This is a genomic window from Neobacillus sp. GCM10027624 (genome assembly GCF_042675345.1).
GTDB lineage: Bacteria > Bacillota > Bacilli > Bacillales > Cytobacillaceae > Neobacillus > Neobacillus cucumis_D.
The window spans coordinates 1-57,671 of record NZ_JBHTHD010000018.1 but is presented as its reverse complement, the minus strand read 5'-3'; the positions used below and the strand labels follow the sequence as shown (position 1 = coordinate 57,671).

Sequence of the window (57,671 nt, the reverse complement as noted above, 5' to 3'; positions counted from 1 at the left end):
GCACAGGCCATTGGAAAAATGGTCCTATACCGAAACTATGAAAATGTTTATCAAAAGTACATGAAGGAGGCTGCTGTATGTCAAACAATAAGCAAATAGTGACAGAGATGATTCCACAAAAGAAGCTCGGATTTTGGGCGATTTGGGCCCTTGGGGTAGGGTCCGTAATCGGGGACGGAATCTTCCTCCTAATGGGGCAAGGGATTGCCACAGCAGGTCCTAGCTCTATCGTTGCCTATGGAATTGCTGGATTATCACAACTTTTCCTTATGATTGCACTTGGTGAACTAGCGGTAGGAATGCCAAATGCCGGGGCCATGTCCCATTGGGTCGAACGGTTTATGGGAAGTTGGTGGGGATTTTTGTCCGGATTTGCCTTTGCACTTGGCTGGGTCATTTGCGGCGGCAGCGTCGGTATCGCAATCGGCAGAATCACCATGTGGTTTTTCCCCCAGCTAAAAGGGGATCTATGGCCAGCGTTTTTTGCCATCCTTTTCTTGACGATATTCGCCGTATTAAATATTCTTGGAACCGAAATTGCAGCAAAAACGCAGCTTCTATTAGTCATCATTATGACAGTAGTAATGGCTCTTTTCTCCATCATCGGACTAAAAGATATTAACATCCATAATTTCACGCCATTCATGCCACACGGATCAAAAGGATTTTGGGCAGCCATTCCATTGGGCACTTATGCTTACTTGGGCGCTGTAACCTTAGCAACCGCTGGCGGCGAGGTGAAAAATCCAAAGGATCTTCCGAAAGCATTGGTATGGTCTAGTATTACCTTCTTAGTTTTGTACACAGCAGCACAGTTTGTCTTACAGGGCATTATCCCGTGGAATAAAGTGACGATTGATGATTCGCCATTTACCGTTGCAGCCAATCAAGTATTCGGTATCGCCGGTGCTTATATCATGAATATGACAGCATGGATTGCTGCAGCCACTTGTTTATTAATGGGGACCTTATATGCCGCTTCCCGGATTTTTTACGCACAGGCAAAAAGCGGATACCTCCCTGCGTTCTTCGGACGTCTTCATCCAAAAACAGGTACTCCAGTCAATGGGATTATCGTTGTCTGGGCGGCATCGGTTGCCTTAATTATCTTAGGGATGATCAATCCGGATTTCCTTTACGTAGAATTATCGAACCAATTGGTATTTGCATGGTTGGTTTCCTGGACATTAGCCTTAATTGCAAGTGTTCTTTATCGAAAAAATGCCAAATCAGAGGTTCTTCAGCTCCCATGGAAACAGCCGCTCTATCCTTTGTTTCCGATTCTAGGTTTTATTGGAATTGCCATTGTCTTTTACGGCAGTTTCATCGGAACTCCAATGACCCTTTTACGCGGCGTCATCTGGATGGGCGTACTCTTTCTTCTGTTTAAAGTTTTCAATAAATCGAGAACCATTTCTACTTCTGATAGAAAAAAAGAATCTATGTAAGTGAGAGGTTTTTTAGCATGATCATAAAAGAGCAAATTCAAGTAAGCGAAGAGGTCACACAAAAGTTAATTGAGATACGCCGGCATCTCCATCAACATCCTGAATTATCCTTTCAGGAATACAATACCTGCGGGTATATTGCTAGAGTATTAGAAGATTGGGGAATTCCTTATAATAGAATTGCAGAAACAGGAATATTTGTTGATATTATAGGCGGGAACAGACAGGGCCCTCATATCGGCATTCGGGCTGATATCGATGCCCTTCCCATTCAAGAACAAACCGGGCTTCCTTTTTCATCCGCCAACCAAGGAGTCATGCACGCATGCGGACATGATGGTCACACGACCATTCTCCTCGGAACCGTTTACCAGCTTCATAGATTAAGGGACAAATTCTCAGGACGTGTTCGCTGCATTTTTCAACCCGGCGAGGAGGCGGACGGTGCTGCCCAGCAACTCATTGATCTTGGCGTGCTTGAAACTCCTTCCATAGACGGAATGCTGGCCCTCCATTTATGGCCGCACCTGCCACATGGAACGATTGGGATTAAATATGGCGCCATTACAGCCTCGTGTGATGATTTTACCATTGAAATTGAAGGAAAAAGCGGCCATAGTGCGAGACCACATCAAGCGATTGATGCCATTACCATCAGTTCGCAGATTATCCAAGCACTTCATACGCTCGTAACAAAATCTAGTAATCCGGTAGAACCGGTCGTCGTTCATATTGGAAAAATTAACGGCGGGACCGCCAGTAACATCGTCGCCGACAAAGTGGTTTTGGAAGGAACATCCCGTGCCGTTACGTTTGAAACGAGGAAAAGGTTAAAATCGCAACTCATTAATTTATGTGAAAATATTGCAAAAAGCTTTGGCGGAAAAGCCACTGTCCACTATAAAGATGGTCATCCACCGGTCATTAACAGTGAATGGGTTACAAAATCAGTTGAGGAGTGTGCAGCTGAACTATTTGGTTCCGAAAAAGTGGTTCAGTTAAAGGAACCATCAATGGGTGCAGACGACTTTGGGGCATTTGCCCAAATGGTTCCAAGTACGTATTTCAGACTTGGTACTGCACTAGAAGGAAAACAGGCATTTGATTTGCATCACCCGCAATTTGAATTTGATGAGTCCATCATTCCAATCGGGGTGCAGTTATTTACCTCAACCGTATTATCGAAACTATCAAGAGGGGTTGAAGAAAATGTTAGTAAAAGATAAAGAATTGATGACAAAAGAAACTGTATTAGAAATGGTGAAAGAGAAAAACATCGAATTTATCCGCGTTGAATTTCTTGATTATGCGGGAATCACCCGCGGCCGGACGATTCGTCCGCTCCAGCTAAAAGATGCGATGGAAAAAGGGATTAATTTTAGCACGGCAATTATGAGCTTCGATGTGTTTGATGAATATATTCCGAACCCGGCATTTGGGGCAAACGATGGGGACTTCTTTGCTATCCCGGATCCACAAACATTTGCGATCCTTCCTTATCGAAAAAACACAGCCCGGATGCTTTGTGATTTAGTCGATATTAACGGAGAACCATGGCATGGCTGTCCAAGGGGTGCTTTAAAACGGCTGCTCAATGAGGTCGAAACCCTTCTTGGCGGAAAAATGAATATGGCGTTTGAACAAGAGGCTTATTTACTGAAAGAAGTCGACGGCAAGCTTCAACCTGCCGACAATAGCCACTGTTTTTCCATTGAAGGAGCAGATATTCAGGAGGATTTCATTCAAGACTTTGTGTACGCCCTTGACGCAATGGGCGTTGAAACCGAGCAATTATCAAGCGAGTACGGCCCCGGCCAGCTCGAAATCAATTTAAAATATACAAATGCCTTAAAAGCCGCTGACGATCAGGTTACGTTCATGCATTTGTTTAAACAGATTGCCCGTGACAAAGGCTTGGTAGGCACCCTAATGCCAAAACCATTTCAAAACCATGCCGGAAGTGGTCTCCATGTTCATATTAGTTTATTTGATGAAGGCGAGAATCTTTTTGAAGACTCCACGGATCAACGCGGTTTGGATATGTCTGAAAAAGCCTACCACTTTATTGGCGGACTGTTGAAGCATGCATCTTCGCTCATCGCGATTGGTGCTCCAAGTATTAACTCATACAAGCGAATGCAACCTGGATCCTTTGCTCCTGCACATATTTGTTATGGCTCAGGAAACCGTTCGGTATTAGTGCGGATTCCTGAAAAAAGAAGGACAAGACGCTTCGAATTCAGGGGTGCTGATGGGACTTGTAACCCGTATCTGCTTGCTGCCTGCCTTGTAGCAGCAGGTCTTCGCGGCATTCAGAATCAAATTGACCCTGGTGAGCCAGTTGAATTTGATGTAAGCACGGCAAGTGAATACCAATTGAAAGAAAGAGGCATCAAATGGGTGCCAAGAAGCCTAAATGAAGCCATTAACGCCTTAGCCGAAGATTCAGTCCTAGCACAAACCATCGGCAGAACCATCTGGGAAGAGTTTATCAATATCAAGAGAACGGAATGGGACAAGTATTCGAAATATGTAAGTGATTGGGAACGAAACCTGTTTGCAGCGCGGTTCTAACCAATCGATCGAGGAGCATGATGATTTCATGCTTCTTTTTTTATGGTAGATATCCATTCAAATTGTCGATAAAATCGAAATTAGTGTTGATAAAACGACTCCAATGCACAGGAATAGAAATTAAGATAAACTTATGAAACAATTACTCTATATTTTACGTATTAAATAATGACTAATCGGAATACGAAAGGAACTAAAGTTTTGAAACTGAAACGATTTGGAAGCTTTATGTTTATACTTTTTCTAGCAATTTTCGTTTATCTATATATTGCGTCTCAAATGCAAACAGAGAAACACCCCGTTCCCTTACCAACCGGGCTCAACCCAATGGTAAAAGAAGCTACAAATCAATTAATCCAGCAAACTGCGGAAAAAGGAATCACGGTTGTGATTACCGATGGATTCCGCAGCGCAGCAGACCAGGATCAACTTTATAAAAAAGGTCGTACAACTGGCGGAACTATTGTAACGTACGCTAGGGGCGGAGAATCTTTTCACAATTATGGACTTGCCGTTGATTTTGCGCTAAAAACTTCTTCCGCACATGTGATTTGGGATCGGAACTACGATGGAAATCAAAATGGAAGGCCGGATTGGGAAGAAGTCGTGGCCATCGCAAAAAGTTTAGGATTTCAATGGGGCGGTGATTGGCCCCAGTTTAAAGATTATCCGCATTTACAAATGGACTTTGGCTTAACACTCGCCGATTTACAGAACGGCAAGCGCCCTCCTGAATCATCATTAAAGGTTAAATAAAATAAACTATAAGCAGGAATTTAAAAAAGGAGGTGCTTTTTTGAAAAAAAACGTTAAGAAATCTTCTTGGGGCATATTAGGCACATTAGGACTCTTATTACTTGGCAAATTAAAATATCTTTTGGTCGTTTTTAAAATCCTTAAACTGCAAACACTGATCAGCATGTTTCTTACGCTCGGAACCTACGCCATTATTTTTGGCTGGCAGTTTGCAGCAGCTCTGGTCTATCTCTTGTTTGTTCATGAGATGGGACATTTATTTGCTGCCAAGAGGATTAAACTGTCTGTCAGCCCAGCAGTATTTATCCCTTTTATCGGTGCAGCAATTGGTTTAAAGGAAATGCCAAAAAGTGCAAAAGACGAGGCCTATTTGGCCTACATGGGACCATTATTTGGGTTATTTTCTTTTTTGCCTGCCATTCCCTTATATCTCACCACACATGAACCATTTTGGGCACTGTGCATCATTTTAGGAGGGACGATTAATTTATTTAATTTAATCCCAATTACACCATTAGATGGCGGAAGAATTGCCGCAGGGATCAGCACCAAGCTATGGGGCTTAGGAATTGTGTTGTTGGTGGCATTTTCGATTAAGTTTGGAAGTTTTATAGGATTTTTGATTGTCATCTTAGGTTCGATTGAATGGTACAAAATCTATAAAAAACAAAAAAATTTACATTCGAATAAAACAGAAATTGAAAAACTTGATCTACTCGTAAGTAAATTAAAAGAAGAATCCAATCAACTTGAATCCATCCAAGCAATAATGAGAAAAGCAAAATGGGAAATTTCGCAACCGGAAATTATGAAGGTTTTTGATCAATTAGGTTCTGAAGTTGAAAAAATGAAAAAGAATCTTTACCTGCAGCAAATAACAGGTACCCCTGCTTTAAGCGAAGAAGCTCAAAATGAAAATGAACAAGTAATTCAACAAATTCTACTCCAATTAGAAGAAAAAATAGAAAAGTTTAAAAAAGATGTACAAACAACCGAAACCTATTATAAAACAGATAAAAAAACAAAACTGAAATTATTTTTAATTTATATCGGTTTGGCCGCGGCACTCTCGATTAGTTATTATTTTGGGAATGAAATTCTCATGAATCATCCGGAAATACGCAATGCCATGAATCGATAAAAATGTGAACATGAGGGTCTTCCCCCCATGTTCACATTTACTTCGCATAATCCCACACAATCCTCCACTCACCTTTTTCCTTTACAACAAAAACACTTTGCTCAATATCAAAATTACCAAATTTCCCTTTAAAGCTTTGAACAACGGGGACCTTATAGACATGCTGGAACGACGGCCCTTTTTGCGACATCTGCCACTTCCCCAATTCCTCAGGGCTGCCAACCTTATACGTGAAAGTATCCACGCCAAAATCATTCATAAACACATGCGCCCGAGTCTGAATATAATTACTTTTATTGAACTTCTCCTTCATTGATGAATGAAACAACCCCCACGAACCGGCAAAATCACTATCCTGCTCGTAATGATAAAAATCCTCTACCACGCCTTTTACCTGACTATCCTCAGAAGAAAAACTCCACTTAAGCACTTGAAAAACAACAAAAACACCTACAACCAGCAAAGCTCCAACAACAATCCTCTTTAATTGAGCGGATCTCCTATACATGAAAATCTCCTTTTAAAAAACTAATCAATCTAGAATATGCACCAACCTGTCCTGATAGTATGATTTCCATGTAACGACAGCCTTCGACTCCACTCCTGTCTACACAAACGTTTGATTAAAACCGATACACACCCTTTGGAAAACGAACATTTTCTAGTTTCCTAGGAAGTATTTTGTCGATGAAATTGTCGAGAACTGAAACAAATAAAAAAAAGGAGAAGTGCCCTAACACCTCTCCAAAACAAAATTATTGTTTACTCGTATCCAACCCCCGAAGCAGCGGATTATGGAGTTTCAACTGATCAGAAGTCAATTGGATCTTCTCCACCTCTTTTACCGTATTCACATAATCCCCACCCTCGACAACAGGCAAAGTCCCTCCATCCGCTCCCTTGCCGGCAAGCGAAAAATCATAATAGGTCAATTTCCTCTGCGAGTCTTCCAAGGACTTTATTTTTTTTCGTAAAGAATTTAAATCCCCTTCTTGAATCTCCTTCTTATGGTAAACTTCCTCCAGCTCATTTTTTAAATCCTTTAACTCATTACTGAGATCATGAATAATCCCTTCCTGTTTCCTTCTTTCCTCCAAAAGATCATGCAAATTCGTTTTCGTTTCCCGAATTGAATTAACCATTTCATCAGCATTACCAGCCAGACGGTTTAAAACCATCAATTGTTTTGTTAATAACTCATTTTCAAGGTCATACGGATAGCGCAGCTGATGGTCGACTTCACTCCAGCCTTCTTCAAAAATCGTCCGTACTTGAATCTCGGCAATCGTCATTTCTTTCGTAATTTGGCTCTCAATCAAATAATGCCACGAACGGTACCCTGCCGGATGTTCTTCAAAATCAAAATGCTCGCTATACTTTCGAATCTCCGCATCATTATAATCCCCTTTACGGAAATAGATCTTTGCCCGTTCATGGAGATTCCAGGTATCTCTTATTTTTTCATCAATATGAATCGCTTGATCCTTATATAAATGGAGAACGCGAATCCCTAGTAAATCCGTTACCTCTGTTCTGTAATTACCCACGGTAATTTTATAATCCCGATTTAGCTTCTTTTTGCTAATCGTCTTCCGAATGATTTTTTCAACTAAATGCTCCGGATCCTTCACCCGTGTCCGAACCGAGTGAACATCCGGATGACTTTGAAGAATGGCTAACAAGGGAGAAGTGGCTGCCTTTAAAGTAGGAATAAACTCCAGATAATCTTGGTAGATCTGAATAACTTCCGGCCAAACAAGTCCAGCCTCATTGAATTCTCCTTCATCAATATTATAAGATTTGAAAAACGGTTGCTGCTGGTTTTCTAAAGACATTTGCATTTCCCCTTTTAACGGCAATTTTCCCACCAATAAACTCTATAATGCTCTATTCTTCCAGTTGTTCTTAGGGAATATTAGCCAAATCAAAATATTCTTGATTAAAATCCTGCTTTCTAATTCATACTAAAACAGATAAAAAATGGGATTTCAACTGATTGAATCCGATAACTGGAGAAATGGAATATGGCTTTTGGAAAAAAACGATTAAAATGGAACGTAGAACAAAATAACCAGGGCATAGACCCTGAAATCCAAAACCAAGGCTCCTTATCCATTTGTTTAACCGAAAACATCGAGCGCTTGCAATCCATCTACAAGGATTGCTCCGATATCATTTTTCGTTATTTTTTAATTGGCAACAAAACCAATGCCGTTCTGATTTATCTGGACGGGATGTCAAATATCGAAGAAATCGACCAGCATGTCCTTCTTCCCTTGATGGGACAGGAAACGGACTCAGATGTACAATCCATTCTAAAAAAAAAGTTAACGATTTCAGGTGTAAATGAGGTTAGATCCTACAATGCTGTCGTAAAAGAGGTTTCATCAGGAAACCCAGTTGTTTTAATCGATCAGCAACCAGCAGGATTCTCCACCGGACTATCCAAATGGGAAAAACGTTCGATTCAGGAACCAACCGCTGAATCGGTTGTTCGCGGTCCTAGAGATGGCTTTATTGAGGGAATCAGCACCAATATTGTTCTAATCCGCAGAAAAATCAAGAGCCCAAACCTCAAGATGAAAACCATTCAGGTAGGAAGATACAGTCAAACGGAAGTTGCCATCATGTTTATAGAGGGGCTCGCTGATCAAACACTCATTGAAGAGGTACAAAACCGATTAAACCGGATTGATATCGATGGGGTTTTAGAAAGTGGATACATTGAGGAATTTATAAAGGATCACCCTTATTCCCCGTTTCCGCAAATTTTAAATACCGAACGGCCAGATGTCACGGCGGCAAGCCTGCTTGAAGGTAATGTGGTTATTTTAACTGATGGAACACCTTTTGTCCTAATTGCTCCCACTACATTTTATTCATTGCTGCAATCTCCGGAAGATTATTATGAAGGATTTCTCAGTGGTACATTGATTCGCTGGCTTCGTTATTTCTTTTTACTAATCGCTTTGCTGCTTCCTTCTGTCTATGTGGCCATTCTAACGTACCATCAAGAAATGATTCCTACCTCTCTTTTGATTAGCGTAGCTAAGTCTCGAGAACAGATTCCATTTCCCGCATTGGTCGAAGCACTCCTGATGGAAATGACCTTCGAGGCATTACGAGAAGCAGGAATTCGACTACCGAAAAATATTGGTTCGGCAATCAGTATTGTCGGGGCATTGGTGATCGGGCAAGCAGCGGTTTCTGCCGGTCTTGTATCGGCTCCAATGGTCATCGTAGTGGCAATTACGGGGATAGCCTCCTTTTTAATCCCCCGCTATAGTGCTTCTATCGCCCTCAGAATGCTTCGATTCCCGATTATGTTTCTTGCTGGAACACTAGGGCTGGTTGGAATCATGCTTGGGCTTCTTACCATTATTATTCATATGTGCACCATCCGTTCCTTTGGTGTCCCCTATCTTCAGCCAATGGCGCCAATGAAAAAATCCGAAATGAAGGATGTTTTAATCAGAGCTCCATGGTGGGCGCTAAAAAAACGCCCGCACTGGACAGGTGAATATAATCAAACCCGGCAGTCAAGCAGCCAAAAACCTTCTCCTAACAATGAAAACGAATAAGAGTGGATGAGACATGATCGAACGCGGAAAAATTTCACCAACCCAAATGGCTTTCATGATGAACCCTGCTATTTCAGCAACGGTTCTCCTTCTCGTACCCGCTATCACTGCAAAAATAGCGCATCAGGACCTATGGCTGTCACCCATTTGGGCCTCCGTTATTGGTTTTTTAGTCCTTTTTGTCGCCAATCAATTAAACAAACTATATCCAACGGATACCATCATTGAATATAGTGAACAGATCATCGGGAAATTTTTTGGGAAAGTAGTCGGAGCCATTTTCCTTCTTTTTTATTGGCACATAACCGGCATCATCGTTCGAGAATACGGGGAATTTGTCTCCGGGACCTTTCTGCACCAAACGCCCATGGTCATCATTATCGGAACAATGGTACTTGTTTGCTCCTTTGCTGTTATGGGGGGAATTGAAGTCATTGGAAGGGCATCCGAAATGATTGTCCCGTTTGTGATTCTTTTGTATCTATTAATTTTCGTCATGCTCATTAAGGATTTAGAAATAAAAAATATGCTTCCCATTATGGAAAAAGGAATCAAACCTTCTTTAATGGGCTCCATCGTCCCACAAAGCTGGTTTAGCGAATTCATCCTTGTCTCGTTTTTCTTACCGTATTTGTCAAAAAGGGCTCAAGGAATGAAGTGGGGAATGATTTCAGTAGGCAGCGTTTTATTTTTAATGGTACTCACGAATATCATGAATCTAATGCTGTTTGGAAATTTGACCTCTCACTTAACCTATCCGGTCATGGTGGCAGCCCGCTATATTAGCATTTCCGACTTCCTGGAGCATTTAGAGTCGATTGTCATGGCGATTTGGATTGCAGGAACATTTATTAAAATTACCGTCTTCTACTATATCCTTACACTTGGCACAGCCCAATGGCTTAAGCTTTCTGATTTTCGTCCCATCGTTTTGCCCATTGGCTTCTTGGTAATCCTTTGCGGGATATGGTCGGCCAGTGATTTACAGGAACTTTCCCACTTTCTTGCAACATCAGGGGCGTTTTATATTCTATCGATTCAAGTGGTGATTCCACTGCTTTTATGGCTCATTGCCATCATTCGAATGAAAGCTCAAAAACGGAAAGGATCTAAACAGAATGATTCCCCAGCAAATCATTAAAAAAAGTGCTATCGCTTTTCTCTTTGTTTTTACCGTTCTGTTTTTAACAGCCTGTTGGGATCGAGAGGAAGTAAATGATTTAGCTTTAGTAACGGCTGCAGGAATTGATAAAAAGGCGAATAACAAAATTGAACTAACCGTCCTCGTCTTTATCCCAAAAGGCGGCGGGAGCCAGCAGTCAATGGAAATCAGCAGCAGCGGTAATAGCTCCAATGTTTTGGTCCGGTCAGCGGAAGGAACCACGATCGCCGATGCCATGTCAAAACTGCAAGAAAAGCTGCCGCGGACGATTTTCTGGGGTCATAGTGAGGTATTTATTTTTAATGAAGCACTGGCAAAAGACGGGATCCGTGACCATATTGATTTTATTATGCGGCATCCGCAGCTTCGGGAGCGCGGACAAATCTTTGTCAGTAAACAAAAAGCAAAGGACATATTGGAGCTGATGCCACCGCTTGAGCGAGACTTGTCTGAGGTTTTGAATCAATTAGTCCAACATGAAGTCGGCATGAATGTAACCACGAAAAAATTAGCGCAAATGCTGATTGGCGATTCGGGAGATTGTGCCCTGCCCTGGATTAAAATCCTGCCCCCTGAGAAAGGAAAAAAGCAAGATCAAACAATCGCCTATATCACAGGTACTGCGATTTTCAAGAAGGATAAAATGGTTGGCGTGATTAACTCTTCTGTCACAAGGGGCGTGCTTTGGCTGAGAGATGAAATTCGCTTAGCCATCGTTACGATAAAACCACCTCATACGGAAGGATATATTTCGGTGAACTTAACACAGGCTAGTTCAAAGCTATTGCCTAAAATCAAGAACGGGAAATGGATGATCACGCTCCAAGCCGAATCAAATAGTGATATTGTTCAAAATACAACAAAATTGGATGTATCCAATCCTGAAGTAGGGAAAATGATTGAAAAACAAGTAAATAAAGCAATTGAAAGCAGAATAAGACTCGCCTTGAAACTTGTTCAGAAGGATATGAAAGCAGATGTGTTCGGCTTTGGTGAAGCCTTCCATCGTAAATATCCTGACAGATGGAACAAGGAAAAAAATCATTGGGATGAAATTTTTCCGAATGTAGAGGTGTTGATCAAAACAAAAAGTAAAATCCGCAGACAGGGCATGAGTTCTTAAGTGAAAGAAGGGGCAACAAATGAAATGGGGAGTTTTGTTAGGAAGTCTACTGCTAGTTTTAGCGATGATTCTCTACCAATGGCCAAAACTAAACCAAAAGCCAAAAAGAGATAAATTAGCTTTTCTCACGCTTTCGATCCTTGGAGGGATTTTAGCGATAGTACTAATCTTTTTCCCATCGGTCCCCAACCCCACGCAAGCAGTGAATTGGCTGTATGAACCGCTGGGGAAAATATTGAAAAAATAAAACCACTTCTCATGTGGTGATATCGTAAAAACCAGTTTACTTATCACCTTAAAAGTTGCTGCTCCAGCCAATAACCAAGCGAGATACCTCAACAACCTATAGGAAAGGGAAGATACTATCTGCATCTTCCCCCTTTTTTAGCGAAGCAAGGGCCAGAGAACCCCAGACTTCTTATGAAGCGATAATGACTTTAATTTCTCCACCAGACATGACCGCTTCAAATCCCTGGCGCCATTCCTCTAAAGGGACAATTCTCGTGACCATTTTATCGGTATCGATTTTGTTTTCTTCTAAGAGCCTTAGAGCGATATCCCAGGAGCTCGGCTTTTGCGAGCGTGTGCCGATATATTGGATCTCTCTTTGAATAATAGACTCTTGATCCAATGGATTGGTTTTGTGAGCGAAAATCCCTACTTGAACAAACGTTCCTTTTTTCCTCACCAATGGCAGCCCTTGATTAAGGGCTGGGACCGCACCTGAACATTCAAATACCTTATCGACTCCATACCCATTCGTATGCTGGAACACGATTTCTTCTAAATTCTCCTCAAGTGTATCGACAATCACATCTGCCCCTAATGATTTCGCTAATTCTAGACGTTGTTTATCCTTCGTAATTCCAGACATAATCGCAAAAGCGCCTTGTGCTTTGACAACTTGAAGAAGCAGTAAACCAATTGGACCCGGGCCAAAAATGAGAACCTTATCATCCTTCGTTACCGTTGTTTTTTCCAATGCAGCATGCACACAACAAGCTAAAGGTTCTGTTAAAGCCGCAGATAAAAGACTAACTTTATCAGACAATACTCGAACACTTTCCTCACGAGAAATCACATATTCCGCCATGCTTCCATCGGCCTGTGTGCCAAGTCCTTTTCGATTAGGACATAGGTTATAATCCTTTTCCAAACAATATTCACATTCGCCACATGTGGTAAACGTCGTCTCACTGGTAACCCGGTCTCCTACTTTGACCGTTTTAACGTCCTTGCCAACTTCGGCAACAATCCCGGAAAACTCATGTCCAAGAACAAGCGGCGTTTTTGCATTCCGGTACTCTCCTGTAAAGGTATGGAGGTCTGTACCACAAATACCGGTATAAGCTACCTTAATTTTCACTAAATCATCTGTTACCACTGGCTCTTCGACTTCTACTAGTTTCATATTGTCATAGCCAGGTTCTACCTTCATCACTGATTTCATCACGTAACTCACTCCCCATTTGGAACGATCATTACCTTGTTGTACTCTTCTTCGCGGTTAATGATCATATTAAAAGCCTGTTGTGTATCCTCTAAACCAAATCGATGAGAAATTAATTCTTTTAGCTTAATTTTTCCCTGTTTCACATATTCCACCGTATTGGTCCATTCCTTTCCTGGGAATGGAGCGGAATACGAATTCCAAAAACCATTAATCTTTAATTCTCTTCGAAAAATGTTTTCAAATGCTTTTTCAGAAAGGTTGATATCGGAATAGGCAATTCCCAGGTACCCAACTTTCCCCTGCTTACGGGTAATTAATAAACATTGCTCTTGGGTTATTTTCGACCCGGCACATTCAATCGCAATATCAACGCCCAGTCCATTTGTATACTCATGGATTTTCTCCAATAAATTTTCTTTTAGCGGGTTGATGGTCCTTTCACAGCCAAGTGCGATCGCATCTTGCAACTTCTTATCAGAAATATCAATGGCTATAATTTCTTTCACACCGGCCACTTTTAACCATTGAAGCGCTAAAATTCCGATGGTCCCAACACCGAAGACCGCTACCACATCACCAATTTGCGGATGAATATTTAGTACACCATGTAATGCAACCGCCGATGGCTCAATCATGGCCGCATCTTCAAAGTCCATATCTCCAATTGGCAAGACATTTTTCGCTGGAATGTTCACATATTCAGCAAAGGCGCCAAAGGATTTCGAACCAACCATTCCATGATTTTCACAAAGGGAGAACTGACCGCGAAAACAGTACTCACAGTCATTACAGGGAACGAATGGAATACCGGCCACACGGTCCCCCACCTCAACATGTACGACATCTTTTCCTTTTTCTACTATATAACCAGCGAATTCATGACCCATGATGGCTGGGAGCGGATATTTCCATTTGCTGACCATTTTGTGTGTATCGGATCCGCAAATTCCCGCAGCCATCACCTTTACCTTTACTTCATCCGGCTTGAGTTCGCCAATTTCAATCTCTTGAAAAACAATCTGATTTTCAGAATGTAGTACTGCAGCTTTCATAAGAACATCTCCTAACAACTGAACAATAAGAAAAGCGCAAGCGCCTTGGTCAGCCCCGACAAGTGCTGGAGGGCCTGACGGTGAAGTCGTTCTTTGACTTCATCGTCAGGACCGAAGCAACCTCGAGGGGCTAGGCGCTGGAGCTGGACAATTCTCAAAGTCAAAAGTTTAATACTTTCCTATTCTCTAAAAAACGGAGTGCCAAAACTGGGCAAATTTCAGGATGATCCAGTTAAATAAGTTACCGCCCATATCTAAACTAGAAATTAATGTCGCGCCTTTTGGCATTTTAAATTGAGCTCCTTGCATCATTTGGGTATGTGCCTCTGCAAAGTTTGTCGCCATATAAAGAGATAAAGCAATCATGACCGTACCTGCAATTAAGGAATGGACAATATTCCCTTTTCTTGACCCAACCACAAAAGCAATATAGAAAGGAATCGTTGCCAAGTCACCAAATGGCAGGACTTTATTACCTGGTAAAATAACCGCTAAAAATAGAGTAATCGGTACAAGCATCAAGGCTGTGGACATAACCGCCGGATGCCCGACAGCTAAGGCAGCGTCTAATCCTATGTAGAGCTGGCGATCGCCATAGCGTTTTTGTAAAAATGTACGGGCTGCTTCAGAAATCGGAATTAAACCTTCCATCAGGATTTTTACCATACGAGGCATTAAAAGCATAACGGCTCCCATGGAAATCCCGATTTTCAAAACACCGCCAATGTCATAACCTGCGAGAAGACCAATGACAATCCCTAAAATGACCCCCATCATCATCGGCTCACCAAAAACACCAAAGCGTTTTTGAATCGTTTCTGGCTCAGCATGAAGATTCTTAATCCCCGGAATTTTTGCCACAAGCCAGCCTACAAGAATCCCAATTGGGGCAAATGCAGCGGTTGATCCGGTTGGTAACGAAATTCCCTCTAACCCATAGAATTTTTGCACCATTGGAGCCATTTTATCGGCCACAAACAAGGTTGCGACTTGGAAAAGAATCGCACATAGAATCGCAAACCACCAGCTGCCTGTAATGACATAACCAGTTGCACCTGCAGAAATAAAATGCCAATAATTCCAAATATCAATATCTAAAGTTTTGGTAGCTTTTAAGACAATTAAGAGAATATTAACAGCTAAACAAACTGGAATCAGAATCGCTGCAACAGGGGATGCCCATGATAATGCAGCAGCTCCCGGCCAGCCGATATCAATAACGGTTAAATTTAGTCCAAACCTTTCAACCATATGCTGTGCAGCAGGACCTAAATTATCAACCAATAAACCAATGACTAAGTTAATCCCTACAAACCCGATTCCAATAGTAATCCCCGACTTAAGCGCTTTCTTAAAGCCTGTCCTAAAAATCAACCCTATAACAAGAATGGCAATAGGCAAGATGACCGTTGGACCTAAATTCAAAACATATTGAACACCAGCTAATAATTTATCCATAAAGACCCCCGAATTCGTTACTAGAAAATCGTTAACTCTATTAATGATAGATTCAAACAGCATATAGAATTGCCTGTTTTTAGCATCACGAGAGTGGTTGAGCGTTTATTTTAAGTGGTCAAGAATTTTTTGATCCAACGCTTCCATATTGATTCCAGTAATATAAGATGTTGCGATTAATGCCGGAATTTTATAGGTTGTTGGCAAAATAGTAGTGGATACAATTAAATCCGCATCTTCTTGACGAGAAGAGACCTCAGCAATTTTACATTGAATCACTTCTGCATTGACACCGTTATCTTTTAATAAGTTTTCTACTCTTTCACAAACGACTGTTGAGGTTGCAATTCCTGCTCCACATGCGACTAATACTGTTTTTTTCATGACATTCACTCCATTTAATAGTTTATTTTTTGGATTCAGAAAAATAGCGTTTACAATTTTGATTATTTTAAGTGGTCAAGAATTTTTTGATCTAACGCTTCCATATTGATTCCGGTAATATAAGAAGTGGCAATTAAANTTTTTGATCTAACGCTTCCATATTGATTCCGGTAATATAAGAAGTGGCAATTAAAGCCGGAATTTTATAGGTTGTTGGCAAAATAGTAGTGGATACAATTAAATCCGCATCTTCTTGACGAGAAGAGACCTCGGCGATTTTACATTGAATCACTTCTGCATTAACGGCGTTATCTTTTAATAAGTTTTCTACTCTTTCACAAACGACGGTTGAGGTTGCAATTCCTGCTCCACATGCGACTAATACTCTTTTTTTCATTTTCATTTCCCCCTTAATTGAATACGCTATGAACTTCGCTTACAGTTGTTGAATTTTTAATTTGTTCTACTTTCGCTTCATCTTGAATTACTTGCATAATTTGCTGCAAGACGGTTAACTGACTATGCGGCTCGTTCAGCCCCAGCATGATGACGACATCGATATCCGCTTCTTTATTCTTGTCATCCATCAAATGGAAGGAAACAGGTTTTTCTAATGTAGCAACCGCAATAAATTGTTCAAATACATGCTCTGGATCTGTATGTGGGATGGCTACATTGTATTTGCTTAAACTTAATCCGGTTGGGAATGCGGCCTCCCGTTCCTTTACTTTCTCTAAAAATTGTTCAGTTACAAAGCCTCTTTTTAAGGCTTCCTCTGCAAGGATTTCAAGTAAGTGATCCCTGTTTTCACATTCAATATTCAGCTTTATCAAATCATCTTTAAGAAAACTTTTTAAAGACATGCAATTCTCCTCCATGCAATTTGTCTAGTTTATTTAGAATAGGATTGAATAAGGTCATACATTTCTGCTTCCGACTTCATTTCAATCATCCTTTGAATATCACTTTCTGTGCTGGCCAACTTCATTAATTGCATTAAGGCTTGAAAATGCTGACTTTTATCGACAGCTGCAATCACAACAACGAAATGAACCTTCCGATTATTTTCAAACACCAGACCATCTTTAATTTTCAATAGACTCATGCCGATTGTATTAACTCCGTCTTCCGGACTGGCGTGCGGAATGGCAATATTTCTCCGAAGGACAATGTGAGGCGACATCGTTGGATACTGGTTCAGCATTGTATCAACGTATTGCTCCGTAACCACTCCCTTATTTAATAAAGGTTCGGAGGCAATTTTTATTGCATCATGCCAACTATGTACCTGCTCACGGACCACAATGGTTTCAGGTGTAAGTAAATCGGATAAAAGGTAACCATTTTTCTGCTCGACTGGAGTAATTTCTTGGTTTGAAAAATAATTCTGTAAAGCATTCACCAATGATTGTTTCTCTTCGATCTTTGCATATTTTTCAACAATGCTGACAATGTGGTCGACACTGATGACCGAAGCATTTAAACCGAAAAGTTCTTTCATGACTCGTTGACGAAGCTGCACTTTCTCAAAATCCGTGATGAACCGGTCAACCAGAAATAATTGTTTGTCCGACTGCAACGGAACCGGTGAGAAGACAAGATCAATATCATCTTTATTAGAAGCTTCAAATTCACGAACAGATAACGCATCATAAAAGTAAATTTCAGGAAATAATCCTTTTAAGGTGTTCTCCATTAATTTGGAGATGGAAACTCCGTTTGGACAGACTACAACGGCCCTTTTTTTCTTCTGAATTCTTTCCCCGATGTTGATTAAATGCCCGCCAAGAAAGATGGTCAGGAACATGATTTCACTTTCCGGTATCGGTGCCCCGATATATTCCTCAAGCGGTTTCACCGAATCCTTCACAATAAAATGAATCGCCTCAAATTCATCACTTACTTTTTCGATCATGGTGTAATTCGTGGTTAAGTGATATTTAATTCGATAATAGGCAGGCTTCATATGAAGGACTAACCTTTCTAATAAAGCATTTTTATCCTTTAATACCACACAGGCCTTTTTTTCAAATAGGGATAAACTATCATTAAGCGCTTGTATGAATTGGGGTAATTCATTCTTTGTTAAGAATTCAGACTTTAATACATTTGATGTCAAAAGCTGTAAGGTAAGAAACAACCGCTCGGCCTTCGGTACGTCAATCCCATCTTGAATAAGAATTTCAGCTGCCTCATATTCCTTCGTATCCGATAATTCCTCATAGTCAATATGATAATGGTCCGCGATTAGCTTGTTCTTCCCTATTCGTCCAAGTAGAATGGCAATGACATATGGAAGGAGCTTTAATCTGTCATCACTGAATTTTAGATGGAGTGTGTTTTCAATCTCTTCCATTTGCTGTTTAAGCTTTTTGATCTTCTCTTCTGGAATTCCGATGAATTCATCGATATACCAATCACCGTTATACATGTTAAATACGGACTGTAAGACATCCACTAACAGCTTTCTCTTATCCCATTCTGACCCTGCTAAATCGTAGCCATTGATTCTTGAGTAAACAATTTCTAGATCATAGTGGCTGACCATTCCTTGGGCAATCTTCAAATCCCTTAAAATCGTATTTTTACTGACCTCGATCTCAGAGGTGAAATGAACCAATGATAATTCCTCTTCACTGCTTAAAATCATTAATAAAATCAGCTGAGCTCTTTCTTTTTCAGAAGGAATATATTTTTTCTGAGAGGGTTCCACCTTATCGCCAAAGAGTTCAATCAAAATGGGATTGACAATGAATTTTCCACTATTGGTTCTTTTGATGGATGGATAGTTTTTTTCCTCTAGCCAATCATTGATTTTGTTAAAACTATAGCTAATTTGTCTCCGGGACAATTGATACTTTTTTTCCAGTCTGGCATTCGATATTTCGGGGTTTCCAATGACCTCTTTTAATAATGTATTGCTCCTTTCATCTAAGTACATGAATGATTCCCCCTATCTGTTTTTAAGTTTATCAGACCTCAACGAATTTTTTGATGCGCTTTCATAGCCATTTGTTACCTGTAAATTGTGCAACATGATGATGAACTTTCTTATTATTCAGACAGAGTGCCATAAGCATTCGACAATATTTGTGCACTCTAACATAAAAAGGCAGAAGGTCAACTTACCCTTCTGCCTATAATCGGCCAAAACCAATAAGATTATTTTGCTAACTCTGCCTTTACAATCGTCTCTTCTAAAGCTGCAATCGCTTGAACAGCATCTGCACCCTCTGCAGAAAGTTTAATTTCTGCTCCTTTTGGAATTCCTAAAGACATAACTCCCATAATCGATTTTAAGTTTACCTTTTTAGCATTATATTCGATTTGAATAGTGGAGGCAAATTGACTTGCCGTTTGTACAAGTGTTGTTGCAGGACGTGCATGAATACCGGTTTCATCGATTACAATAAATGTTTTTTCAGCCATAATAGTAAATTCCCCTTTTCTTTAATTCATCTTCTCCAATAACGCTTTAAATCTATTAACAACATTTCCAACTGTAAAACCATACTCTTCAAATAGTTTACTAGCCGGGGCAGATGCACCAAAATGATCAATCGTGATTTTGTCCCCGTGCTCGCCAATATATTCTCTCCAACCCAGTGAAGCCCCCAGCTCAACCGCAAGACGAGCCTTTAGATGTTTCGGAAGGATGCTTTCTTTATATTCTACCGACTGCTGTTCAAAACGATCCCAGCTTGGCAAGCTGACAACCGATACATGAATCTCTCTTTTTTCAAGTTCCTTCTGTGCCGCAATCGCAAGTGACACTTCAGAACCGGTAGCAAGAAGTAACCCTGCAGCCTCTCCATTTGCCTCTGAAACGATATAACCGCCGCGTTTTACCCCTTCAAAAACCACAGGACTCGCTAAATCTAATGTTTGCAGACTTTGGCGTGAAAGCACTAAAGCCGTCGGTGTATCCTTACTTTCAAGCGCCAATCGCCATGCTGCCGCCGTTTCCTTCGCATCCGCAGGACGAATCACAGATAGACCCGGCATGGCCCTTAAAGAGGCTAACTGCTCAATTGGCTCATGGGTAGGCCCATCTTCCCCGACCGCCACACTGTCATGCGTAAATACATAGGTAACAGGTAGCTTCATTAAGGCAGCAAGTCGAATCGCAGGTCTTAGATAATCGGAAAAGACAAAGAAGGTCGCACCAAACACTTTCACTCCGCCATGCAGAGCCATTCCATTCATCGCTGCCCCCATCGCAAACTCCCTGACACCAAACCAAATATTTCTGGCCGCATATCCATCAGAACCAAAATTCCCTTCTGAAGCAAGAAGTGTTTTGTTCGAGCTTGCCAAATCAGCAGACCCACCGATTAATTGTGGAATCACCTTAGCGGCAGCATTTAACGTTTTTCCGGATGATTCTCTTGTAGCCAATCCTTCTCCAGCCGCAAACTCAGGCAGTCCCTCTTCCCACTTGTCAGGAAGTTTCCCGTTTAAGGCTGTTTCCAATTGTCCTGCAAGCTCAGGATATTCATTTTTATAGTTTTCAAAAAGCTCATTCCAAGCTGCTTCTTTTTGCTGCCCAAGACTCGCCAGCTGTTTAAAATGATGGGCGGCTCCTTCCGGTACAAAAAACGGTTTTTCTCCGTTCCAATTGTAGGCTGCTTTCGTTAACCTTGCCTCATCCGCACCAAGCGGCGCACCATGGGAGGCAGATTTCCCCGATTTATTCGGAGAACCGAAACCAATCGTCGTTTTCACCTCGATTAATGTTGGGCGCTCGAGATCTGCTTTCGCTTCTTGCAAGGCGTTTTGAATCTCGTCAACATCATTTCCGTCTTCGACACGGATGACCTGCCAGCCATAGGCTGCAAAACGGTCTTCTACTTTTTCAGAAAAAGCATGGTCCAGGTCTCCATCCAATGAAATATTATTGGAATCATATAAAACAATGAGACGGCCAAGCTGTAGGTGTCCTGCAAGGGATGCTGCCTCAGCCGAAACTCCTTCCATTAAATCGCCATCCCCGCATATGCCATAGGTATAATGATCGATTACAGGATAGTTTTCCTTGTTATACGTACCTGCCAAATGACGCTCTGCCATTGCCATACCAACTGCCATCGCCACACCTTGTCCTAACGGCCCGGTTGTCGCTTCAACACCAGGTGTATGTCCAACCTCAGGATGACCAGGTGTTTTACTGCCCCATTGACGGAAATTTTGCAAATCATCCATGGTCACATCATAGCCGAATAGGTGCAGCAAGCTATACAGGAGCATTGATCCATGGCCTGCCGATAAAACAAAGCGGTCTCTGTTCACCCAGTTCGGGTTCAGCGGATTATGATTCATCTCCCTCGCCCATAAGGTATAGGCCATTGGCGCCGCTCCCATAGGCATTCCAGGATGTCCAGAATTAGCCTTTTCAATCGCATCAATGGACAAAGTTCGAATCGTATTGATCGCTAACTCTTCAATTCCCTTCTCAACTAGTACCTTCACCATATGTAACACTCCTTTAGAGTAAAACTTGTATTCTTATCTTTAATACTACCATCGGTTAAATCATTTTGATGGCGGTTTCATCCCCTTTAATGTGCTGTTGCTTGTATTCCACGGTGATTGCATCGAAGTACCAGTTTACTGCAATACTTCACCACTTTAAACTTTAGTTGAGTAGAGGTCAGACCCATATTACTATTGTAATATATCTAAATTTTCACTATAATATTATTAATTGAATAGTTTTATAGAAATAATTGCGATAATATTGGCTTTCTAATTGCAAGGTTAACCCTAGGTCCAAGGACAGAATGGCCCTAGATTGTTGCATTTTATCTTATACTAGCGGAGGTCGAATTGATGAAAGATTTACTGAAAAAGTGGAATCAAATAAGTCTAGTAAAACAAATTATTATCGGATTAATTATTGGGATTATCCTAGCTGTAGCAATACCTGATACAGCAAAACCAATTGCCATCTTTGGTTCCCTGTTTGTCGGTGCACTAAAAGCCGTTGCACCCGTACTCGTACTATTCTTAGTTATGTCCGCTATCGCTCAACACAAAAGCGGTCACAAAACCAACATGAAATCCATTATTGTTCTTTACCTGTTAGGAACCTTTTTGGCAGGACTGATCGCCGTTATTGTTAGCTTCATCTTCCCGGTAGGTCTAAAACTGGGAGCAGGTGCCGGGGATCTTACACCTCCGGGCGGTGTAGCAGATGTCCTCAAAACCTTACTGATGAACCTTGTGGATAACCCGGTAAAAGCCCTTTTCAATGCGAACTATATCGGTATCTTAGCTTGGGCAGTCGTTCTAGGCTTTGCGTTAAAAAACGCCTCAGATTCAACCAAAACCGTGATTGCCAATTTTTCCGATGCGATCTCGAAAGTGGTTACTTGGGTTATCAAATTTGCCCCACTTGGCATCATGGGTCTCGTATTTGATTCGATTACCGCAAACGGACTCGGTTCTCTATTAAGCTATGGAAAATTACTAGTCGTTTTAATCGGCTGTATGTTCTTTGTTGCTCTTGTTGTAAATCCATTGATCGTATACGTGGGAATCCGCCAAAACCCGTATCCACTTGTATTACAGTGCTTAAAGGAAAGCGGAATTACAGCATTCTTCACACGCAGTTCAGCAGCAAACATCCCGGTTAATATGAAATTATGTGAAAAACTAGGTTTAGATAAGGATACGTATTCTGTATCGATTCCATTAGGTGCTACCGTTAACATGGCAGGTGCGGCCGTTACGATTTCTGTTTTAACACTTGCAGCCGTTCATACACTTGGCATTCATGTGGATATCCCGACAGCCATCATCCTCAGCGTTCTATCTGCTGTATGTGCTTGCGGTGCTTCAGGTGTTGCCGGCGGATCCTTATTATTGATCCCTCTTGCATGTAGCTTATTTGGAATTTCAAATGATGTTGCCATGCAGGTGGTAGGTGTAGGCTTTATCGTAGGTGTTCTACAAGATTCTTGTGAAACAGCACTTAACTCTTCCACAGACGTCCTATTCACAGCAACAGCTGAATTTAACAAACGTCGTAAGGAAGGCAAAAAGATTGATATTAATAAAGTAGCGTAAAAATGTAACAAACCACACTGGATTTAATTTCAGTGTGGTTTTTTATTTGTGGATAAGTTACTGATTTATGTAGATTTCCTGCCCAATTGTTGATATATCCCCAAAATTTGTGGATATCCATGTGAAATTTGTGGATATCTTCAGAAAATTTGTTGATAAAATCAAGATGTATGTTGATATCTTCTTTTAATCCAAAAGGGACTATAGAGTATATAAAAACTCAGAATCATCACCAGTTCTAATGAAAGAAGATACCACGGCCACGGACCAAGATAATCTAAAAGAGAAGCGGATTCAGGTTTTTTCATGATATAAAGGTAGTTCGCGCCAAGTAATTTATTAAGGACAAAAACACAAATTGCATATAGATTCACGAGCAGAATGGTTACCCACATGGAAAAGATGGTTGGCCGATAATGGAAGGCCGCCACCATAAACAAACAAGCCAATACTACCCCTCCATGTGAAACAAAAAACTCAATATATCGAAAGTGAGGAAACGAAAATCTATCAAGGCTAGGCGTCAAGAGGGCCTGAATGGAACTGCCCAGCGCCGCAAAATACATGAATTGAAAAAGTTTATAGCTTCTCAAAAGCAACATGACAACGGCAAGGATGACAACAAGATCACTAAGATGCAGTGGCAAATCTCTCCTTATGGACCATGCATGCTCTTTGATAAGCCAAAGATGATACGAAACATCAGAAGCAACTAAGAGAATGGCGAGAGAGAAACGGAAAATCCTTTGGTTCCTATTTTTCTTTAGCTCCTTCCGCATAACGAACAGGAGAAAACAAAGTACAAAAATAATCCCGATCGTTAAAAGGTGCTGTACGGAAAAAAGGCGAAATGAATCGAGTTTTGAAGGAATTTGAAAATATTTTTGCATCGTACTAACTCCATTTACCGACTTTCATCCTTTTAGTCTGTGCTCTAATCGTCGAATCATACAAGGTAAAAGCCTACACAGACTACCTTTCCAAGTAAGCCATAATAAGTGGATTTACTAAAAGAGTGACAGGAGCACGTGGCTAATCAAAACGACCAGTAGGCTGTGGATAAGTTAATGATTGATGTAGATTTTCAGCCGAATTGTTGATATATCCCCAAAATATGTTGATATCCTGCGAAAAAGTGTTGATATAATCAGAATCTGTGTCGATATCCAGGCAAAATGTGTTGATATAATCAAATTTTGTGTTGATATCGAGCTAAAATTTGTTGATATCCAAAAAAATAGCCCACATTATACATTAAAAAACCGGGAAACCACCTATCGGCTTCCCGGTCTGACATGACTTATTGCACTTTATTCACAAAATCATTCGTATAAGTCTGGCTGAGATCAACATTTTGTACAGGTTTAAAGGCAGAAAGAATTTTTTTAACATTTTCCGGTACCCCATTCGGCATTTTTCCGTCCGTTGTAAACATCGGAAGCTGTCCCTTTAGTGCTTGGATATACAAGGCTTTATCCCCGGCATAATACTCTTCAGGCAATTTGTCGGCGATTTCCTCAGGAGTATGGGTGCTCATCCATTTTAATGTCCGTACATAGGCATTGGCTAATTTTTGGACAACATCCGGATGCGCCTTCACATAATCGTTCGTCATATATAAACTGGTTGCAGCATATCTTCCCCCTAATGCTTTTTCTGTGCCCTCTTTTGAGTTCATGTCCACAAAGGTGTAGGCCAAATGTTTATTTTTAAGAAGGGAAGCAGTTGGTTCACTTGTAACAGCAGCATCAATTCGTTTATTTTGCATCGCTGCAATTAACGTTTGACCGGCTCCTACAGGCAGCGGTTTGTAATCGCTCTCTTTATTGCCGCCTTTGACGACATTATAGCTTGCAAGCATGTTGGTGGATGACCCAAGTCCCGTGACACCAATGGTAAGTCCTTTCAAATCCGCTAATGTTTTTACCTTATCCTTTAAGCGATTGGCGACCATCAGCTGTTCGCCCGGAACGTCAGCCATCGTGACAACCGCTTCCACCTTTTTCCCCTTTGTCTGTAAATCAAGCGTATGGTCATAAAAACCGCCTGCACCATCCACCTGACCTGCTAGTAGGGCTAATTCCGCATCCTGACCAGCACTTTCCTCGACAAGTGTAACTGTCACTCCTGCGTCCTTGTAATACCCCAGTTTTTCAGCAAGCATATAAGGCAGGTAAATAATTTTCTCTAAGCCTCCCACCATGATCGAGACTTTTGGTGTACCCTTTGTACTGCTGGTGTTTTTAGGTGTGGTTGATGCGGCAGTTGAAGAATTGGAAGAACAGCCAGTGAGAAGCATGGCTGCAACAGCCATACCTGAAACCCCGATACTTAATCTTTTCATCGTCTTACCCATGTGTAATTCCCCCTTATTTTTAAAAATAGTTTGTTTTCTTATACTAAGAAAGGCTTCTGAAAGTGTAAAATTTCTCCTCCTAACAGCTTTATCGGCGAATCTAGTCCCTTTATCAGCGAATTAAAGGTTTTATCAGCGAATTCAGCCTCTTTATCAGCGAATTAAAGGTTTTATTCAGCGAATTCAGCCATGTTATCCGCGAATTAAGAAAAGCCCAAACTTATTGACGGATATGCCGCCATGCGATAAATCGTTTTTCCAGTTTTGATACTCCCCAATCGGCAATCAAGGCGGTGATGGATAGAATGACCATTCCTGCAAATACCCCAGTGGTATCAAATGCCCCCTGTGCTTGGGCAATTAAGTATCCGAGTCCCTCTGTAGCGCCAATGAACTCCCCCACTACAGCCCCAATTAAGGCAAAACCAAAGCTAGAATGTAAGCTTGAAAGAATCCATGTCAGGGCGGATGGTATAATAACGTGTCTAGCTAATTGGCGTTTGCTAGCACCTAATAATCGAGCATTGTTGACTAAATTTCGATCGACTTCTCTAACCCCTTGAAAAGCATTAAAGAATACGATGAAGAACGTAAGCACTAATCCTGAAGCAACCTTTGACGACATCCCAAGACCAAACCATAAAATAAAGATTGGGACAAGGACCACCCGTGGAATCGCATTGATCATTTTAATATAAGGTCCTAAAATCACGGATAGCAGCTCGTTCATTCCCAGTGCATAGCCAAAAATAATTCCGGCAATCCCACCCAATACAAAAGAAAGAATCGTTTCTTCAAAAGTAATGATGAATTGCTTATAAAGCGGACCGGCCGTTGTTCCATTCAACGCCCATCCCCATATATGCTTGGCAATATCAAAAGGACTCGAGAAAAAGAAAGGATCAATGATGTTTCGACTGGATAGATATTGCCAAGAGCCCATAAGCAGGATAAACAGCGTTAATTGCAGGCTTAGGTTTCGCGCCCGAAGTTTTACTGCCTTTCTCCGCATTTCCGCTTTACGTGAAACCACTTCCGGATTAGCTGGATTTGGAATGGAGTTTGTTTGCGTTCTCATAACTAATCATCACCTCATCCTTCAAATCTTCCCAAATCTGCTTATGGATTCTCATAAAAGCAGGATCAAAGCTTATTTCAGCTACATTTCGCGGTCTTGGCAAATCAATCCGATAATCCCCTTTAATCGTTGCCCCCGGCCCCGCTGTAAGAACAATCACTCGATCACTTAAGGCAATCGCTTCCTCCAAATCATGTGTGATAAAAAAGACGGATGCAGAGGTTTCTTCCCAAATCCTTAGCAATTCATCTTCCATTAAATGTCTTGTGTGGACATCAAGGGCCGAAAATGACTCGTCCATTAGAAGAATTTCGGGTTGAACAATGAGGCATTGTGCTAATGCAACCCGCTTACGCATCCCTCCGGAAAGCTGGGAAGGATAATGCCCCTCAAATCCTTTGAGTCCAACGCGGGCAATCCATTTTCTTGCCTCCTCATAGGCATCCGCTTTGGGTCTGCCCCGCATTCGCAGCCCAAGCGAAACATTGTCAATGACCGTTTTCCAAGGAAAAGCATTTTCTGTTTGAAAAACACAGGCAGCCCTTGGGTTAATTCCCTCTAATTTTTCACCAGAAATCAGAACCTCCCCGGCAGATGGTGGTTCAAACCCGGCGATCAAGCTTAAGGTAGTCGATTTCCCACAACCCGTTGGTCCCACAATGGAAACAAACTCCCCTTTTGGAATTTTCAAATCAATATTGCGCAATACGGTATGAACTTCTCCAGTTGGCTTAACAAACTCCTTTGTCACACCGTTTAACTCCATCATGGTTGGAGTTGAATCTGTCATGGCCCGATACACCTTTTTCTCCACTGCACCCACTTGATTCCCCCATTTCATTATTTTTTCTCAACGTTTACAAGTTTGATTATAGAAAATTCAAAACATTGCGAAAACGTTTACACGATATCGTTAATAAAGAGAATAAACACAATTAAAACGATTTACACAACGCGAAAAATGACTATTTTTATATAGACTAGCATTCAGTATCTACTTTAAAATAAGGATAGTCATATTTTTCTGAAAATTAACTTCATTGAGGCAAACTAGGATGTGGATAAGCTTGAAGGGTAAAAAAAGAAAAGTGAAGTTACGAACGAAAATGAATCTTCTGATCTTAGTAAATCTCCTTTTTGTCCTTATCCTTTTTATCGTGACTCTTTCCTTGATTATGGTTCACCGGGAGTATAAGGAGACAGGAAGTAATGCGTTGTCTGTAGCCAAAACAGTAGCGGGCCTGCCGGAAGTGGTTCAAGCCTTTAAAAATCCAAATCCCTCTTCCATCATCCAGCCCATCGCGGAAGATATCCGAAAAGAATCAGGGGCGCAATTTATTGTGGTTTCCAATATGAACTTAATTCGCTACAGCCATCCCAACACCACCCAGATTGGCAAGCATATGGTGGGGGATGATGACAAACAGGTTCTCTCCGGCCATGGGAGTATTACAATGGCAAAGGGGACTCTCGGATATTCCATCCGTGGGAAATATCCTGTTTTTAATGAAAAGCATCATCAAATTGGCGTAGTTTCTGTAGGTTTTACCATGGAGAATATATGGAAAAAACTTACCTCTCTCATTCTCGAAATCATCGGAATTGGTTTAGTCGCATTGGTAGTGGGTCTAATAGGGGCTTGGGTCCTCTCCGGTCATATAAAAAAGGAAATTCTTAATTTTGAACCTTACGAAATTGCTTTCCTCACCCAGCAGCAAGCGGCCATTCTCGAATCGATTCGTGAAGGAATCGTGGCCATCGACACAGACGGCAACATCATGACCTTCAACCAGGAAGCGAAAAACATGCTGGAGCAAAATACAGGAGATTTCATTGGGAAATCGATCACCTCCATCCTTCCAACCTCTAGGCTGAATGAAATCATCGAGGAAGGGACTTCCCACTATGACCAGCCAATGATTATCGGGAATTCATTAGTGGTGGTGAACAGGGTTCCTGTGCAAATGGATGGGGAAGTGATCGGGGCTGTCGCGAGCTTTCGCGATAAACTGCAGCTCGATCAGATGGACCAGCGCTTGGCCGATATCGGGCAATACGTTGATACACTAAGAAGCCAGCGCCATGAATTTATGAACAAGCTTCACCTGATTTCTGGGCTTATTCAAATGAAAGAATTTGACTTGGTAAAAGACCTCATTGAAGACGTGCATCATGAACAGCAAACGGTCCTTAACTTTTTTCTTGCGAGGGTGCGTGACCCCGCGATTGTCGGTGTTTTGATTGGAAAAATGCACCGGGCGAAAGAACTGGGAATTGGGTTAACCATCAGCGAAAATTCCGCCGTATCGGAGATTTGCCCCCATCGGGAAACGATTTTAACGATTCTAGGAAATGCGATTGAAAATGCAGTGGAAGCCATGACCACGGTGGCAAAGGAAAAAGGGTCAGCGATGATTTCGGTCTATATCAAAGAAGAACGGAACCAGCTGATTTTACAAGTAAGTGACAATGGACCAGGGATTGACCCGGAACTGGGGGATCAAATTTTTGCGGATGGCGGTACAACAAAAGGGGAAGGCCGGGGATTTGGCTTAGCTTTAGTTTCACGTCTAGTTTCACGATTAAATGGAACTGTCGAGATGAGTTCTTCGTCAGAAGGAGCAATATTACAAGTTAGCTTACCACTTACGGAGGGATAAGGATGGATGATCAAGCTTTACGGGTAATGGTGGTGGATGATGATTTCATGATTGCCAGAATGCATGGTAAATATATCTCTGCACAGAAAGGATATCAGTTGGCGGGGACTGCCCATAACTACGAAGAAGCGATCATGATGCTTGAATCGGTGGAACCGGATTTAGTGCTGCTGGATGTCTATCTTCCCGATTGTTCTGGAATTGAGCTGCTTCGAGCCATTCGCATGCAAAATAAACGCTGTGACGTGATTTTGATAACAGCTGCAAAAGAGCTTGCAGTTGTCGAAGACGGATTTCGTTTCGGTATTATCGATTATTTAATCAAGCCCTTTGATTTGAACCAGCTGAAAACCTCCTTACATAAGTATTTGAAATTTAAATCACGCTTATCAAGTTCCACCCTTTTGGATCAAGGAACTGTAGATGATTTAAAAAAGCTGCGAATCTCGGAATCAACTGCACTTCCACTCTATCAAAAAGGGATTGATTTACGGACATTGGAAAAAATAAAAAAATGCTTTTCCAACTCAGCCAGTCCCTTGAGCGCTGATCAAATTGCCAAGTTAGCCGGTGTCAGTCTATCCACCACCAGAACGTATCTTTCTCATTTGGTGGAAGAACACGAATTGATGGAAGAACAACAATACGGAACCGTGGGCCGTCCATTGAGGTTATATCGGCTAGTGGACTAGGAGATTTCGGACAAAATAAAAACCCCACCTTTTGATGAATGGATGGGGTTATTTTAACGATTGGAATCTGCTCAATTGAATTAATTAAAGGAGTCTAAACTTCAATGTAAAGGTTACCTCATTTAAGAGAATCTTAAACTACAAACTTGATCGAAAAGCCTTAACTTTATCCATAAACTCCCTTACACGATTAACGTCTACATGATTCTCAAACTTTCCTTCATATTTAAAAGTGGTACCCGTTACTGCTCCATCGGCAATTGATAATTGTTCCTCTAGATTCTCTAACCGTACCCCTGTGTTAGCAAAAACAACTGTGTTTGGAACCACTTCTTTTACCCTTGATAGCAAGGCAACATCCGTTCCTACCCCGGCAGTCAGACCAGATACGCATAATGCATCAGGCCTATTATTAAAAACTGTTGATTTAGCAATACTCTCAATATCTCGATCTGCTAAATATTTAGCAGCCTCAGGTACAATATTAAACAAAAGTTTAACATTTTCCGCACCAATTCTGTACTGATGACGGATCGTTTCTCCTACATTGGTGTCCCATGTACCAAAATCACTTGCATAAACACCGGTAAAAATTTCACGAACAAATTTAGCACCTGTTGCTGCTGCCAAATCTAATGACTTTTTAGCATCCCATAAAACATTCACACCAAATGGAACTTTAATATCCTGCATTAACTCCCCAATAATACGTGCCATTGCAGCAACAGTTTCTGTTTTAACATTTGTAAGATAAGGTAAGCTGAACTCGTTAGAGAACATCACTGCGTCCACTCCACCTTCTTGTAAAGCGTGTAAATCCCTTCTTGCCATTTCTATAACATATTCCATCCCTTTTTCTTTATCGAAATGTGGATCACCTGGCAACGGCAATAGATGACACATTGCAATAATTGCTTTTTCCGTTCCTATTACATCTTTTAACCATGTCATGATTAATCACCCTTTTATTATATTATTAAACTTAATTACCTAGTTTCTTACATTCATACTCTATGAATCTACTTTTGTTTAACGGTCTTTAAAAAGCTCAAGAACTTGTTGATGTAATGAAGAATTTGCGACAATGACATGATTCCCAGGTCCTTCAAGTGTGATTCCCTTCATATCTGTTACCGTTGCACCTGCTTCGTTACAGATTAAGGAGGCTGCCGTTATATCCCATCTTTCTAGGTCTTGCTCCCAAAAAATATCAATTCTTCCTTTTGCCACCTCACAAAGATCCTTCGCAGCAGCCCCTAATGATCTCATCGTTAGTACACGTGGAGTGATTTTGGTCCATTCCCATAAATTATTGGTTTCCGGATTTTCAAAGGAATAAGGAAAACCTGAAGCAGCTACAGAACGATTTAGTTCAGTTATTTGAGACACCTGGAGCCTTTCCCCATTACACCATGCTCCCTTTCCTTTAATGGCCGAATATACTTCTTCCCTGGATGGATCATAAACAACGGCACAGACAGTCTGATTATTCTCATTTACCAATGCAATGGAAATGCACCAATGTGGTAGTCCTCTCATAAAATTGACTGTACCGTCAAGAGGGTCAAGATACCATCTCCTTTTATTTTCAACCACGCTTTCGTCCACCGGATTCATTTCTTCAGATATAATGATGTCATCTGGAAAAGCATGCTGAATGGCTTCAACAATAATTCTTTCCGATTCCTTATCTGCTGAGGTTACAGGATTTATCGCCCCTTTCCATTCTTCTTTCAAGGGTTTTAACCATTTCATAAGAATGGATCCAGATGATTTGAGCGCTTGCATGGCAATACTTAGTTCGGTTTCATAATTTCCTTGCATGATTCTCCCGCTTTCCAATTTATTTATTAACTATTCTTTCACTGCTCCTCCGCCCATTCCTTTAATAAGACGTTTCTGAATAAAGAAGGATAGAATAATAGTAGGGATTGCCGAAACTAAAATGGCCACTGACATTTCACCCAATTGAACACCCCGAAAGGTATCAAAACTTGAAATCGCAACCGGAAGAGTTTGCGTATCCTCCCCGCCTAAAATAAGAGCATAAAAAAGGTCATTCCAAGAAAGAACAAAACCAAAAATACTCGCAGCTCCAATTCCCGGAAGCACTTGAGGTAAAACCACTTTTCTAAATGCTTCAAACCTTCCGCACCCATCAATCAATGCCTGCTCCTCAAGTGATTTTGGAACAGAATCAAAGAAACCGATTAAAAACCATGTCACGATTGGTAAAACAAAGGTTAAATGGGCGATTGTAACAGGAATTAATGTACCGTTTACCTTTAAAAAATAAGAAACTAAAAAAATAGGTACGACTAAAACGGCTGAAGGAACAATCTCAGAAATAAGAATGCTAAAACGTGTAATTTTGCCGCCAGTTTTAAATTGGCTAATTGAATAGGCCGCCGGCAGACCCACAAGTAATGAAATTCCGACTGAAATAAAACCTACTATTAAACTATTAACAAAGTTAATAGGAATATCTCCGGATAACACATGGAACCAATTATTAAAAACAGGAGTAAAAATCACACTTGTTGGTTTATTAAGCTCTGAAGGTGTTTTTAATGAGGATAAAATGACCCAAACAAAAGGTGTTAAAACAAAAACCATAACTATAAACAAAAATAGTATTCGAAAAGTTTTATTGAATAGAGTCTCTTTTTGATAGCTTTTCATCGGGAGGATTCCTCCTTCCTTTGCCCTCTAAGCATGATGACAATTGCGAGCATCACAATTACAACAACTGTCCATGCAACTGCAGAGGCCTCCGAAAGGCGATAATATCCAAATCCAAGTTTGTAGATGTGGTACTGTAAGGTCTCAGTAGCATTTCCAGGTCCACCCCTGGTGATGGCATAAACATATTCAAATACTTTTAATCCATCTAGCGCCCTGATAAGGACAGCTACAATAATAATTGGTTGCATTAAAGGCATTGTAATATTCCAGAAAGCCATCCACTTATTTGCCCCATCTACATACGCTGCTTCAAAAGGCTCCTCCGGGAGACTTTCGAGTCCTGCCAAAAGCATAAGGACCATAAAGGGTGTCCATTGCCAAACATCTATAAAAGCCAATGTAATTAATGCTGTATTGGGACCAAAGAAGTTTATCGACAAACCCATTGATTTAAAAATTGCTGGAATAAATCCTAATTGTTCACTAAGTAAAAACTTAAACATTAACCCTACAGCAATAGGTGTAATAAACATGGGAGCTAAAATGATGGAACGTGTAAGGTTTTTGAATTTTACTTGCCGCTTTAATGAAAGTGCGATTAACATACCGAATAATAACTCGAAGCTGACAGCTAAAATCACAAAGATGATCGTGTTACGGAAAACGGCCCAGTATAGTGAATCACTAAAGATTTTAGTATATTGGCTAAACCAAACAAAATGATCTTGACCTGGATTCGTAATTGAAAAGTCCCTTAGGGAAATCCAAAACGAGTAAGCAAGCGGATATGCTAAGATAACAAACATAAGAACCAGTAAGGGCAAGATCATCCGCCATTTGTAAGAAAACAGGAAGAAAGATCCCTTTCTTCCTTCACCGCTTTTCTTCATCATTTTTCCAATGTCTCCTTTGCCTTAGCAGCAGCATCTTTAATGGCTTCATCCACACTTTTTTGACCATTAACAGCTGCGTTCAATTCAGTTCCAATGACTTGAATTGTTTCTTCTGCATTTGGTCCATCAGCAAGCGGGACAGCATCTTCTAAAATATTCTTAAGAGTTTTATAATAACTTTCTCCGTACCCTTTTTCCCATACTTGTGAATTATCCATTGCGCTATTTCTGACTGGAGCACCACCTAGAATCACACGATTAACTTCTTGTTTACTTGAAGTAATCCAATGGATAAATTTCCATACTTCTTTTTTATGGGAAGTCTTCGCAGGAATGGACCAATACCATGCTCCTAATGCAGCTTTTCCACCTGGTACTTCAGCAAGATCAAATTTTCCTGCTAAATCTCCTGCTGGTCCCTGTTTATTATTCAATGTTGGTAACATCCAGTTATAATTTATTGTCATCGCACTTTCACCGCTCGAAACTGATCTCATCGCTTCATCAAATGCCCAGTTCGAGCTGTTTGGCGGTGCCGAATTCTTATAGGTTTCTATATATTTTGTTAAAGCTTCTCTTGCCTGAGGGGAATCAAGTACAATATTTCCTTTTTCATCTTGGATTTGGCCACCAGCAGCAAACAACCAGTTTGACCATTCTTCCAAAATCTTATATCCCTTTTGCGGCTGTGAGGCAATTCCATATTTGCCTTCCTTGGTAAGCTTCTTTGCTGCAGCTTGTAACTCATCTAAAGTCTCAGGGGCCAATAATTTATTTTTGGAAAATTCATCCTTTCTGTAAATCAAACCTGTGGCATAATTATAGAAAGGAACACCATATACTTTTCCATTTACAGTAGCAATCTTTCTTAGAGGAGCTGAAAAATCTTCAAAATTATAATCTTTACCGGCTGCTTCAATTTTTTTATCAAGTGGCTCTAAGTATCCGGCAGATGCAAAATCATACATCCAAGGATTATCAACTACAATAATGTCATAAGCAGATTTTGGTGCTAAAAAGGAAGAGACAAGCTTATCCCTGATTTGATCATAAGAAAGCATTTCAATCTCAATTTGAATATTTGGATTATCCTTATTAAAATCTTTTACCATTTTCTTCACGATATCCGAATCAGGGACCTGTTCCATTAGTGCTTTTAATACAACTTTCCCTTCAGTTCCTTCTGTTTTTTTTGCTGTGCTGCACCCTGCTAATAATATGAAAATTAGTACAAAACAAAATAATTTCTTTAACATTAGCTCCACCCCTTTTTTCAACTAATATTGAATTAATCCATAAAAGCGCCACCATTAACCGCTATGGCTTCACCTGAAATAAAATCTGAATCCGGACCTGCTAAAAAAGAAACCACTTTTGCAACATCTTCTGGTTTTTCCAAACGACGGAGTGGCGTTACATCAATCATTCCTTGTTTTACTTCTTCCGCTGACTGACCTTTTAAACTTCCTTCCCATTCTAATTCCCTTTGCTGCATCGGGGTAGAAACAAACCCAGGACAAACAGCATTCACTGTAATTTTGTGCTTTCCCAATTCATGCGCCATGGCCTGAGTCAGTCCGACAACAGCAAATTTAGATGCAACATAATGACTTAAAAAAGGAACATTCCCTTGTTTTCCTGCCATAGAAGCAGTATTGATAATCTTGCCACCTGCATTTTGGAAAATAAATCTTTTGGCTGCTGCTTGACCGCATAAAAATACTCCCTTTGCATTGATGTTCATGTTAAAATCCCAATCTTTATCACTTAATTCAACAAAATGATTCATCGAGGAAACACCTGCGTTAGAAACCCAAACTTGTAAGTTTCCAAATTCTTTAACAAGTTGATCTAATGCACTAGTTATCGAATCCTTGTCAGTTACATTTAAGTAAATACCCTTTGCCACACCGCCACTTTCTTTAATTTCTGAGACTACTTGATTAATAGAGTTCAAGTCAATATCGGTTACTCCTACCACAAAACCGTCATTGGCTAATCGTTTTGCAATTGCCTTACCAATTCCACTTCCCGCTCCCGTAACAACTGCCAGGCCTTTATTAGTCCCCATTAAGCCTTCTCCTCCTTACTCAAAAAATCAGCTAAAATATGTTGCTCTTTGATTAGCTTGGGATATACAGACCGATATACATCATATAAAATTTTATATCTTTTATTGTTTTCTTGATTTGGTTCAATTTTTTCTTCTATTTTGATGAATTTGTCAATGTCTGACCAGGATTCAAAGTCACCAACTCCCATTCCCGCAATAAATGCAGCACCTAAGGAGGACCCTGGATGTTCAATAATTGATTCAAGCGTCAAACCCGTAATATCAGCAATAATCTGCCGCCAAAATCTTGATTTTGAACCACCATTTGTAATTCTAACTCTGTTCAAGGTAAATCCAAGTTCGCGGAAAATTTCAATATGATGGTTAAATCCGAATCCAATTCCCTCTAATATTGAGCGATATAGATGTGCACGAGTGTGTCCAAGGTGAAGACCTACGAACATCCCCCTTGCTTTAGAATCATTGATAGGAGTTTTTTCTCCTAGAAAATAAGGAAGTGTAATCAAGCCATCTGATCCAATTTCAGTCGCTTCCGCTTCTTGATCAAGCTTTTCCAGCGGACATCCATTCGCTACTTCTCTTTGAAACCAGCGGATCAAACTGCCACTAGAAGCCATACATCCATTTGGCAAAAAGTGTCCAGGTACTAAATGGAAGTCTAAATACAATCTTGGATCAGAAATGGGAAGGGAGGATGATAATAAAATATCACCTGCCCCTCCTAATTTGATTAAAAGATCACCATTTTCAATGAGACCTGCAGAGAATGCACTAGCTACATGATCTGCTGCCCCTGCAACCACAGGTGTACCATCTTTTAAACATGTACCATGATCACCTTGAACAGTTCCAACCACTTGATGCGAAGGGTAGACTTGACCGAGCCAATCTTTATGAATTCCTGCCTTTTCTAATATAAAATCATCCCATTGCCCAGTTTGATAGTTATATAATCCACTTTCCAAAGCCCAGTTGGCTTCCAAAGTTTCTTTTTGTTTTCCAATTAATTTGCGTGTGATGTAATCATAGGAGCCACAAATCGAAGCTGTTTTCTCCAAAACATGCGGTTCATGTTTTTTTAACCACATAATCTTCGGTGCAATTGACTGCTGTGTTATTTCGGAGCCTGTTTTTTGAAGTATGTTATATCCTGAGGTTAGCTTTGATAAGTTGAAAATCTCTTCTGATGCACGTGCATCATTCTGTTGAATAGAATATCTGATTGGTTCTCCATCTTTATCTAAGCATATTAATGTTGGTACCATTCCACTTACGCCAACTGCCGAGATTTGATCTGCAGTCACATGGGATTCGTGTAAAAGAATTGGTAACAATTCTTTTACATTTTCCCACCATTGTAAGGGATCTTCCTCAGACCACCCAGGTTTTAACGTATATAGGTGGATCGGTTTTGACACACTATTTACAATTGAGCCGCTTTTATGAACCAGAACTAATTTGGTTGCTGTAGTCCCAATATCAATTCCAATAATATATTTTCCCATCAAATCCCCACTTTTTGTTTAAATCCGATTAAGTTAACACTACGGTAAGATCATTTTTCTTTAGGCGATTTACCTTTTCCATATTTATAGGTTTATTGGTTATTAAAGTATCAATTTCATTAATCGAAGCAATTTTTACAAATGCTCTTTTATCAATTTTTCCCTCATCAGCCACTACAATGGTTCGTTGTGATGATTTTATGGCTTTTCGTTTAACTTTTACATCATCGATATTAAAATCAGAAAATCCACATTCGGGATCAATTCCACCAACCCCCATAATAAAGGTGTCTGGATAAAAGTGATCGAACACATTTTCAGCTATTTCTCCAACCATGGACCGCTCCCCGTTTCTCACAATACCACCCAATACGATTAAATTAATATTTGGACGGTCGGCTAAGATCCAAGCAACCCTAAGACTAAAGGTCAGTATAGTAAGATTGCTTCGCTCCATTAATTCCTCAGCTACAGCTAAAGCTGTTGTTCCCGTATCGATAACTACTGTCTCACCATCCCTAATCATACTTGCTGCCTTTTTACTAATAGCACTTTTGGCATCGTAATCCTTTTCGTATCTCATTTCAAAAGGCATTTCATAGGACCCTTGATTAATTTTCGTTGCTCCACCCCTGATTCGCTTTATCACTCCTTTTTGGGCAAGAACATCTAAATCTCTTCTTAGGGTCATTTCCGAAACTTTAAAGTGTTCACTTAGATCTGAAATTAACACCTTATCTGTTTGATTTAACATCTCTAATATCTCTTTTTGCCTATTTCTAACATATTTCATGTTAAAACAATAATATTTTTTGTTAAATTTGTCAATTAATTTTCCGAATATTCAATCGACGTTTTTTTCAGATCTAATCTCTTTATTAAATGAAGTCTTAGAATCTAATTCTGTAGCTAAAAAGGTTGTAGCGATGTAAATTAATACTTCTCATATCAGGCTAACAGTCTATTTTTCTAGATAATAAGAAAAATGCTATGATTTGATTACTAAAAAAGACCAAATTAATTCTAGACGTTTCGTAGATAAGTTATAGATTTTTGTAGAAAAAATCAAATATTTGGAGAAAACCGGTCCACTTTTGTAGATATCCTGCAACAATGCCGATTAAATCGAAATCTGTGTTGATATCCCTTCCCTGTTAGTACAAAAAGAATAGCTACCAAAAACGGTAGCTAGATTTTTACCAGGTTTTACCGCATTTCAGAGAATGATATCGGCCAAGGCAGGAAATGGTTTGTCATTGCTCCATCAAAGGTTGCTCAAACAAGCATCGTTCTGCACAACAAGGAATTAGTGGCTAGGTTTTCTCCTGAAGTTAATTTGGAAACCCCTTCCTTATTGTTTTTCACGGAAAAGCTCGATCAGCTGTATAAGGATTTTTCAGATCAAAATATAACCGTCAGTGAGATCTTTTGGATCAAGGAACTGTAGATGATTTAAAAAAGCTGCGAATCTCGGAATCAACTGCACTCCCACTCTATCAAAAAGGTATTGATTTACGGACATTGGAAAAAATAAAAAAGTGCTTCACCACTTCAGCCAGTCCCTTGAGCGCCGATCAAATTGCCAAATTAGCCGGTGTTAGTCTATCCACGACAAGAACGTATCTTTCTCATTTGGTGGAAGAACATGAATTGATGGAAGAACAGCAATACGGAACCGTGGGCCGTCCATTGAGGTTATACCGGCTGGTGAAGTAGGAGTGGGTTTTTAACAAAAATCGGAGATTTCCAGGCGTGGGAAACTTTCCACGCCATTTTATTTTGCTCACTTCTGTAAATATTCTGTCTTATGTGGATATATCCAGAAAATATGTGGATAAGGTCGGAATCTGTGTTGATATCCTTGAAAAAATTGTGGGTAAAATTTAATTTTATGTGGATATCCTGCGAAAAATTGTTGATAACCTTAAAATGGTCGCCCCCAAAGGCTGCCCAGCCCAATAAAAAAACGCCAACCCCAATACGTCATGGGACTGACGTTCAGTTCTCATATGAAAATAACAATTTGGAGTTAAAAACTGAGGTTAAAGTTGAAGATGTATTTTGAGTTTTGCTAAATCTCTTTCATTTTGGACTGACTTCTTCCAAATAAGGTCTTGGTCCGCCTGTATATCAGTCAATTTATTTATCACTTGAGTCAACTTTCCATCCATGATCGTTTGATTTTCACGGACAGCAGCTTGGTCTTCTACTATAATTTGCAGTTTTTTACTCATAGATAGCTGTTCCGTTTTCACAACCTGGATTTCCTCTTTGATGCTTTGTACTTCTCCTTTTAGGCCCTGTACTTCTCCTTGAACGCCTTTTACTTCCCCTTTTAAGCCCTGCACTTCCCCTTTTAAGCCCTGCACTTCTCCTTTTAGGCCTTTTACTTCCCCTTTTAAGCCCTGTACTTCTCCTTGAACGCCTTTTACTTCCCCTTTTAAGCCCTGCACTTCTCCTTTTAGGCCTTGTACTTCTCCTTGAACACCTTTTACTTCTCCTTTTAAGCCCTGTACTTCTCCTTGGACGCCCTGTACTTCACCCTTTAGGCCCTGTACTTCTTCTTGGACGCCTTTTACTTCTCCTTTTAAGCCCTGCACTTCTCCTTTTAGGCCCTGTACTTCTCCTTGGACGCCTTTTACTTCTCCTTTTAAGCCCTGCACTTCTCCTTTTAGGCCTTGTACTTCTTCTTGGACGCCTTGTAACGTTTCATTCATACCGCCTACTATCGTCACTAGGTTAGATAACATTTCTTCCATTTTTCCCTCATTCATTCAACTCACCTCCTTCTTAAAGAATATTATACATCACACGATAATCTTTGACATATAAGTCTTAATAAAGACACAATTCGATTCATTTCATACGTATGATTAAAATCACCACAAACCGTTTTTGAAAACGAACATTGTCCTAAATTGTAGATAACCTGCCAAATTGTTGATATATCCCCAAAAAGTGTTGATATCCTGCGAAAATTTGTTGATATAATCGGAATTTGTGTCGATATCCGGGCAAAAAGTGTTGATATAATCTAATTTTGTGTTGATATCTCTCAAAAATTTGTTGATATCTGCAAATTGGCCGCCACAACTTATCACAAAATTAAACTTAACCAACAAAAAACCCTTATCACTCCTTGATAAGGGCCAAACCATTTTTATTTTTAACAATACTTTGACGACGTTTTTCCCGGTTTCTTTGTAATTCGCTTTGTTTCCATATGTATTTCTGCATATACAGCCTAAGAACATCTTTCATACACTTTCCATTTTTCTCAACTGCGTCTCGAAATTCATCACGAATACATTCTGGAACCTCAATACTTAATCGAACCGTTTTTGCGCTAATTCCCTTCTCCTTTTTTTCTACGCCATTTTGGTGCATGATGGAACCTCCCGTTAGAATAAAAGACTTTTCAAATTAATTACGGAAAACTAAATATTATAAATTTTTAACCTAAACTATCTTAACAACTGAAAGCGTATACAATATAATATATTTTTCGTCAAATTTCGACACTCATAATGTTCAAATGTAAAGGTAACCGAAAATAAAAAAAGAAAAGTGCGTAAACACTTTTCTTAGGATGATGATTTTATTTTGTTAACAGCAATTCCGGACTTACTGAAAAAGCAGCTTCTGTCTTTTCCTTTACCTCTTCTACCGAAACTCCCTCTTGTGTTTCGACTAGGACCATACCTTCCGGAGTAAAATCAAAGACGGCCAGGTCCGTAATTAAGCGGTGAACCACCTGTTGACCTGTTAATGGCAGAGAACATGCCTTTTTTACCTTTGATTCACCATGTTTATTTACATGTTCCATGATCACGACTACGCGTTTGGCGCCATGAACAAGATCCATTGCACCGCCCATTCCTTTGACCATTTTACCTGGGATCATCCAATTGGCTAAATCTCCGGTTTCAGAAACCTCCATACCGCCAAGGATGGCAAGGTCAATATGTCCGCCCCGAATCATCGCAAACGATTCCGCACTATCAAAATAGGAAGCACCTGGCACAGTCGTAACAGTTTCTTTTCCTGCATTAATTAAATCTGGGTCTTCTTCCCCTGCAAACGGATAGGGTCCAATCCCTAATAATCCGTTTTCGGATTGTAGCAATACATTATAATCCTTCGGTATTTCATTTGCCAAAAGCGTTGGCATTCCAATTCCTAGGTTCACATTCATTCCATCTTGAATCTCTTGTGCCGCCCGTTTTACAATTCTTTGTCTCGTTTCACTCATCGCGTATTCTCCTCCCAAATAGTTTTTCTATGCCTTGCTAACTGTAAGCCTTTCAATTCGCTTCTCATAGTTCGTTCCGAGGAAGACTCTTTGAACAAAAACACTAGGGGTATGAATGTGATCGGCATCTAACCCGCCGATTGGTGTGATTTCCTCGACTTCGGCAATGGTAACCTTTCCGGCCATAGCAGCGAGCGGGTTAAAATTGCGAGCTGTTTTTCGATAGATTAGATTTCCAAGCGGATCTGCCTTCCATGCTTTTACAAACGCAAAATCTCCGATAATTCCTTCTTCCAAAATATAGGTCCGTCCGTTAAACACTTTATGTTCTTTTCCTTCCGCAATCGGTGTCCCTACACCAGTTGCCGTATAAAATCCAGGGATTCCAGCACCGCCGGCACGAATTCTCTCTGCGAGTGTCCCTTGTGGCACTAATTCTACCTCAAGCTGACCACTCAAAAATTGGCGTTCAAAAAGTTTGTTTTCGCCGACATAGGAGGAAATCATTTTTTTAATTTGCCGATTCTCTAATAAAAGACCAAGTCCCCAATCGTCTACACCGCAGTTATTGCTGACAATCGTTAAGTCCTTTGTTCCTTTATCACGTAAAGCGAGAATCGCCTTTTCAGGGATACCGGATAGACCGAAGCCGCCAACAATGATGGTTGCTCCATCTTGGATATCCTGAATCGCTTCTTCTATTGAATCAATCGTTTTATACTTTTCCATTAAAAATCATCACCTTTCAATCCTATTTTTTTGGTCTTATTAAAATGGAATCGCGGATAAAATCCTTCAATTCGCGGATAAAGCGGTTGAATTCGCGGATAAAACCCCTCAATTCGCGGATAAAGGCAACAACCTATACGAAAACAACCTATCTATTAAACTTTTACCTGTTGTGGAATGCCTTTGGCTCTCATTTTTCCAAGTTTAATAAAGTTGCGGTCTCGGTCATTCAGTTTTTGGGAAACGAGTTGATTGTCATATGGATAAATGCCTTCGCCTGTTTTTGTTCCAAGCTTCCCTTGTTCAACCAATTCTTGGATGACTTTAGGGGCCACCACACTTTGATCCAAATCAGGCGCTACATTTTCAAACACGCGCTGCCATGTATCAAGGCCGCCAAAATCGGCAATTTCAATCGGCCCTGTAAACGCCCAGCGGAATCCTGGTCCGGCTGTGATGGCTGTATCGATATCCCGTGCACTGGCTACACCTTCTTTTAACAAATAAAAGGCTTCCCGCATTAAGGCGGTCTGCAAACGGTTCGCAATAAAGCCGGAAATCTCTTTCTTTAGGAGAATGGGCGATTTACCGATCCGGCGAATCAGATCCATTGTCGCATCCACAACCGCCTCTTTTGTTTGAGGATGCTTTACCAGTTCAACGAGAGGGACTAAATGGCCTGGATTAAAGAAATGCGTAATCATCATCCGATCGGCAAAAGTTGCCTTTTCCATTAAACGTGAGATGGGAAATGTCGACGTATTGGAGGCCACAATCGCATCTGCTTTCATCAGTCGTTCCAATTTTTCGTAAAGCTCCCACTTCCACTCAATCACTTCCGGAATCGCTTCAAGGATAAAATCCGCTTCCCTAACCGCTTCTTCCAAATCTGCTGTATAGTGAATATTCGCTAAAACAGTTTGCTTTTGCCCCACATTCAGACCAGCTTCCTCCACCATCAGTGAAACATTTTCAAGAATCCGCATCTTTGCTTTTTGTAATAACTCTTCATTTAAATCATGAATCATGACAGTGTAACCACTAGCAGCAAAAGATTGGGCAATGCTGCTCCCCATTACACCCGAACCAATAATGGAAATATGTTGAATCATTTTTGACTTCCCTCCTGTGGCTTTTCCATCTAGGTGACATTGCTATTTGACATCATATAATTTGCATTTTTCATAAAAACTAGTTTTACTAATTCCAAGCAGCTTGGCAGCTTCTAATTTATTTCCGTCCGTGACCGCCAGCGCCTGTTGAATGGCTTGTTTTTCAACCAGAGCTAAGGCTTCTTTTAAGGGTTGAACAGGGAAAGACGATACGGCTGTCTCAATGTTAATTGCTGGTTTTAGTTGGTCTTGACGATCTAACTTGGGCTCTTGGTCGCGTAAATACAATGGCAAGTGATTCGGTTGAATCGTTTTGCCGTCGATCACATTAATACAGCGCTCCAGCACATTCTCAAGCTCCCGAATATTGCCTGGCCATGTGTGCTCCATGAGTTTTTCCTGCACTTCATTCGATAGTTCGATTCCCTTTCGGTAGAACCTCTTTTCCAATTTTTTTAAAAGGCTCCTCGAAATCAAAGGAATATCCTCACTCCGCTTCCTGAGAGGAGGAATTTGTATTTTTATGACATTTAAGCGATAGTATAGGTCCTGACGAAAGTTTCCTTCCTCTACCATCTTTTCTAAATCTCGGTGGGTGGCAGCGATGATTCGGACATCCACTGGAATCGATTTATGTCCGCCCACACGCCGCACTTCTTTCTCCTGCAGAACCCTTAACAGTTTACTTTGCATAGAAAGAGGCATGTCCCCGATTTCATCAAGAAAAAGGGTTCCCCCGTTCGCATGTTCAAACTGCCCCTTCTTGCCGCCTTTTTTTGCTCCCGTAAACGCGCCCTCCTCATACCCGTAAAGCTCCGACTCAAGTAAATGCTCCGGAATAGATGCACAATTGATCGCCACAAACGGGGAGAAACCACGAACGCTGTTATCATGCATTGCATGAGCAAATAATTCCTTTCCCGTTCCAGACTCGCCAATCAGTAAGACAGAAGAATTACTGTTGGAAATTCTTTTAGCAAGTTCTTTTACAGCAAGAAACGTGGAACTGGTCCCAATTAAATCTTGAAAGCTGTATTTACTCTTCATGTCCTTTTGAATTTTAGTTTGATAATACTTCAGTTCTTCCACAAGATGCTGAATTTTGCTTTGATACATCCGCCACTCCTCAGGGTTGCGAAACATCACGGTTCCAAGGCCCCCAACTACTTCCCCATTGTCAAAAAGCGGAAAACGATTGGCGATCATTTCACTGCCGTTAATGGGTTGAAGCGAAGCTAGTTCCTTTTCCCCTGTTTTAGTAACAATGTGCATTCGTGAGTTTTCAATCACATCGACTGCTGGACGTCCCAGCGCTTTTTCAACCGTTGTTCCAATAAACTCACAATAGGCTTCATTGATATAGAGAATAACTCCCTCACGATCGACGATGACGACTCGTTCAGCTAGTAGATTAATAATTTGCTCATGCCAACTAGAAGGAACTCGTTCAAATCCTGGATTCACTTTCTTTCCCACCTCGTCACCTTTTTTACCTTATTATAACAAAAAGGCAGACCTTCGAAGATAGGAAAGAAAGCTATCCATTCCTAGCAAAATTTTACTAAAACACCCGTCCAGCTTCCGGACGAATTATTGCGCCGTATAACCGCCGTCCAAGATCACAGCTTGCCCTGTTACGCCTCTTCCTTTATCACTCGCCAAAAAGACGGCATAGTCAGCAATTTCAGATACAGATAATAGCCTTTTTTGTGGGACAAGCGGCAAGAGGACTTCTCCAATCACACTGTCCAAGCTTACATTTCTTGTTTTGGCTAAATCAGCTAATTGATTTCTGACAAGCGGTGTATCCACATAGCCCGGGCATAAAGCATTGACCGTAATTCCATGCTCGGCACCCTCCAAGGCTGCCACCTTTGTCAAACCAATCACCCCATGCTTAGCACTATTGTAGGCCGCTTTGCCAGCAAACCCGATGACTCCATTAATGGAGGCCATATTGATGATTCTGCCAAACTTTTGCTCCTTCATGAGCGGGAATACGTTTTTGATTCCGATAAATGGAGCTGTTAGCATAATGTCGATCAGTAATTTAAATTTTTCCGTTGGGAATTCTTCAATCGGTGCAACATACTGCATCCCGGCATTATTGACTAAAATATCAATCTTTCCAAAAGTCTTCTGTGCCAATTCAATCCCATTCTTAAAAGCTTCCTCGTCGGTCACATCACACTGAGCAGCTAATGCTTTAAATCCCAGCTCCTTTAATTCCAATACCACTTGCTCACTTTTTTCAGCATTCAAGTCTGAAATCACTACATTTGCTCCTTCATGGGCAAATGTCTTAGCAATTTCGAGCCCAATCCCGCTTGCGGAGCCGGTAATAAATGCTGTTTTTCCTTCTAATGCTTTTGTCATGATAGCTTCTCCTTAATTTACGAGTATAATAGTCTCCCCCTTAAACAATGCCAAAGAGGGTGTAAAGGGCAATGATAAAGAACACAGCGATGGTTTTAATAATCGTTACGGCAAAGATATCTTTATAAGATTGCTTGTGTGTTAACCCTGTAACAGCAAGCAAGGTAATAACTGCTCCGTTGTGCGGAAGGGTGTCCATACCGCCGGATGCCATTGCTACAACACGGTGCATCACTTCCGGAGGAATATTAGCAGCCGCAATCGCCTGGTTATACTTATCAGCCATCGCACCAAGGGCAATCCCCATACCGCCGGATGCCGATCCCGTTATTCCGGCAAGCGTACTCGTAGTCACTGCGCCATTGACAAGTGGATTATGGAAGGTCCCTGAAATACCTCCACTAATCTTAGCAAAGCCTGGAAGTGCCGCGATAATTCCACCGAACCCGTACTCCGCACCAGTATTCATAGTGGCTAAGAGAGAGCCAGCAATAGATGTGTTTAGTCCCTCTTTCAAATTCTTCGTCACCTTTTTCCAATCATAAAGAAGCGAAGTAAGAATCCCCACGATCAGTGCCATAATAATCGCCCATATCGCTGCAGTCGTAGTCACATCCACTGTATACGTTTTCAAGCCAATCGCTGAAAAATCAAATCCGTTTGGATACCATTTCGGGATATAGGTAATAAACACTTTATTCATGACCCCGACAAGGATCAGCGGAACAAAGGCAAAGATCTGTTTTCCAAGCGGCTGCTTTGCCGTTAAATCCGGACCTGCCGCTTCGTTTGGATTCTCTTTCATTTTTTCCAATGCAGCTGCGGTTTCAGCCTCAAACCCGTAATACCCTTCACCCGCTTTTTCCGCTTGTTTTCTTCTCATCTCCAGATACAACAAACCGACAATAAAAACAAAAATAGCGCCAATCGTCCCTAAGGTTGGTGCAGCATAGATATTGGTTTTAAAGAAAGCGATTGGAATAACGTTTTGAATTTGAGGTGTTCCTGGTAAAGCATCCATTGTGAACGTAAAGGCACCGAGTGCGATCGTACCTGGAATAAGTCTTTTTGGAATATTTGCCTGTCGGAACATTTGAGCAGCAAATGGATAGATGGCAAACACAGCTACAAACAAGCTGACACCGCTATAAGTTAAAATGGCCCCCAATAGGACAATCGTTACGATCGCCCGTTTGGCTCCAAGCAGGCGGACAATCGTCCTAGCGATGGATTCTGCAATCCCCGACATTTCAACAACCTTCCCAAAAATAGCCCCCAATAAAAAGACAGCAAAATACGACTTAATAAAGCCCACCATTTTTTCCATAAACACACCGGAAAAGAAAGGTAAAACATGACTTGGAGCAACGAGAACAACCGCTAAGAGTGCGCAAATCGGAGCAAATAAAATAACAGAATAACCGCGGTAAGCAACAAACATTAACAGCCCAAGTGCTAGTAAAATGACGAATAAATCCATATGAATCCCCCTTTTAAAGTTCGTTCCTTCTCTTTACGAATTTTTTCATGAACCCGTAATTATTTTTCTTGTCTATCATAGACCCCACCCAAGTTCTATGAAAACGGTATCATTTTGGTCCAAACAACTTCCTTAGAAAAGCGGACACTAAGTTCTTCTGTGATCCCCCATCAATCCATCTGCCGCCTATAAACGATGTTTCTCCTTCATGCACCCCCTTAAAATGTTCATAAGTTCATGCGCTATTCTAATAAATGCAAGTATCGTGCCAATGTAAAAAACTAGATACTTACAGAAACAGCCTCATTCGTTCATTCCGAAAAGACGGAAAATTCCTGATTTCTGGAAATCGATTTTAAATATTCCCGTTTTTCGGAATTTTTAGAGATGTCGACCTGCTTTATTGTTTATAAAATCGAATTTAGTGTTGATATCCTAAAAAGCCTCTATGACTAATCCACTTTAGTTAAGACCATACTTTGGAGAGAATCAATACAGGAATTGCCATTTATTAGAAACTAAACATTATAACGTTATATTGACTGATTCAAAAATACGTGTTAATCTAATTTTGCAAAGAGAAAAAGTAAACGGACAATGAACCCTTTACTTTGATTAAGGCTTACCAAAAGGGATGATTAAAAATGACAGCAAGGTTCGTTCTGCAGAATGTAAAAATGACAGATGAAACTGCTGCAGATATTGTAGTAGAAAACAAAAAAATCGTAGAAATTGCTCCGCCGGGTACTGGAGTCGGAGAAAAAATCATCGATTTTAAAAGCAAAGTCTATGTTTCCAGTGGATGGATTGACATGCATGTACACGCCTTTCCGGAATTCGATCCGTATGGAGATGATATTGACGAGATTGGTTATAAATTAGGTGTAACAACCATTATTGATGCCGGAAGCACCGGAGCCGATCGAATACATGACTTGGTGAGCAATTCGAAAAAGGCCAAAACAAATGTATTCGCTTTCTTGAATATTTCACGAATCGGTTTAAAGCAAATCGATGAGCTATCGGATCTTTCTTGGCTGGATGAACAAAAATTACGAAATGCCGTAAAAGAAAACAAAGATTTTATAGTCGGACTCAAAGCAAGGATCAGCAAAAGCGTGGTTGGTCCCAACGGTGTCGAACCTTTAAAAATAGCTCGTGAGTTTTCAAAGGAAACCGATTTACCGCTTATGGTTCACATTGGATCAGGTCCTCCGGATATTAATGAGGTCCTCGATTTACTCGAGAAAAACGATGTGATTACCCATTACTTAAATGGGAAAGCCAATAATTTATTTGAGGAATCTGGAAAACCACTTCCAAAGCTTATGAATGCAATCGAACGAGGAGTTCATTTGGATGTTGGTCATGGGAATGCAAGCTTCTCTTTCCAAACAGCGGAGCAGGCAAAAGAACATGGGATTCACTTTAACACGATCAGTACAGATATCTATCGAAAAAATCGGCTCCATGGACCTGTCTATAACATGGCAAACATTTTAACAAAGTTTTTGTATATGGGTTATCCCCTTAAAGAGGTCATTGATGCTGTTACCGTTAATGCAGCCAAGTGGTTAAAAAAGCCAGCACTTGGGAGAATTTTAGCAGGAGATATCGCAAACCTCACATTATTTTCAGTGGAAGATCAAGCGGTTACCTTGCTGGATTCTGAAGGCGAAGAACGACAAGCGGACCAAAAGATTGTTGTAAAAGGAGTGGTGATCAATGGAGAATACATTGAATGCTAAATATGGTTTAAAAAGAGTGATTAATGGAAGCGGAAGAATGAGTATTTTAGGCGTTTCAGCCCCAACAGATACAGTAATGGAAGCAATGAAAATTGGCGGACAAAATTACGTTGAGATCGCTGATTTAGTTGATAAAGCAGGCGAACATATTGCCGCTCTAATTCAATCCGAGGCAGCGGTTGTCGTAAACTCTGCATCAAGTGGAATTGCTCTTTCCGTAGCGGCAATTGTCACTGAAGGAAACCGTCGGAAAAGTGAACGACTTCACCAAGAAAATATTCAAAAAAATGAGATCATCATGCTGAAAGGCCATAATGTCCAATATGGAGCACCCGTCGAAACCATGGTTTTTCTTGGGGGCGGGAAGCTTGTTGAAGTTGGCTATGCCAATGAAGGAAAAGCCGAGCATATCGCAGATGCAATCACAGAGAATACAGCTGCAATTTTGTATGTAAAATCTCATCATGCTGTTCAAAAAAATATGATTTCCGTTGAAGAAGCCTGGGAAGTTGCACAGGCACATAACGTTCCTCTCATCGTCGACGCCGCTGCTGAAGAAGATTTGAAAAAATATGTTCAAGTTTCCGATTTAGCCATTTATAGCGGTTCGAAAGCGATTGAAGGACCAACGTCTGGAATCGTTGCTGGAAAGCAAAAATATATCGAATGGCTAAAAGTCCAGCTTCATTGTATTGGAAGAAGCATGAAGGTTGGGAAGGAAACCACCTTTGGCCTCCTGCAGGCATTGGATGAATATTTTGTCAAAAAAGACAATAGCGAAAAAGAAAAAGCCAGTCTTGAAGTGCTTACATCCCTTTCAAATCTAGAGGGTGTAAAAGTAACAATTGTACAAGATGAAGCTGGCCGAGCTATTTTTAGAGCACGGATTCAAATTGATCCTTCTGTGACCAAAACAACAGCAAAAGAAGTAAATGACAAGCTAAAGAATGGGGATATTGCCATCTACACAAGGGATTACGGAATTCGCCAAGGATTCTTTGATATTGATCCACGCCCGCTGCAAGGTGATGACATCTATGTAATCGAAGCGAGATTAAAATCAATTCTGGGAGGAGAAATATGATGAACATCGAAAAACGTTTTTATCAAAATCGTGTGGCTTTGAATGTCCTGGCTAATAGTATTGAAAATGCAAAGGAAGTTTTTGAAGCTGCGGAAGGACATGTGTTAGTAGGTGTACTTTCAAAGGATTATCCGACTGTAGAGGCCGCGGTTACGGCTATGAAAGAATATGGAGTAGCTATTGATGAAGCGGTATCGATTGGATTAGGTGCTGGTGATAATAAGCAGGCTGCAATTGTCGCAGAAATTGCTAAATATTATCCTGGAAGCCATATTAATCAGGTCTTCCCTGCTGTAGGAGCTACACGGGCAAATTTAGGAGCAAAAGATAGCTGGATTAACTCCCTTGTCTCTCCAACTGGAAAAGTTGGGTACGTAAATATTTCTACTGGCCCTATCAGTGCCGGATCTGAGGAAACAGCGATTGTCCCAATAAAAGCTGCGATTGCACTTGTTCGCGATATGGGTGGAAATGCATTGAAATACTTCCCGATGAAGGGCTTAAAACATGAAGATGAATTTCGTGCTGTCGCAAAGGCGTGCGGTGAGGAAGGATTTGCGTTAGAACCCACGGGCGGAATTGATTTAGATAATTTTGCGAAAATTTTAGAAATCGCCTTAGAAGCAAATGTGCCTAAAATTATTCCTCATGTGTATTCGTCAATTATTAATAAAGAGACTGGGAAGACGAATGAGGAAGATGTAAGAAAATTATTAGCCATCACAAAAGATCTGGTTGCTCAATATGCCTAAAAAAATCGTTGCATTTGGAGAAGTGATGATGCGTTTGCAGGTGCCGGGTTATGAACTCCTGACACAAGCGAACACATTACAATACTCTTTTTCAGGCACGGGAGTAAACGTTGCTTCTGCCATGACCAAACTTGGCTATGATGGATATCTTGTGACAAAATTACCGGATAATCCTTTAGGTGATGCGGCTATCTCTTTCTTGCAGCGCTTAGGAATTAGGAGAGATTTCATTTCCAGAGGCGGCAAATATGTGGGTATGTATTTCTTAGAAAATGGCTTTGGACAGCGTGCAAGCCGTGTTACCTATACGAATCGATTGGAAAGCAGTTTTAATACAGCTCACGTTTCTGATTATGACCTCGATTTGATTGCTGAAAGTACGGATATTATCCACTTTTGCGGGATCACGCTTGCGATGACCGATCAGGTCCGTGAGAGCATGAAAATACTGGCTAAAAAAGTAAAAGAAAAAGGCGGCCTTGTCTGTTTTGATTGTAATTACCGCCCATCCTTATGGGACGGAGGCTATACAAAAGCAAAACCTCATTATGAAGAGATGCTTGATTTAGCCGATATCGTGATGATGAATGAAAAAGATGCGATGTTTATTTTAGGAATGGAGACAGAAAAAAACTCAAAGGAAGAACAGCTTATAGAGCTGATTCCTAAAGTAGCTGAAAAGTATCGGATTCAAACGATTGCGGGAACACATCGAGCAATTAATCGGGACAACACCCATTCATTAAGAGGATACATGTTTAAAAAGGGGTCGTTTATATTTTCAGAGAACATTTCTTTTTCTGTATATGATAGAATTGGTGCTGGCGATGCTTATACTAGTGGGATTTTACATGGAGAATTAGCTGGTTTTCCAGCTGAGAAAACAGTCCAGTTTGCAGCCGCTGCAGGTATGCTCGCATGTACCATTGTTGGGGATACCCCGATGTCAACAGAAACGGAAATCCTGTCAGCCATGGCAGGAACAATTGAAGATATAAAAAGGTAAAGGCAGGAGTTAGGGAATGAATGTGAACAGAAAAAAAGGTCCATTGTATTTACAAATTAAAGAAATCTTGAAAGATCGTATTTTACATGGTGAATATGCGATTCACACAAACATTCCCTCCGAGCCTCAATTAGAAGAAGAGTTTAATGTAAGCAAAATTACCGTTCGGAATGCGATTAAAGAACTGGTTCAAGAAGGCTATCTTGAAAAGAAAAGCGGTAAAGGAACGAAAGTGATTGCAAATGTTACCATCGCAAAGCTTTCAAAGGGAAAACGGTTTACTGAAGTTTTGGTAGAGGAAGGCCATCATATTACAAAAAAAATAGTCAGCATAAAGAAGGTTGAATTGTCTTCGGAATCGTTCCTTTACTCTATATTTGGGGATTCCTGCATTCAAATGGAGCGGATCTACTTATTGGACAATGAACCGTATATTTACTTTACTCACTACATTTTACTGGACTTAAGTGATGAAGAGGTACAGGATCTGCAGATTAATTCATTGTATCGCTTTTTAGAGGATCATAATATTCGTCTTGAATCATTTCGGGATGAGTTCGCGGTATCCCTTGCACCTGCTCATATTAGTGAAACATTAAAACTGGAAAAAGACGCAGCGGTATTAAAAAGAATACGACGTTCTAGCGATGAAGCGGGGAATGTATTGGAATATAGTGAAGGGTACTATAATACAGCAAAACAAAACTATATTGTTACCTATAATGATTCCATACAGTAACGGCCTTTATTGCGAGAAATGAAAGCGATTTCTCAAAGGGAGAGGAAAATTATGAATTTATATTTACTGGGCATTACAGTCGTGGCAATCATCATTGTTATCGTAGGTGTATCGTGGTGGAAATGGCATGCCTTCATCAGTTTAACCGTAGCAAGCTTATTTTTAGCTGTTTTTTCAGGGCTGCCAATGGATAAAATCGTCAGCGGGTATGAAACAGGGGTCGGAGCTGTTCTCGGACACCTAGTTGGGATACTAGCTCTTGGTACTATCTTAGGAAAAATGATGTCAGATTCAGGTGCCGGAATGCAAGTTGCAGACTTCTTTATCAGAAAATTCGGTGTTAAGAAACTGCCATGGGCGATGCTTCTTTCAGGCTTTATTATCGGGATTCCAGTATTTTTTGAAGTTGGATTAGTCATCCTCCTACCATTAGTCATATCGATTCGAAAATCAACAAAGCAAAACATACTATTGATCGGGATTCCTGTTCTTGCCGGATTATCGATTGTACATGGTTTAGTCCCGCCACATCCAGGTGCAATGACAGCAATTGGAATTTATAATGCCAATATGGGACATGTTCTTCTTTATTCCTTAATCATTGCTTTTCCAACCGCATTAATTGCCGGTCCTATTTTTGCAAAATGGGTTCACAAACGGGTGGTTCCTGTTGGAGAACCAGAACTAATTCGCGTTGAAACAAAGTCAAATCAATTGCCAGGTACAGGGATCTCCTTCTTTATTATCTTGTTACCAGTTCTTTTAATGGTTCTAACCGTAGTAGCACCTTACCTTTCATTACCTGGATTCATAGAAAGGTTCCTAGTATTTATTGGAAGCCCTGTCATTGCTCTATTAATCTCTTGCTTTGCCGCTTACTTCTTCTTGGGTTACCGCCAAGGAATGGATAAAAATTTATTGAAAAAATTAACAGATGAGTGTTTATTGCCACTGTCTTCCATTATCATTATCATTGGTGCAGGCGGAGGCTTTAAGCAAATTCTCATTGACAGCGGTGTTGGTGATGCCATTGCCAAGATGGCGGAACAGGCTTCCTTATCACCTATTGTCCTTGCCTTCCTAGTAGCTGGACTAATCCGGATTGCAACGGGTTCAGCAACGGTTGCTTTAACAACAGCGGCTGGAATCGTATCACCAGTTGTTGCCCATATGTCAGGTGTAAACTTAGAATTACTCGTCATTGCAACAGGAGCCGGATCACTCATGCTCTCCCACGTCAACGACGCAGGCTTCTGGCTAGTAAAAGAATACCTTGGACTAACCGTAAAAGAAACCTTCAAAACCTGGACCGTAATGGAAACCATCCTATCCTTCGTCGCATTTGGACTAACTTTAATTTTAGATGTATTTATTTAATAACTAATTGACAAAATTCGGGTGGTGACCACCCGAATTTTGTCGATTAACCACCTTTTTGAAGCACCTTCTCATATGAGAATTAATCTGAAATGGATTGTTTTAATGACTCTAGATTTTTTTTCATGACGCCTATATAGTCAAGACCTTTTTCTTGTTCTTCTTTTGTTAATCCTTCTAATGGGTTAAGCACTTCTGTTTTAGCACCTATTTCTTTCGCTAACGTCTGAGCCACTTTAGAGGAAGTAAGTCCCTCAAAATAAATGATTTTTATATTTTTCTTCTTCGTTAAATCAGCTAATTCAGCCAATTTTCCAAGACTTGGTTCCACATCAGGAGATAATCCTGCGATTGGGATTTGCGTTAAACCGTATTGTTTGGCTAAATATCCAAATGCAGCATGTTGTGTAACAAATTCTTTTCTCTTCGCCTTAGCGATGGTTTCTTTGAATAGATGATCCAAATCAACGAGTTGGGATTTAAAAGACGAAGCATTTTTTTCATACTGCACTTTATTTTTGGGATCTTTCTTCTCTAAAGCTTGTGCAATATTGTCAACCTCTTGCTCAGCTAACACAGGAGAAAGCCAAACATGTGGGTCTTTGGATGATGAATGTTCATGATGGTTTTCATCTGCGTCTGAATCTATTGCATTCGTCAATGGAATTCCTTTCGCTGCTTCAACAACAGTTAAGTTTGATTGATCAATGCTGTTTAATACTTTATCAACCCATAATTCAAAGTAACGGCTATTATAGATAAACACATCTGCATCTTGAATTTTAGCCATATCCTTCGCAGTCGGTTCCCAGTCATGAGGTTCTACACCGTTCGGTATTAATAGGTCAACGTTTGCTGAGTTGCCAGCCACTTTTTGGGCAAAATAATACATTGGATAGAAAGTCGTGACAATATGAATCTTTTTTGTTCCATCACTAGCTTTCTTGCCATTAGTCTGTACTGCACTTGAGCAGCCACTTAACAACAAAGCCAAAATAATCAATGGGTATATAATTTGTTTCATGTTCTATTTCCCTCCAATTACCTTTTAATTAGTAATCATTACGATTTAAAACGGATAATTATTTAGTAGAATTTATGTTTTTTAGAAATCAATAAATCGGAAACATTACGAATTGTATCATATAACGATAATTTGTTTATGTCAAATTAAATTTTATATATACGGATAAATGGGGATTTCTATCTATATTTAAGTAAAAAGATTGCCGAAAGATGCATGCAAAAAAAGACAAATCTTGAGATTTGCCTCTTCTACTATTATGATTATATTCACATTATATTATAATCGGTGGACTTTTGGGTTTACATTATTTTGATCCAAATAAAGCCTCTTCACCTAAATCTGCTAGTATCTTTTGCCCTTGTTTAGTTGGATGTATATCTCCTTGAATAATATATTTTGGATGTCCTTCAAAAGCACTATGTGCATTTACTAACTTTATATTTGTATATTGAGTTGGCAAGGCAACCATAGCAATAGCTTGATTTACTTTTGATATTAGAGGATCAGAAACGAAATGCATGGTTGAAAGGGATTGAAATGATTCTAAATGAGTTGGATCTGGTTGAAATGGATTATAAATGTTATATACTGCAATCTGTGCATCCGTAAGTGCTGAAATTTCTTTGATAATTTGATTTAAATTGTTCGTAAAAGTAAGTAGAGTTGATCCAACTAATGGTTGTATAAGCTGCGTTATTTTTTCTTCATTTCCTGTACTAGCAGCCCGAAGAATTTCACTTTGGTACGGAAGGAGCGGTTTAAGGAAATCATTGCTCCCAATATCCAACGTAATATAATTAGCATGTTTAATAGATTGTCTGAAATTTTTATCCGTTTTAATGGCATTTAACAGATCACTAGAAGTCCAGCCGACATTACCTAAGTCTCGAACTCCTAATCCCTTCTCTTCCCCTATAAGATAAGGAAAAGCTAATGACGAAGGCTTAGTATCATCCCCTAAATGGTAACCAAATGTAATAGAATCCCCTAGACCAACCAAATCAATTTTCCCATAAGCATTTCCATTGTTTTCTTTTGCAAAAGAAGTAGTTGAGAACAGTGAACTTGCCAACGCAACAGCAGCTATTGATGCACCCAGTTTTTTCTTCATACATTCCTCCACAGATAAAATTTACTTGCGGTCTTATCATACTGAAAATAGATTATAAATTGTGTCAAAATAATGAGGAGATAAATAATTTTATAGTCTTAATTTACTATTTTTTAAGGACATCTTTTATCAACAACAGGCATAAGTTATTATAAAAATTCCTTAAAAGGAAAATTGCCCTATGGTATAAAAGGGGGGACAAGTACGAAAAACATAGACTTTAGTGATGTGCATAAGTTTTTGGTCTCTCTTGGGTTAGGATCAATCGTTTTTGCTTTTGCCCTGCCCTGGATGCTTATGAAGGAAAAGTTTGATTTGTATCTGCCAAAGAAGACGCTTTTAACTTTTACAAATGAATCACAACGAGTGATCGGGCTAAAAAACGAATCTCTTTATTACCTATTTTCAGTCTTACCTTATCTATCCATCCTTTTAATAATCATTGGCGCAGTATTAATTGTGATAGGGATTTATCCCTGGTGGAAAAAGCAAAGAGACATCGATAATAGCCAGAAGCTAAAGAATATAGCTCAAGAACTTGCCAATAAAAAATTAGAAATAGAATTACAGGATAAATCTCCCCAAGAAAAGGCTGCCGCCATACTAAAAGGAAGCAAGATAACATCCAACCAACACGATGGTGGAGATTTCATGTTGGGTGAAGAGGCTGAAATGCAAACAAAAGAGGTAATCCTAAACCTACCTTTGGACCATTTCAAACCTTTGCCAAATTCAGTTGAAGGAATCCAACAAAACAGTACATCTATCTTAAAGACTTACTATAACATTGAAAAAACAATCATTCAAAAGCTAGAAGCCAAGTATAGTCATCAATATAATCTAGTGTGTGATAAGAAGATCGCAGAGGTCTCGTATGATATTCTGCTATTAAGCAAAATCCATAACAAGCCTGATATTATGGTAGGCATTCATTACAGAACTGCAAACCCGGTTTCACTCGAAGAAACATTAGACCAGCTCGAATCGATGGAGCAGGTTTACCACCTAACAACGAGAAGAAAAGGAACCCCATTCATTGTTTTTGTTGTTGCAGAAGTAATGAAGAAACAATCCGAAAGCAACCTTAAAGAATATATAAATAGCAATAAAGTAATACTTCTATCAGAACAGGAATTATTAGAATGGCAGCCGGAACTAGATTAGATTGATCATCTAAACCACCCAAGGGTGGTTTTTTTAGTTTGAATATGATTAATGTAATAGGTGCAGTAATAAGGCAGCAGAAACCACCCTATAAAACAAAAAAGTTGCCCATGTTTATAGGCAGCTTTTATTTTTCCGAAATATTAGAAATGATTTTCTCAAAAACATCCAATTGGTCCGTAACAATGAAAACAGGAAGAAGCATCATCGCAAGAAATACAACGAGATTCGAACCAATCCCTATTTTAAAAAAACTAGTTAAAAACTTCATAATGGTCCCTTCTTAGTTTTAGTGTTAGTACATACTATGCTGATATATCAAAAGGGATTGGACAATCTGATAAAAAATAAGAATACGGAAAAAACTATCACCATGCTTAAAGGCAAAAAAAACCGCCCAGATCAACTCAGACGGTCTTAATCTAAATATGAAAGAAAACTCTTTAACCATCAAAAAAGACCAACCTTGAACAGGTTGATCTTAATTCTGCCTGGCAACGTCCTACTCTCACAGGGGGACAGCCCCCAACTACCATCGGCGCTGAGAAGCTTAACTTCCGTGTTCGGTATG

The 57,671-nt window shown here is 40.3% G+C and carries 55 protein-coding genes and 1 rRNA gene (1 of these 56 running past the window's edge); 21 read left to right on the top strand and 35 right to left on the bottom strand.

Translation table 11 applies throughout. The annotated features are described in order from the left end of the window. From ACFQZ9_RS25370 to ACFQZ9_RS25345, 6 genes are all read left to right on the top strand, one after another. Positions 1–99: the 3' portion of an amidohydrolase family protein gene (locus tag ACFQZ9_RS25370; RefSeq protein WP_498946172.1), read on the top strand. It extends 1,092 nt beyond the left edge of the window; only the last 99 of its 1,191 coding nucleotides appear in the window; the start codon falls outside the window, past its left edge; its stop codon occupies positions 97–99. Continuing rightward, positions 78–1,448: an APC family permease gene (locus ACFQZ9_RS25365; protein WP_498946171.1), complete on the top strand. Its 1,371-nt coding sequence runs from the start codon at positions 78–80 to the stop codon at positions 1,446–1,448. Before ACFQZ9_RS25370 ends, ACFQZ9_RS25365 begins: the two co-directional genes overlap by 22 nt. A gap of 17 nt (positions 1,449–1,465) precedes the next feature. Beyond that, positions 1,466–2,674, top strand: coding sequence for a M20 metallopeptidase family protein (locus tag ACFQZ9_RS25360; RefSeq protein WP_498946170.1), 1,209 nt, complete (start codon positions 1,466–1,468; stop codon positions 2,672–2,674). Next, positions 2,658–4,022 (top strand): glutamine synthetase family protein, encoded by a 1,365-nt coding sequence (locus tag ACFQZ9_RS25355; RefSeq protein WP_232490280.1) that lies wholly within the window; start codon positions 2,658–2,660, stop codon positions 4,020–4,022. Before ACFQZ9_RS25360 ends, ACFQZ9_RS25355 begins: the two co-directional genes overlap by 17 nt. Before the next feature lie 201 nt (positions 4,023–4,223). After that, positions 4,224–4,778, top strand: a complete 555-nt coding sequence (locus tag ACFQZ9_RS25350; RefSeq protein ID WP_498946169.1) for a M15 family metallopeptidase — start codon at positions 4,224–4,226, stop codon at positions 4,776–4,778. Positions 4,779–4,818: 40 nt separating this feature from the next. Next, complete coding sequence (locus ACFQZ9_RS25345; RefSeq protein WP_498946168.1) at positions 4,819–5,919, top strand: site-2 protease family protein; 1,101 nt, start codon at positions 4,819–4,821, stop codon at positions 5,917–5,919. A gap of 37 nt (positions 5,920–5,956) precedes the next feature. Here ACFQZ9_RS25345 and ACFQZ9_RS25340 read toward each other — a convergent pair whose 3' ends face one another. Further along, a complete protein-coding gene (locus ACFQZ9_RS25340; RefSeq protein WP_498946166.1) occupies positions 5,957–6,427 on the bottom strand; it encodes a hypothetical protein in 471 nt (156 codons plus the stop codon). Between the two features lie 247 nt (positions 6,428–6,674). After that, complete coding sequence (locus ACFQZ9_RS25335) at positions 6,675–7,754, bottom strand: RelA/SpoT-related domain-containing protein (RefSeq protein ID WP_198313756.1); 1,080 nt, start codon at positions 7,752–7,754, stop codon at positions 6,675–6,677. Positions 7,755–7,943: 189 nt separating this feature from the next. On the opposite strand from ACFQZ9_RS25335, the gene ACFQZ9_RS25330 reads away from it, so the two are divergent. Genes ACFQZ9_RS25330 through ACFQZ9_RS25315 form a run of 4 tightly spaced genes read left to right on the top strand, consistent with a single transcriptional unit; the run spans position 7,944 to position 12,032 of the window. After that, positions 7,944–9,500 (top strand): spore germination protein, encoded by a 1,557-nt coding sequence (locus ACFQZ9_RS25330; protein ID WP_498946165.1) that lies wholly within the window; start codon positions 7,944–7,946, stop codon positions 9,498–9,500. 13 nt (positions 9,501–9,513) lie between these two features. Continuing rightward, complete coding sequence (locus tag ACFQZ9_RS25325; protein ID WP_498946163.1) at positions 9,514–10,641, top strand: GerAB/ArcD/ProY family transporter; 1,128 nt, start codon at positions 9,514–9,516, stop codon at positions 10,639–10,641. Beyond that, positions 10,619–11,785, top strand: coding sequence for a Ger(x)C family spore germination protein (locus tag ACFQZ9_RS25320; RefSeq protein WP_498946162.1), 1,167 nt, complete (start codon positions 10,619–10,621; stop codon positions 11,783–11,785). Before ACFQZ9_RS25325 ends, ACFQZ9_RS25320 begins: the two co-directional genes overlap by 23 nt. Positions 11,786–11,804: 19 nt before the next feature. Further along, on the top strand, positions 11,805–12,032 hold the full coding sequence (locus ACFQZ9_RS25315; protein WP_498946161.1) for a hypothetical protein: 228 nt from the start codon (positions 11,805–11,807) through the stop codon (positions 12,030–12,032). A 171-nt stretch (positions 12,033–12,203) separates the two neighbouring features. On the opposite strand, the gene ACFQZ9_RS25310 is transcribed toward ACFQZ9_RS25315, so the two are convergent. The 9 genes from ACFQZ9_RS25310 to tkt all read right to left on the bottom strand — a co-directional run bounded on the left by ACFQZ9_RS25310 (position 12,204) and on the right by tkt (position 21,604). Beyond that, positions 12,204–13,235, bottom strand: a complete 1,032-nt coding sequence (locus ACFQZ9_RS25310; RefSeq protein WP_498946178.1) for a zinc-binding dehydrogenase — start codon at positions 13,233–13,235, stop codon at positions 12,204–12,206. An 8-nt stretch (positions 13,236–13,243) separates the two neighbouring features. Further along, on the bottom strand, positions 13,244–14,290 hold the full coding sequence (locus tag ACFQZ9_RS25305; protein WP_498946159.1) for a galactitol-1-phosphate 5-dehydrogenase: 1,047 nt from the start codon (positions 14,288–14,290) through the stop codon (positions 13,244–13,246). A 186-nt stretch (positions 14,291–14,476) separates the two neighbouring features. After that, entirely contained in the window at positions 14,477–15,748 is a 1,272-nt protein-coding gene (locus ACFQZ9_RS25300; protein ID WP_498946158.1) for a PTS galactitol transporter subunit IIC, read from the bottom strand. A 105-nt stretch (positions 15,749–15,853) separates the two neighbouring features. After that, complete coding sequence (locus tag ACFQZ9_RS25295; protein ID WP_198313749.1) at positions 15,854–16,132, bottom strand: PTS sugar transporter subunit IIB; 279 nt, start codon at positions 16,130–16,132, stop codon at positions 15,854–15,856. A gap of 133 nt (positions 16,133–16,265) precedes the next feature. Further along, a complete protein-coding gene (locus ACFQZ9_RS25290) occupies positions 16,266–16,529 on the bottom strand; it encodes a PTS sugar transporter subunit IIB (protein WP_498946156.1) in 264 nt (87 codons plus the stop codon). Between the two features lie 13 nt (positions 16,530–16,542). Continuing rightward, positions 16,543–16,995, bottom strand: a complete 453-nt coding sequence (locus ACFQZ9_RS25285) for a PTS sugar transporter subunit IIA (protein ID WP_498946155.1) — start codon at positions 16,993–16,995, stop codon at positions 16,543–16,545. Positions 16,996–17,024: 29 nt separating this feature from the next. Further along, a complete protein-coding gene (locus tag ACFQZ9_RS25280; protein ID WP_498946154.1) occupies positions 17,025–19,073 on the bottom strand; it encodes a BglG family transcription antiterminator in 2,049 nt (682 codons plus the stop codon). A gap of 221 nt (positions 19,074–19,294) precedes the next feature. Further along, positions 19,295–19,561: a phosphocarrier protein HPr gene (locus tag ACFQZ9_RS25275; protein WP_198313745.1), complete on the bottom strand. Its 267-nt coding sequence runs from the start codon at positions 19,559–19,561 to the stop codon at positions 19,295–19,297. Between the two features lie 21 nt (positions 19,562–19,582). Beyond that, positions 19,583–21,604, bottom strand: a complete 2,022-nt coding sequence (gene tkt / locus ACFQZ9_RS25270) for a transketolase (protein ID WP_498946153.1) — start codon at positions 21,602–21,604, stop codon at positions 19,583–19,585. A 357-nt stretch (positions 21,605–21,961) separates the two neighbouring features. Here tkt and sstT point away from each other — a divergent pair, with 357 nt between their 5' ends. Continuing rightward, entirely contained in the window at positions 21,962–23,200 is a 1,239-nt protein-coding gene (sstT, locus tag ACFQZ9_RS25265; RefSeq protein WP_498946152.1) for a serine/threonine transporter SstT, read from the top strand. A 161-nt stretch (positions 23,201–23,361) separates the two neighbouring features. Here sstT and ACFQZ9_RS25260 read toward each other — a convergent pair whose 3' ends face one another. The 4 genes from ACFQZ9_RS25260 to ACFQZ9_RS25245 all read right to left on the bottom strand — a co-directional run bounded on the left by ACFQZ9_RS25260 (position 23,362) and on the right by ACFQZ9_RS25245 (position 27,457). Further along, on the bottom strand, positions 23,362–24,090 hold the full coding sequence (locus tag ACFQZ9_RS25260) for a YwaF family protein (RefSeq protein WP_498946151.1): 729 nt from the start codon (positions 24,088–24,090) through the stop codon (positions 23,362–23,364). Between the two features lie 410 nt (positions 24,091–24,500). Further along, a complete protein-coding gene (locus tag ACFQZ9_RS25255; RefSeq protein ID WP_498946150.1) occupies positions 24,501–25,556 on the bottom strand; it encodes an ABC transporter substrate-binding protein in 1,056 nt (351 codons plus the stop codon). Between the two features lie 220 nt (positions 25,557–25,776). Further along, positions 25,777–26,634 carry an ABC transporter permease gene (locus ACFQZ9_RS25250; protein ID WP_498946148.1) on the bottom strand — a complete coding sequence of 286 codons (858 nt, stop codon included), beginning with the start codon at positions 26,632–26,634 and terminating at the stop codon, positions 25,777–25,779. Continuing rightward, entirely contained in the window at positions 26,597–27,457 is an 861-nt protein-coding gene (locus ACFQZ9_RS25245; RefSeq protein ID WP_498946146.1) for an ABC transporter ATP-binding protein, read from the bottom strand. Before ACFQZ9_RS25245 ends, ACFQZ9_RS25250 begins: the two co-directional genes overlap by 38 nt. Before the next feature lie 244 nt (positions 27,458–27,701). Here ACFQZ9_RS25245 and ACFQZ9_RS25240 point away from each other — a divergent pair, with 244 nt between their 5' ends. Continuing rightward, positions 27,702–29,294 (top strand): sensor histidine kinase, encoded by a 1,593-nt coding sequence (locus tag ACFQZ9_RS25240; RefSeq protein WP_498946144.1) that lies wholly within the window; start codon positions 27,702–27,704, stop codon positions 29,292–29,294. Between the two features lie 2 nt (positions 29,295–29,296). Continuing rightward, on the top strand, positions 29,297–29,986 hold the full coding sequence (locus tag ACFQZ9_RS25235) for a response regulator (protein ID WP_498946143.1): 690 nt from the start codon (positions 29,297–29,299) through the stop codon (positions 29,984–29,986). A gap of 138 nt (positions 29,987–30,124) precedes the next feature. On the opposite strand, the gene ACFQZ9_RS25230 is transcribed toward ACFQZ9_RS25235, so the two are convergent. The 8 genes from ACFQZ9_RS25230 to ACFQZ9_RS25195 form a co-directional block, all read right to left on the bottom strand. Then, positions 30,125–30,937 (bottom strand): BtpA/SgcQ family protein, encoded by an 813-nt coding sequence (locus ACFQZ9_RS25230; protein WP_498946141.1) that lies wholly within the window; start codon positions 30,935–30,937, stop codon positions 30,125–30,127. Positions 30,938–31,015: 78 nt separating this feature from the next. Then, on the bottom strand, positions 31,016–31,810 hold the full coding sequence (locus tag ACFQZ9_RS25225; RefSeq protein ID WP_498946140.1) for an inositol monophosphatase family protein: 795 nt from the start codon (positions 31,808–31,810) through the stop codon (positions 31,016–31,018). Positions 31,811–31,840: 30 nt separating this feature from the next. Beyond that, positions 31,841–32,668, bottom strand: coding sequence for a carbohydrate ABC transporter permease (locus ACFQZ9_RS25220; RefSeq protein WP_498946138.1), 828 nt, complete (start codon positions 32,666–32,668; stop codon positions 31,841–31,843). After that, positions 32,665–33,564 carry a carbohydrate ABC transporter permease gene (locus tag ACFQZ9_RS25215; RefSeq protein WP_498946136.1) on the bottom strand — a complete coding sequence of 300 codons (900 nt, stop codon included), beginning with the start codon at positions 33,562–33,564 and terminating at the stop codon, positions 32,665–32,667. The genes ACFQZ9_RS25220 and ACFQZ9_RS25215 overlap by 4 nt, the downstream gene beginning before the upstream one ends. Then, positions 33,561–34,820 (bottom strand): ABC transporter substrate-binding protein, encoded by a 1,260-nt coding sequence (locus tag ACFQZ9_RS25210; RefSeq protein ID WP_498946135.1) that lies wholly within the window; start codon positions 34,818–34,820, stop codon positions 33,561–33,563. The genes ACFQZ9_RS25215 and ACFQZ9_RS25210 overlap by 4 nt, the downstream gene beginning before the upstream one ends. Positions 34,821–34,852: 32 nt before the next feature. Continuing rightward, entirely contained in the window at positions 34,853–35,635 is a 783-nt protein-coding gene (locus ACFQZ9_RS25205; protein ID WP_498946133.1) for an SDR family NAD(P)-dependent oxidoreductase, read from the bottom strand. Next, a complete protein-coding gene (locus ACFQZ9_RS25200; protein WP_498946132.1) occupies positions 35,635–37,143 on the bottom strand; it encodes an FGGY-family carbohydrate kinase in 1,509 nt (502 codons plus the stop codon). The genes ACFQZ9_RS25205 and ACFQZ9_RS25200 overlap by 1 nt, the downstream gene beginning before the upstream one ends. Positions 37,144–37,171: 28 nt before the next feature. After that, positions 37,172–37,936 (bottom strand): DeoR/GlpR family DNA-binding transcription regulator, encoded by a 765-nt coding sequence (locus tag ACFQZ9_RS25195; RefSeq protein WP_498946130.1) that lies wholly within the window; start codon positions 37,934–37,936, stop codon positions 37,172–37,174. A 635-nt stretch (positions 37,937–38,571) separates the two neighbouring features. Here ACFQZ9_RS25195 and ACFQZ9_RS25190 point away from each other — a divergent pair. After that, positions 38,572–38,859 (top strand): response regulator, encoded by a 288-nt coding sequence (locus tag ACFQZ9_RS25190; RefSeq protein WP_498946129.1) that lies wholly within the window; start codon positions 38,572–38,574, stop codon positions 38,857–38,859. Between the two features lie 326 nt (positions 38,860–39,185). On the opposite strand, the gene ACFQZ9_RS25185 is transcribed toward ACFQZ9_RS25190, so the two are convergent. The 8 genes from ACFQZ9_RS25185 to ACFQZ9_RS25150 all read right to left on the bottom strand — a co-directional run bounded on the left by ACFQZ9_RS25185 (position 39,186) and on the right by ACFQZ9_RS25150 (position 47,092). Beyond that, entirely contained in the window at positions 39,186–39,917 is a 732-nt protein-coding gene (locus tag ACFQZ9_RS25185) for a hypothetical protein (protein WP_498946128.1), read from the bottom strand. 358 nt (positions 39,918–40,275) lie between these two features. After that, a complete protein-coding gene (locus ACFQZ9_RS25180) occupies positions 40,276–40,530 on the bottom strand; it encodes a hypothetical protein (RefSeq protein ID WP_498946126.1) in 255 nt (84 codons plus the stop codon). Between the two features lie 211 nt (positions 40,531–40,741). Next, complete coding sequence (locus tag ACFQZ9_RS25175) at positions 40,742–41,395, bottom strand: CoA transferase subunit B (RefSeq protein WP_498946124.1); 654 nt, start codon at positions 41,393–41,395, stop codon at positions 40,742–40,744. Positions 41,396–41,422: 27 nt separating this feature from the next. Beyond that, positions 41,423–42,124 carry a CoA transferase subunit A gene (locus ACFQZ9_RS25170; RefSeq protein ID WP_198313733.1) on the bottom strand — a complete coding sequence of 234 codons (702 nt, stop codon included), beginning with the start codon at positions 42,122–42,124 and terminating at the stop codon, positions 41,423–41,425. Between the two features lie 155 nt (positions 42,125–42,279). Further along, a complete protein-coding gene (locus ACFQZ9_RS25165) occupies positions 42,280–43,236 on the bottom strand; it encodes a 3-hydroxyacyl-CoA dehydrogenase family protein (RefSeq protein WP_498946122.1) in 957 nt (318 codons plus the stop codon). Between the two features lie 42 nt (positions 43,237–43,278). Next, positions 43,279–44,700: a sigma-54 interaction domain-containing protein gene (locus ACFQZ9_RS25160; protein ID WP_498946120.1), complete on the bottom strand. Its 1,422-nt coding sequence runs from the start codon at positions 44,698–44,700 to the stop codon at positions 43,279–43,281. Between the two features lie 126 nt (positions 44,701–44,826). Next, a complete protein-coding gene (locus tag ACFQZ9_RS25155) occupies positions 44,827–45,612 on the bottom strand; it encodes a 3-hydroxybutyrate dehydrogenase (RefSeq protein ID WP_498946118.1) in 786 nt (261 codons plus the stop codon). A 40-nt stretch (positions 45,613–45,652) separates the two neighbouring features. Continuing rightward, positions 45,653–47,092: a GntP family permease gene (locus tag ACFQZ9_RS25150; RefSeq protein WP_498946117.1), complete on the bottom strand. Its 1,440-nt coding sequence runs from the start codon at positions 47,090–47,092 to the stop codon at positions 45,653–45,655. Positions 47,093–47,736: 644 nt separating this feature from the next. Between ACFQZ9_RS25150 and ACFQZ9_RS25145 the strand changes: the two genes are divergently transcribed. Genes ACFQZ9_RS25145 through ACFQZ9_RS25120 form a run of 6 tightly spaced genes read left to right on the top strand, consistent with a single transcriptional unit; the run spans position 47,737 to position 53,798 of the window. Beyond that, a complete protein-coding gene (locus ACFQZ9_RS25145; RefSeq protein WP_498946115.1) occupies positions 47,737–48,840 on the top strand; it encodes an amidohydrolase/deacetylase family metallohydrolase in 1,104 nt (367 codons plus the stop codon). Next, positions 48,818–49,924 (top strand): DgaE family pyridoxal phosphate-dependent ammonia lyase, encoded by a 1,107-nt coding sequence (locus tag ACFQZ9_RS25140; RefSeq protein ID WP_498946114.1) that lies wholly within the window; start codon positions 48,818–48,820, stop codon positions 49,922–49,924. The genes ACFQZ9_RS25145 and ACFQZ9_RS25140 overlap by 23 nt, the downstream gene beginning before the upstream one ends. Next, entirely contained in the window at positions 49,921–50,676 is a 756-nt protein-coding gene (gene dagF, locus ACFQZ9_RS25135) for a KDGP aldolase family protein (protein ID WP_498946113.1), read from the top strand. Before ACFQZ9_RS25140 ends, dagF begins: the two co-directional genes overlap by 4 nt. Next, complete coding sequence (locus ACFQZ9_RS25130) at positions 50,669–51,682, top strand: sugar kinase (RefSeq protein ID WP_498946111.1); 1,014 nt, start codon at positions 50,669–50,671, stop codon at positions 51,680–51,682. The genes dagF and ACFQZ9_RS25130 overlap by 8 nt, the downstream gene beginning before the upstream one ends. 16 nt (positions 51,683–51,698) lie before the next feature. After that, the gene (locus tag ACFQZ9_RS25125; RefSeq protein ID WP_498946109.1) at positions 51,699–52,421 is read left to right on the top strand and encodes a GntR family transcriptional regulator; all 723 of its coding nucleotides are present in this window, start codon (positions 51,699–51,701) and stop codon (positions 52,419–52,421) included. Between the two features lie 51 nt (positions 52,422–52,472). Beyond that, a complete protein-coding gene (locus ACFQZ9_RS25120; protein WP_498946108.1) occupies positions 52,473–53,798 on the top strand; it encodes a GntT/GntP/DsdX family permease in 1,326 nt (441 codons plus the stop codon). An 82-nt stretch (positions 53,799–53,880) separates the two neighbouring features. Here the strand turns inward: ACFQZ9_RS25120 and ACFQZ9_RS25115 are convergent, their stop codons facing one another. Together ACFQZ9_RS25115 and ACFQZ9_RS25110 are read right to left on the bottom strand one after the other, a co-directional pair. After that, positions 53,881–54,822: a metal ABC transporter substrate-binding protein gene (locus tag ACFQZ9_RS25115; RefSeq protein ID WP_498946107.1), complete on the bottom strand. Its 942-nt coding sequence runs from the start codon at positions 54,820–54,822 to the stop codon at positions 53,881–53,883. Positions 54,823–55,129: 307 nt separating this feature from the next. Further along, positions 55,130–55,936, bottom strand: coding sequence for a GDSL-type esterase/lipase family protein (locus tag ACFQZ9_RS25110; RefSeq protein ID WP_498946106.1), 807 nt, complete (start codon positions 55,934–55,936; stop codon positions 55,130–55,132). A 228-nt stretch (positions 55,937–56,164) separates the two neighbouring features. On the opposite strand from ACFQZ9_RS25110, the gene ACFQZ9_RS25105 reads away from it, so the two are divergent. Then, a complete protein-coding gene (locus tag ACFQZ9_RS25105; protein ID WP_498946104.1) occupies positions 56,165–57,100 on the top strand; it encodes a hypothetical protein in 936 nt (311 codons plus the stop codon). A 127-nt stretch (positions 57,101–57,227) separates the two neighbouring features. Here the strand turns inward: ACFQZ9_RS25105 and ACFQZ9_RS25100 are convergent, their stop codons facing one another. Both ACFQZ9_RS25100 and rrf read right to left on the bottom strand, forming a co-directional pair. Beyond that, a complete protein-coding gene (locus ACFQZ9_RS25100; RefSeq protein ID WP_198313725.1) occupies positions 57,228–57,371 on the bottom strand; it encodes a hypothetical protein in 144 nt (47 codons plus the stop codon). A 218-nt stretch (positions 57,372–57,589) separates the two neighbouring features. Further along, positions 57,590–57,671: ribosomal RNA gene (gene rrf / locus ACFQZ9_RS25095) — 5S ribosomal RNA — on the bottom strand; the annotation flags it as partial.

What these genes read in the sequence shown, in the direction of transcription:
- ACFQZ9_RS25320 (WP_498946162.1), top strand. Translation starts at nt 10,619, where the DNA reads ATGATTCCCCAGCAAATCATTAAAAAAAGTGCTATCGCTTTTCTCTTT.
- ACFQZ9_RS25280 (WP_498946154.1), bottom strand. Translation starts at nt 19,073, where the DNA reads ATGTACTTAGATGAAAGGAGCAATACATTATTAAAAGAGGTCATTGGA.
- ACFQZ9_RS25110 (WP_498946106.1), bottom strand. Translation starts at nt 55,936, where the DNA reads ATGAAGAAAAAACTGGGTGCATCAATAGCTGCTGTTGCGTTGGCAAGT.
- ACFQZ9_RS25255 (WP_498946150.1), bottom strand. Translation starts at nt 25,556, where the DNA reads ATGGGTAAGACGATGAAAAGATTAAGTATCGGGGTTTCAGGTATGGCT.
- ACFQZ9_RS25170 (WP_198313733.1), bottom strand. Translation starts at nt 42,124, where the DNA reads ATGGAAAAGTATAAAACGATTGATTCAATAGAAGAAGCGATTCAGGAT.
- ACFQZ9_RS25210 (WP_498946135.1), bottom strand. Translation starts at nt 34,820, where the DNA reads ATGTTAAAGAAATTATTTTGTTTTGTACTAATTTTCATATTATTAGCA.
- ACFQZ9_RS25330 (WP_498946165.1), top strand. Translation starts at nt 7,944, where the DNA reads ATGGCTTTTGGAAAAAAACGATTAAAATGGAACGTAGAACAAAATAAC.
- ACFQZ9_RS25175 (WP_498946124.1), bottom strand. Translation starts at nt 41,395, where the DNA reads ATGAGTGAAACGAGACAAAGAATTGTAAAACGGGCGGCACAAGAGATT.
- ACFQZ9_RS25260 (WP_498946151.1), bottom strand. Translation starts at nt 24,090, where the DNA reads ATGCAAAAATATTTTCAAATTCCTTCAAAACTCGATTCATTTCGCCTT.
- ACFQZ9_RS25315 (WP_498946161.1), top strand. Translation starts at nt 11,805, where the DNA reads ATGAAATGGGGAGTTTTGTTAGGAAGTCTACTGCTAGTTTTAGCGATG.
- ACFQZ9_RS25285 (WP_498946155.1), bottom strand. Translation starts at nt 16,995, where the DNA reads ATGTCTTTAAAAAGTTTTCTTAAAGATGATTTGATAAAGCTGAATATT.
- ACFQZ9_RS25250 (WP_498946148.1), bottom strand. Translation starts at nt 26,634, where the DNA reads ATGAGAACGCAAACAAACTCCATTCCAAATCCAGCTAATCCGGAAGTG.
- tkt (WP_498946153.1), bottom strand. Translation starts at nt 21,604, where the DNA reads ATGGTGAAGGTACTAGTTGAGAAGGGAATTGAAGAGTTAGCGATCAAT.
- ACFQZ9_RS25220 (WP_498946138.1), bottom strand. Translation starts at nt 32,668, where the DNA reads ATGAAAAGCTATCAAAAAGAGACTCTATTCAATAAAACTTTTCGAATA.
- ACFQZ9_RS25305 (WP_498946159.1), bottom strand. Translation starts at nt 14,290, where the DNA reads ATGAAAGCTGCAGTACTACATTCTGAAAATCAGATTGTTTTTCAAGAG.
- ACFQZ9_RS25300 (WP_498946158.1), bottom strand. Translation starts at nt 15,748, where the DNA reads ATGGATAAATTATTAGCTGGTGTTCAATATGTTTTGAATTTAGGTCCA.
- ACFQZ9_RS25125 (WP_498946109.1), top strand. Translation starts at nt 51,699, where the DNA reads ATGAATGTGAACAGAAAAAAAGGTCCATTGTATTTACAAATTAAAGAA.
- ACFQZ9_RS25205 (WP_498946133.1), bottom strand. Translation starts at nt 35,635, where the DNA reads ATGGGGACTAATAAAGGCCTGGCAGTTGTTACGGGAGCGGGAAGTGGA.
- ACFQZ9_RS25235 (WP_498946143.1), top strand. Translation starts at nt 29,297, where the DNA reads ATGGATGATCAAGCTTTACGGGTAATGGTGGTGGATGATGATTTCATG.
- ACFQZ9_RS25100 (WP_198313725.1), bottom strand. Translation starts at nt 57,371, where the DNA reads ATGAAGTTTTTAACTAGTTTTTTTAAAATAGGGATTGGTTCGAATCTC.
- ACFQZ9_RS25230 (WP_498946141.1), bottom strand. Translation starts at nt 30,937, where the DNA reads ATGACATGGTTAAAAGATGTAATAGGAACGGAAAAAGCAATTATTGCA.
- ACFQZ9_RS25295 (WP_198313749.1), bottom strand. Translation starts at nt 16,132, where the DNA reads ATGAAAAAAACAGTATTAGTCGCATGTGGAGCAGGAATTGCAACCTCA.
- ACFQZ9_RS25360 (WP_498946170.1), top strand. Translation starts at nt 1,466, where the DNA reads ATGATCATAAAAGAGCAAATTCAAGTAAGCGAAGAGGTCACACAAAAG.
- ACFQZ9_RS25165 (WP_498946122.1), bottom strand. Translation starts at nt 43,236, where the DNA reads ATGATTCAACATATTTCCATTATTGGTTCGGGTGTAATGGGGAGCAGC.
- ACFQZ9_RS25185 (WP_498946128.1), bottom strand. Translation starts at nt 39,917, where the DNA reads ATGAATGAGGGAAAAATGGAAGAAATGTTATCTAACCTAGTGACGATA.
- ACFQZ9_RS25145 (WP_498946115.1), top strand. Translation starts at nt 47,737, where the DNA reads ATGACAGCAAGGTTCGTTCTGCAGAATGTAAAAATGACAGATGAAACT.
- ACFQZ9_RS25340 (WP_498946166.1), bottom strand. Translation starts at nt 6,427, where the DNA reads ATGTATAGGAGATCCGCTCAATTAAAGAGGATTGTTGTTGGAGCTTTG.
- ACFQZ9_RS25155 (WP_498946118.1), bottom strand. Translation starts at nt 45,612, where the DNA reads ATGACAAAAGCATTAGAAGGAAAAACAGCATTTATTACCGGCTCCGCA.
- dagF (WP_498946113.1), top strand. Translation starts at nt 49,921, where the DNA reads ATGATGAACATCGAAAAACGTTTTTATCAAAATCGTGTGGCTTTGAAT.
- sstT (WP_498946152.1), top strand. Translation starts at nt 21,962, where the DNA reads ATGAAAGATTTACTGAAAAAGTGGAATCAAATAAGTCTAGTAAAACAA.
- ACFQZ9_RS25200 (WP_498946132.1), bottom strand. Translation starts at nt 37,143, where the DNA reads ATGGGAAAATATATTATTGGAATTGATATTGGGACTACAGCAACCAAA.
- ACFQZ9_RS25130 (WP_498946111.1), top strand. Translation starts at nt 50,669, where the DNA reads ATGCCTAAAAAAATCGTTGCATTTGGAGAAGTGATGATGCGTTTGCAG.
- ACFQZ9_RS25195 (WP_498946130.1), bottom strand. Translation starts at nt 37,936, where the DNA reads ATGAAATATGTTAGAAATAGGCAAAAAGAGATATTAGAGATGTTAAAT.
- ACFQZ9_RS25355 (WP_232490280.1), top strand. Translation starts at nt 2,658, where the DNA reads ATGTTAGTAAAAGATAAAGAATTGATGACAAAAGAAACTGTATTAGAA.
- ACFQZ9_RS25225 (WP_498946140.1), bottom strand. Translation starts at nt 31,810, where the DNA reads ATGCAAGGAAATTATGAAACCGAACTAAGTATTGCCATGCAAGCGCTC.
- ACFQZ9_RS25180 (WP_498946126.1), bottom strand. Translation starts at nt 40,530, where the DNA reads ATGCACCAAAATGGCGTAGAAAAAAAGGAGAAGGGAATTAGCGCAAAA.
- ACFQZ9_RS25150 (WP_498946117.1), bottom strand. Translation starts at nt 47,092, where the DNA reads ATGGATTTATTCGTCATTTTACTAGCACTTGGGCTGTTAATGTTTGTT.
- ACFQZ9_RS25335 (WP_198313756.1), bottom strand. Translation starts at nt 7,754, where the DNA reads ATGTCTTTAGAAAACCAGCAGCAACCGTTTTTCAAATCTTATAATATT.
- ACFQZ9_RS25120 (WP_498946108.1), top strand. Translation starts at nt 52,473, where the DNA reads ATGAATTTATATTTACTGGGCATTACAGTCGTGGCAATCATCATTGTT.
- ACFQZ9_RS25215 (WP_498946136.1), bottom strand. Translation starts at nt 33,564, where the DNA reads ATGATGAAGAAAAGCGGTGAAGGAAGAAAGGGATCTTTCTTCCTGTTT.
- ACFQZ9_RS25310 (WP_498946178.1), bottom strand. Translation starts at nt 13,235, where the DNA reads ATGAAATCAGTGATGAAGGTAGAACCTGGCTATGACAATATGAAACTA.
- ACFQZ9_RS25275 (WP_198313745.1), bottom strand. Translation starts at nt 19,561, where the DNA reads ATGGCTGAAAAAACATTTATTGTAATCGATGAAACCGGTATTCATGCA.
- ACFQZ9_RS25365 (WP_498946171.1), top strand. Translation starts at nt 78, where the DNA reads ATGTCAAACAATAAGCAAATAGTGACAGAGATGATTCCACAAAAGAAG.
- ACFQZ9_RS25115 (WP_498946107.1), bottom strand. Translation starts at nt 54,822, where the DNA reads ATGAAACAAATTATATACCCATTGATTATTTTGGCTTTGTTGTTAAGT.
- ACFQZ9_RS25140 (WP_498946114.1), top strand. Translation starts at nt 48,818, where the DNA reads ATGGAGAATACATTGAATGCTAAATATGGTTTAAAAAGAGTGATTAAT.
- ACFQZ9_RS25325 (WP_498946163.1), top strand. Translation starts at nt 9,514, where the DNA reads ATGATCGAACGCGGAAAAATTTCACCAACCCAAATGGCTTTCATGATG.